Origin of the sequence: Enterococcus sp. AZ062, from assembly GCF_051715065.1 — a bacterium.
Taxonomy (GTDB): domain Bacteria; phylum Bacillota; class Bacilli; order Lactobacillales; family Enterococcaceae; genus Enterococcus_B; species Enterococcus_B mundtii.
Window position 1 is genome coordinate 1,834,509 of record NZ_JBIOTB010000001.1, and the last position, 57,671, is coordinate 1,892,179.

A 57,671-nucleotide genomic window follows, 5' to 3' on the forward strand; every position below is an offset into this window, starting at 1 on the left:
TTGAAAAACTTCTATTTCCCGAAGGGGCCTGTGTATGCTGTGAGACGTTGATTTCTGTCGTTATTTCCGCGTTTTCTAAGGTAGTTTCTAATTGATGCTCGGTTACTAAATTCTCCACATTAACTACTTCAATCACAGCAAGAGCAAACAATAGGTCGCCGTTTCCTAGTTGGTCAGCTAGACTTCTTTTTACGGGTGCTCGCTCAAAAAAGTTTCGTCCTAATCCAATATCACGAATACAAGTCATCAGCATCTCAGCATCGGTTATTTGAAGGTTTGCTTTTAACATCTTGTCAGTCAGTACAGCATTGAAGACAGCTTGTTTTGTGACAGTCGGCAAATTTAACATCTCACTTACATTCTCCACAAAAGAATCAAACCCTTCGCCATGAATTAGCTTCAGAAAATTTACTTCGTATCTCTTTCGAAGATCTTCTCCACTACTCCTGAAACCTATCGGACTACTTGGACAACTTATCAAATCGTCCGATGACGCGACAATATGGGTCACTTCGTGCATAAGAGTATCCTTGGAACTTGGCTGTGCTTGAATCCCTGGTCTAGTAGCTGGATTTACATGAAAACCATCAAGCATGAAAATAATTCGACATTCAGGGTCAAACCGCATAACAAACGCATGTGCACCCATGCGTCCTTTAATTTGTGAGTAGTAATTTTTTGTCACCTCATCACGCAATAAATCAGTAGAAACAAGCCAAATATTTTTAAAATTAAAATCCTCCGTTTGTTCAAGAAGCTGCGTACTTTTTTTTGCAACTGATAACAAGCGCTTCATAATTTCTTTTAAAATTTGTTCTTGATTTTCCGCATCACTTAGTCTAAACATTTCGATTAAGTAAGCTCCCGCAGTCGTAGGTGCAAGAGCCTTTTCTTTTGATAGTTCCTTCTCCTTATCTATAAATTTCTGGAAATTTTCGTGCGCATTTTTAAACTCTGCAGTAAATTGTTTTAGAAATGGTTTAAGTGATTCTGGTGCCTTAGTGATATCGATACCAGAAAATACACGATAATTCGGATTTGAACCTTCGGGGAAATACTCTTTAATTGCTGAAGTAATTTTCTCTCTTAATTTAGCTTCATCACTGATTACATAAGGCGGTAATTCTGGGACAAACTCCGATAAAACTGGTACTATCACTTTTGGATCCTCCACTATATCTGTCCCATCAGGAAGTTGTATTGCTTGGCGAAGTTTATTCCACTCCTTCGCATAAGGTAGTGTATCTGGAAGCTGGAAATATGGTGGATACCGATTATCAACGAATACTTGTGATGAAGATGACGCTAGATGATCAAAAAGTGAATCGGCGCCTTTTGAAGTGCTAGGAATTTGGTCATCTGAGACATCGTCTTCCCCACCTGCGGGTTGTGCATAAGATTGAAATTTGAGGGCACGTTTTTCTAGTTCTGTTTCAAATCGGAACTGATCATTTGCTAAATCTAAGCGTAAGACTGTCATCGGTTCAAGAATATCGTTTTTAACTAAATGATAGCGCTGTTTCTCTTTATGGAATAAAACTAATGGTACATAACGTTCATTAATCTTGATATAGGTTCTACCTGTCTCTGAACTCATCAAGCCCAAATCATCTGGTGGTGAAAGCGTATTTGGCTCTTTCAATGATTGAAATTTATCGATATTTTTACCTACTTTTTGTAATACTTCTTCGGAGAGCGTTCGCGAAGTGGCTGGTTCGAAATACCATTCAATGCCGTTGTAGTTCACCGGAAAAACCCGTTCTCCTTCACAGATATCATAACGCACGCCTTGCTCCTTGATGACCGTTACTCTTATAGGCGTAATTTTATTTTTCATTACAATGTAGCGGCTACTTTGCTCTCCTTCTTTTTTTCCTGTTAAAATCATTCCGTCACCATAAAACTTGACGTTTAGATTCTTTTCCTCGACAAACTGTTGATCGATATCCACTTTACTGGATAGACGATTGATCAAATCAAGTTGGTCAGAGGTAAAGGAGGCTTGTCCTTCAAACACTCTTAATTGTCCTCCTCGCAACGTATAGAATTCTCCAAAAACATCTCTAGTTTTCAAATTGGTTACTCGCATGTATAGTTGGGCTTTCACCCGTTTGACGAAAACCTTGGGACCATTTTTTTTCAGCTGAGCGGAAATAAGCTCTTTCGATAATGGTTCTGACGGTTTTTTTATTTTATTTAGCTTTACCAGTAGTGGTTTGATATCTTTTCGAATAAATGCGCGTGTTTTCATATTGATCAGCTTCTGGAGGACTAACTGACTACTCCCTTTTACCAGCTCAACTCCCGGATCAATATAACGGATCGCACCTATTACTAGAGACTCTATCTCGGCGATATTGGGAAGGGCCCGCACACTATTTTTAACAATTCCTTCTGCACCACCCACTATTGCTGCTTTTGCCACGGATAAACCGAATTTCAGATTAAGGGAAGTGACCTGTCCCAAAACAGGTAGTAAAAGCACCACGTCGATTGTGCAAGAAATAGCTGCTCCTTTCGTATCTCGATTATTGATCCCAACAATGCAATCATAAAATGGAATAAAATGCTTGACACCATCCCAGGCAGCACTAGCAACTGTTTTATCATTTCCTGAATCATATAATTGGCGATACAACTGGTCCCGATGTTTCTGAGCAATCCTGTCAATAACTGTTCTCAAATCCCCTTTAGAAGTGAGTGCATTCATTCGATCAACTTGACTAGAAAAAGTGTAGTCCTTTTTGCCGATTCGAATCTTTTCCCCGACTTTCGAATATCCTCCTCCCCAGACATTTTTTTTATCAAACAAGCCATATTTAAGATAGAGCATAGGATCCTTATCTACACGATAGATGGCATACCCTCCCTCTTTATCTAGGTTTTTCAAGGCATACACCCGTTCTTCTTTTTCGTTGACAGCTACCAAAATATTCGTCTTTTCTAAATTAAGAGTTGTATCCAGCCAAGTTTCTCGATTCCCAAAAAATACTGGAGGAATTGATCCTGGTGCGGAAGGCGCATAATAGCGCACTTCATTTTTCAATTGAGTAAATGCTTCATAAATATGTGTCTTTGGAGAAATAATAAAATTGAAATCTTCTATATTGAGTGAATGAAATGCATACTCCATCAACTTCTTATTTAATGCACGGTGCTTGTCTGCTACTTCTTTCGTTAATTCGGTGTACCATTTTTCTATATCTCTTGGGATCCATGGCCCGGGGCATGGGTTTCCACCATCAAGATACACTTGATCTCCAAATAAACTCACTCTTATCCCGAGTCGTTCACACTCTGCTAACACTTCATTTACTAAGCCTTTTTTACGACGCCAGTTTATAAAAGCCTCTTCATACTCTTGATACAGATGCTCAACATCTTCTTGATTTTCCATATAATTGAAATAGCCTTTTTGGTAATAACTCATAAAACTACTTAATGCAAATTCTTTATGAATCCCTAACTCCATCGCCTTATTTAACCGCTCTGGCTCTAGTTGTGCTGTAGCTAGTAAGGCTGGCACAAAAAAATAATTCAATTCATTTAAATTATCTATACCTTGATGAGTGGCAATATCAAACAAAAACATTCCTAAAGTATTCGTTTCATTTTTATTGAAATTCGAATGATAGCCTGTATCTTCTAAAAATTTTGAACCAATCAATTGCATCAAAGATTCATAGTCAGAAATCAAAAGCTCATCAGCTAACTGACTTGTTTCTAGGAAATAATTTGGGAGCATTTTTTTTGTCAATAGGATCCATAGTTTCGTTATCGTCTCTTGTTCTTCCTTCTTAGGTCGTTGCTCGATCAGACCAGCTTCAATTAGCTCGTGTACCTCAAATAACTTTCTTAGACGGCCGATAGTAAACGTTGCCGGATCAGGAGCGGAAATAATATTTTGGACAATGTAGGTTTCCACCGATTTTTCCAGAACTGTTTCAAATACCCACTTCATGACTGTTGCTTCAGCGTCCTTATTTGAAATCTTCTCGTCTGACTTCCCTCCATAAAGATCCAACTCATTAAGGATTACTTTCGCAACTGCCTGAACTTTCTCTGGCATTAGCACCGTCCCAACACCTTCTTGCGTAAACCATTTTCCGACTGCAAGTAAAATGTCTTCTTTCGTGGGTCGTTCAGATAGCAATCCTTTCTGTCGAAAAAAAAGTTCAATTTGATTCTTGATATTTTCAGATTGCCATTTTGAAACTATCGCTTTACTCATAGACTGAGATTGTTTTTGCTCTAAAGTATTATCTTTAGGTTTCACTTCCAAAGATGGAGTATCCATTTCTATTGTATCTTTCATCCACTGGACAAATATTTGTTGGGCTTCTTCGTTAGAGATCACCCTCTCTTTTTCATCCCCTAGAATTACCCGAACTAATTCTTTCAATTTCCCCCAATCGATCGTATCAATCTCTAACCCTTCTACTAATGCCCATTTAGCGGCACTTTCCACCAAGATATTTTTATTACTTAGATCGTTAGCAAAACCTCTTTCTGATAAAAAATTGGTCATATTTTTGCATATAAGCTCATATTGTTCAATAGTAGAATTGGGTAAAGAAAAAGCCAATGGTTCACTAATCGTTGGTTTTGAGGAATCAATCTCATTCTCACGTAAAAAAGTGATGATTTTCTTATCTAATTCTTCCCTTTTATTTCCTTTGTTCCACTCATAGGCATAGTTTCTTTTGTCTTTTTCAATTGTATACCCATAATACGCATTATTATTCCCCCATTGAAGATAGATGGCAACAGCTTTATCGATCGATAAATCTTTTTCCTCGAGTTTATACGTTTTTACAATGATTTTTGCTATTTTTTTTACTCGTTTAATTATTGTTTTATAGGTCTCTCCAGCAATAATCCAATGATCTACCGCTTTTGATACATCCGCCAGGGACGCTCCCTGAGTTGGGATTCCCTTTTCATCTAATATCTTTTTCAAATCATAAACTGCTTTTACTATGTTATCCCTTACTTCAAAAAGTGGTGGATAATAGACAAAGGGAATCAATGGATGTTCATGAGATATCAAGTCATAGCGCTCATTGATGAAATCATCATAGATTTGATTACTTTCACTTTTTTGTTCTTGATTACGGGCTAATAAAGAATCTTCCCATGGAGATAACTTATAATAAATCGTTTGCTGATCTATTTTCTTATACTCATTTTTCTCAAGTAAGGTATTGGCTTTCCACTGCATGAAAATTCCGAATAACTGATTGGCTGATAGGGAATCTCCTAATCTGCTTTGTCCCACTCCATAAGCTTTCAAAATAACATAAGCAAGATACTGTATTTTTCTTGATTTATATGACTTCTTTGAGCCCCAATCTTCTTGGCTATACTTTTCGATTGCCTTTACCAGTTCCAATCCACTGTCAGAAGAGGGAGTAATACCACTTTTTTCAAGGAGTTTCTTTAGTTGTTGATTCACCTTACTAGTTTTTTCCCTATGCTCAAAAAGATCATATTGGTAATAAAAAATCGGTAATAACTCTCCGTCGTTTACAAGAAGGTTACGATTATTCATGAGATCTGTCACAAGTTCATCAATTCGCTCTAAGTCTGTTTTCTTAGAGGAAATTGTGGCAGGTGTAGTCTCACTCACAGGCTTGTTTTTTTCTTCATTACTCAGAACATTTGAAGGTGTCCATATAATCTTTTTTATTATTTTAAATTGAACATTTTTAAATATATTATTATTTCGCCATTGAAGGAAAATAGCATTTGCTCGCTCATCAGTCAGTCCGTGTGTTGAGAGGCCACAAGTATCAAAAATGATATGTGCAATCTGTGTTCTTCTAGCAATCACTTTTTCAACTACTTCGCTATTTTCCAATTTTTGTAGATTTGTGAATACATAACGCATTGAGGTATCGTCTTCCAGCCACCAGCCAGAACCCTCCTCTCGTAGATATTTTTTGACCGCTGTATTGATTTTTTCCGTTTCATTCCGTTCTTGAAAAAGAGCGTAATTAAACCAAAATGGTAGTTGTTTTTCACCCAACTCGTACTCAGGCAAGTTAACTTGAATGTATCTTTTAGTAGCTAAAAAAACAATATTAGAGGTTTCCATTTGCAAAGTCTCATAGGATTTCAACGAAGATTCCAATCGATGATCAGACCGTGGATTCAATGGGCTAATATCAAACCATGGAGCTGCTTCAACTCCCTTTACTTTCAGAACATCCCATTTATCAATATAATCATCCAAAGTATCTGATAGTTTATTTGTTAAACTCCAAAGCTGTGAGAAGATCCCTTCCTCTCTAACCTGTGTGATCGAACTTTTTTTTGAAAAAAACAGTCCTTGAAAAGATTCCGGTAAGAAATCAACGAGTGATGCAGATACTGACTCTGCATTCTTGGCTTGATCATCTGATAGAATTTGTTGCTCATCGTTCCTGTAAAATACTCGATTCATCATCCCCAGAAAAAGATCGAGCACTGAAATACCGTTTAAATCTTTCATTTTTTCCGTGAAGGTTGCATTTTCAGGAATGCTAAAAAAAATAGTGAATTGATCGGTCATATCTTTCCAAAAAGCTGCTATCAACGAATCCTCATTGATCGAAACTATCTTGCTGGTACTGCCTGAAGGAATGATGTTAGTTGATCTAAACTGATAGTTAACATTGGCTTCAAATACATTTTTTAATTTCTCAGCCGAATTTTTTGCTATAAAATAGGAGGAATCGGTTTCTTCTGTACGTTGCTCAAAGTGATTTCGGGAGAGAGTTAGGGTTTGCTGTTCATTTGATTGCTGTGCTCTCAGAACAGCTGCTTGGCGGATTTTGCTAAACTGGTTTTGAGTATGATTGAAAGATTTCTGGGAGCCAGGTTGCTTTTGATTAGAAAGTTCTCTATTCATCGTATAATTGGCGCGTTTTGAGAATAGCTGGGCAAGCTGCTGCATGTTGAGATTCCATTGATGTGCTTTAGCCGTTAGATAAATCATTGGATTAGTTGAGGATAGTTGCTCAATGAGGGGATTGACTGTTTTATGAAAGTCTGGATAGCTGAAACGTTTGAGGTCTACACTTGAACTTGATGAGGGGCTATACATCGTGAATTTCTTTTCTTTTTGGCGAACCTTTAAATGAGTATCTTCTTTAAAAGCAGCTGACTGTTTCTTTCCCACTTGCTGACGTGTCAGTGGGACTTCCCCTACTATTTGAAAGTTACCTAAGATATTGCAAATATAAAGGTAACCTGTTAAACTTCTTAGACCTTTTGGCGTAAGCGTATTTCCCATTTGATTTGTACTATAATTCGGCCACATTTGATCATTTAACTGTTTAAAATCCTCGTGACGTGTATTGTACAATTTACCAATCTCTTCGGAATAACTGTCTTTAGTCACTATCTTCACTCCTTAAATTTATTTTTATTTTTTCTACATTACACAAAAAATAACACACACACTTTAGAGCCATTACTTAAACTGTTACAATTGTTTTAGTACCCGAGCGATTTCTCTTGATCAACTTAACTACTTTAGTAGCACATACATCCACCGATCCTATATTTAATCGGTCTCAAGGCTAATTATAAGTAAATACAAGAAGTCTACCTCACCTTTTTCCAATTAAAAATCGAAAAAAAGTTTATCTAATCAGAAGTTTCTTTATTTATAATTTTAAGTTATAACCTAAAAAATGCTCATCCAGCAATATAGACAAGCATTTTTGGTAAAAGAAAAAGCCGTAAAAAACTTAAAATAGCACAAGGTCTATTTTGTTTTTTTCGACTTATTGTCAAAACAAGATGATCAAATTTTGGTATATTTCAAGGTAAGTGCTATTCCGAATTTAGCCACTTGCATTTGGATGAGTTTCAATTATCTTCTAATAAATCTTTCATTTCAACAACTTCGCGATATTGATGGATTTTCGTAATACCAATTACTTTATCGATATCAATACTAAAACAAATACCATTACCCGGAACATCGATCTTGATGCCTTTTCCTATCGCATCCATCACTTCGTTTGTCAAACTATCTGGTACTAATGTCAGAACGATATCCTTTTCCGGTGAGATATCCAATCCTAAGAATTTTCCTGTGTCATGGACGCCAGAACCACGTCCATGTAAAATCGTCCCCCCTGATGCGCCAGCCTTCTTTGAGTAATCGATCACATCTTCCCCAATGCCACCATCCACGATCGTGACGATCATCTCGAGATTTAGTGCGACTAAATCATTCATTGTTGTTCCTCCATTTGTTGTAATTTTTCTTTGTTTTTCTGATCTTTTTTGTCTTTTTGTTTATAAATGAACCCTAAGACTAATGTTGATAGTATTGGTGTCAATGCGATCATTGCCACCACGCCAAATCCATCAATAATTGGATCTCGACCGTCGATCTGTGTGGCGATTGCCACACTCATAGATAAAATAAAGGTAGAACACATCGGTCCTGTGGCGACACCGCCGTTATCAAAAGCCATCGATAGAAAAATCTTGTCGACTTTTGCACCCAAGACAAAAGCTAAGCCATATCCAGGAACCAAGAAATAATAAAGAGAAAAACCAGCTAATAAGCGCCACATGGATAGACCGACTGCTAGACCGATCCCAATCGAGATCACTGCTAACATTACTTTTGCATGAATCCGACCTTCACTTAGTTCTTCGACTTGTTTGACCATCACATGGATAGCTGGCTCTGCAAAACCTACTAAAAATCCCATAACAAACCCTAAAGGAATCAGGATCTGATTATTCGCTAAAGAAGCAATTGCACTTCCCAGGTGTTGCCCCACTGGTACATAAGCAACATTTACACCATGTAAAAATAAAACTAATCCGATAGTTGTGATCAAAAAACCTTTCATGATATCAAAAAAACGTTTTCTCCTCAATTTGAATGAAAGAAAGTTCATTAGTACAAATAGGACCACGATCGGTGCCACCGCAAGGATGACTTCATATCCAACTTGTCCAATACCTGCAAAAAAAGTGACCAAAAAATTCATTGGAAGATCACCCCCAGGATCATGACAGCCAAGATAGGACCAAGTGAGGCAATACCAACCATTCCAAAGCTATCGTTTTCATTTTTCCCTTGGCGGATCATACTTGTCATTCCACCAGCCAAGGCTAGAATAAACGGAACAGTCACTGGGCCAGTTGTGACTCCACCTGCATCAAAAGCAATCGGCATAAATTCATTACTTGTAAAGAAGGAAGCGATAAGTACCGCAAGATAACCGATCACCATCAATCGATAATAAGATAGTTTAAATACGACTCGTAGTAGTGCAAAAGCTAAAAATACGCCGGTTCCCACACTGACTATACCGATCAATAAGACTCGGCCAATCTCTCCATCCGAAATATCAAATACTTGTTGACCCAATACTTGCACCGACGGTTCGGCAATCGTGATCACGATGCCAATCAGAAAACCCAAACTAATGATGATTGGTAGACTTTTCTTTTTGATCATATATTTACCGACCAAATCACCAACTTCCATCATCGAATAATCAGCACCAAATAAAAAGAGACTCATACCAACCATCATCATGATTGCTCCTAAGATGAATCTTCCCATGGTTTCAACATCTAATGGTGCAAATACAAAGGTCAGGATAACGATCAATACCGTCATAGGCATGATTGCAATGATTACTTCTTTAAAATTTTTCCTCATGTATCCTCCTCCTTTACTTCTAGTTTACCTGATTAAAAGTAAGTTTACGAGGAAAAACCGTAAGCGATACCATTTTTATGTAAAAACTTTTAAAAAAAACAGTAACAAACTAGCTAAAGCATCAAAAAAAATCAACGAACATTATTTTTTGTTTTTTTAAAAAAAGTCTCAACTACTTGCTATAAGCGATAAAAGCCAAAAATAGATAAACTATTTCTGACTTTTATCGCTTATTTTTAAGAAGTTTATTTTATAACGAAAGTTATCCATAAATCGAAAGTCTAAAGGGGTCCTTTTTGCTCATTTTTGATTATTCAGAAGATAGTTTCTGAACATGAGATTTCAGGCTTAATTCTGTCTATTTGACAGAACCAATCATCCCTTGAACAAATTGTTTTTGTAAAACGAAAAACACAAGTGCAGTTGGTAAGGTCGCAATCACCAGTCCACTCATGATCATGCCATAGTCTGGTGTATAGGATGCCCCCATGGCTGATAATACTAATGGAACTGTTCGTTTATCTGGAGATTGTAACGCCACTAAAGGCCAGAGGTAATTGTTCCAACTACTCATAAACGTGATGATCGCCGCAGCGGCATACGTATTTTTAGCTGTTGGTAAATAGACACGAAAGAAAATACTTAATTCTTTAAGACCGTCTAAACGTGCCGCCTCTACAAGGTCCTTAGGAAAGGACTTCGCGTTTTGACGGAAAAAGAAAATCAAAAAGGCGGTACTTACTGAAGGTAAGATGACAACTAGAAAACTATTGATTCCTAATATCGTACCATTCAATTGAGAAAACATCCGATACAGCGGGATCATCAATGCCGCAAAAGGTACCATCATCGATAATAACAAAATATTAAAGACGACTTCTTTTCTTTTACTCTTATAGATCTCAAAACCATAACCTGCCATGGAGGAGATCAATAAAGCAAAAATCGTTGTAACCACAGCGATCATTGCAGAATTAAGTAAAGAGCGTGAAAAATTCAAGTCATTCGAAAAGAGATTTTGGAAATTGATCACTAAATTCTCACCAATCATCAGTTTACCTGAACTAATATCCACTGCGGTATTCGTCATCCCTAAAATCATCCAAACAAACGGGAAAATTGAAATAAAGGAAACGATGACTAAAGAGGTATATTTAAAAATGCTCAAGAGTAACTGTCCAATACTCACTTGCTTTTTCGTAATTGATCGGGGTTCACTACTTGTCATTTCTCTCATTTGCTCTCACTCCCTATTTTAGTTTGAATCACTGATAGCAAGACGATAAATAGTACGATAACGAAAGAAACAGCTGCGGCATAACCAAAATTCGGAGTGAATTTATAACTCAAATTATAGATATATTGTGACAATGTCGTCGTTGCATTAGCTGGCCCACCACCAGTGATATTTTGTACCTCATCAAATAATTGCAAGGTACCGATCGTTGAAGTGATCGACGTAAACAAAATGATTGGTTTCAAGTTAGGTATCGTGATTTTAATGAACTGTTGCCACCTTGATGCGCCATCAATATCAGCAGCTTCATATATTTCTGGATCGATGTTTTGCATACCAGATAAAAAGAAAATCATATTATACCCTGTCCAACGCCATGTGATGGAAATAATGATCAAAACTTTTGCCCAAAATGGATGAGTCAACCAACCGATCGGGTTATCGATCAAGCCAATTCCAACCAAAAGGTTATTGACTAAACCTGATTGGGAAAATAAACTTTTCATGATCAAAGAATAGCTGACCATTGAGGTAATACATGGCAAGAAAATCGCTGTTCTGAACAATCCTTTGAACTTCAATTTTTTATCATTCAATAGATTTGAAATAAACAATGCCAAAAACAACATGACAGGAACCTGTACTAATAAGTATAAAAAGGTATTGAAAAATGCTTTACGAAAAGTCGAATCTCCTAACATTCGTTGATAATTTCCTAATCCGTTGAACGTCATATTTACAGGAGGTCCACTTTGAAAAGAGGTGATCAGTGCTAACACCATTGGTATAAAAACCAAAATCGAGATCATGATCACTGGCAAAACTAAAAACGCATGACCATTTCTGAATAGATCCTTTTGTTTCATATTATTCCCCACTTTCATTACACATATGTTGAAGAAATACATGCCTCACAGAAAGTCAGACAAAATAGATTGTTATTTTCTTCTAAGCTTTGAACCACTGCCCGTGATTGGTTCCATCAGACAGAGAATAGAAAACGAGCGGAACTTCTTATTTTTTCGAATACCATTGCTAAAGTTATACAGGATAGCTAACGGTGTGAATGTCCATGTCCCCCATACGCGTTTCAATTAATTGCTTATTCCATAAGCGATACCTTCAAACGAACGAACAATACACTCGTTGATCCGTTTGAAGAGATCGCCACTCATTTCTTTGTTGTTCCATTCATAATCGGTTTACTGTTGACGCTGGATATGACTTAATTGGCTAACTGCGCTTCGACTTGTTTTTGCGTATCTGCCAAAACTTTGTCCGCTGATTCACCATTGATGATTCGGCTCAAGGATTCCGCCACAACAGATTCAATGGCATAAGTTTCATGACCATAGTTCACTTCAGGGATTTCTGCTGTCCATTTTGAAAAGTCATCAAATACTTTTTGATTACTATAGAATTCAGATGGCTGTTGATAAGCTTCTTGATCATTCGCACTCAACATGGTCGATACTAAACCAATTTCTTCAGCTAATTTGCCCATCAATTCTTCATTTGTTGCGAATGTCTTTTCCAAGAAATCTTTCGCATTTTCTTCACCAGCTACGCCCTTGATCACATACCAGCCGGCACCACCCAAGTTGGAAGCTTGTGCTTTTTGCATGTTAGCAGGTAGAGCTGGAATCGGTGCGATCTTCCACTTGCCTGATTGATCTTCTGCCCCTTGGATGGTTGAAGAATACCAAGCGCCAGTTGGTGTAGAAGCAACAGCTCCTGATTGGACCGCCGTAACCCCAGCATTCCAGTCAGATGTTTGTTCGACTAGATCTTCTTTAAGTAAGGTAGCAAAGAGTTCTAATCCATATTTTAATGATTCATTATTTTCGATCGTCACTGTTTCTCCATCTTCCGAGGTATACCACTCTCCAGCTTGTTGCATGATCATGCGCACACGACCTAAATCGGAAGGATTGACTTCAGAGATTTTTTTCCCTGTTTTTTCTTTGACATCTCGTGCAACTTGTAAATAATCATCCCACGTCAAGTTCTTCATATCTTCTTCCGAATAACCAGCTTCTTCTAAGATATCCGTACGATAGAAATTAGCTGTCACACCTGAGTCAAAAGGTACGCCGTAAATTTTATCGTCAACTTTGTTTACTGCAAATTTGTAGGCGGCAAAGTTACTTTCATCCACAATATCCGTCAAATCAGCAAACGCATCTGGGTAAGAAGTAAGGTATCCTTGGATACGGTAATCTTCGATCAACACAACATTTGGTAACCCATCTGTATTTCCGCTGGCTAATGCCGTATTCAGTTTTTGTACGATATCATCTTGAGACATCGTCACTACTTCCACGTCAACATCCTCATTTTCGTAAAACTCTTTGGCTTCATTGACGGCTTTGATATTAAAGGCCTCATCCCATGCCCAGACCGTTACTTTATCTTCGTTTCCGGAAGCATCGCTGGAAGAATTGCCACAACCGGCAAAAAGTGTAACTGCTGCTGTTAGGACGAAAGCGCTAGCTAAGATTTTTTTTAGTTTCATTTTTTTCCCCACCCTTTTTAGTGTTTGTTTTTCTTACATGCTTATCATAGCAGACTTGCAAGCGTTTTCTTCGTTAATGATCGTTCTCAAGAAAAATATCCTAAAATAAGAAAAAAGTACAATTTTGTCATCTTTTGATTTAGTAAATGAAATTTTAGACTTGCATTTGTAAACGTTTCCCAGTATTTTTAACTTACGTAACAAAGGAATAGGGGGAAAAACATTGAAAAATATCGTATTGATCGATGATGAACAGACCATTCTCTCTGGTCTAAGTACCCTGATCGATTGGCCAGCGCACGACTTCCATCTCAAAGGGGCCTTTTCAAAACCATTAGAAGCGCTCGAATTCATTAAGCATCAGCCTCTTGATATCATCGTAACGGATTTGATGATGCCAGATCTAAATGGTATCGAACTTTCTCGATTGATCAAGAAGGAACAACCTGAAGCAAAAATCTTGGTTCTATCTAGCTATGATGACTTTCAATTGGTCAAAGATTCATTCAAAGAAGGCGTCTCAGATTATTTACTTAAACCAAAATTGAACCCTAGTGAACTTTTAGCTTCTCTAAAGAGTCTGGTGGAACAATCTACAGAAGTAAAGAAACCACGTTTGACAGAACTCGAAAAAACGAGTCAATTACTGAGCAATTATTTGTCCGGAACTTCTCTTGATTTAGGTATGTCACGCAAACAATTCCCACATGACCACTTTTATCTAGTATATTGTGAAGAAAAGCAATCGGAAAAACAGCGTCGGAGTGAACAAATGATTGCAGAAGCACCACGATACACAAATCAGCTCGCCTCTGTCTTTCCTTTTTCTACGACAGCAAATGATATTGGTTATTTTATCAATGTCGCTTCGAAGAAGGCATTCGATCAGTTGATTGAACGATTTCAGCAAGAGCACCAGGCAGATTCTTGTCTCTATGTTCTATCTGATGCACTTGATTTTGAAAACTTTTATTCTGAATTCCTTACATTAAAGCAAAAAAGTAGCGGACAGCACTTTTATCTGACAGATCACTGCGTTATTTGTGAAGAGCTATTATCTCCCCTACTCTCTTCTTATGAGCAACAAACAAAAAGTTATTTGACCAAGATCATGAACAAAGATTTTGTATCTGCCATCGAAGAATTGGACAATTACATGAGTAAGGTACTTGATCAACGATTGCAACCAAGCTATCTGAAACACGAGATCATCAATCGACTCTATGCCTTGATCAACGCGATCGCGGACGAACATGAAAAAAGAAAAGAGATCATGACACTAAAAATCACGATTCCAGCACAGATCACGCAAGCAGAACAGTGGGATGATCTGGTCTTGATCGTCAATAATACGACGAAGTTATTGCGTGAAGTCACCACAACCTTCAGAAAAGACAACTCAGATGTGTTGACGTTGATCTATGAGTATGTTCAAGAGAATTATCATCAAGACATCAGTCTACAAACGCTATCCGAAAAATATCATTTTTCTTATAGTTATTTATCGACGATTTTTACAGAAAAGTATGGGATCAATTTTACGAAGTACTTAAAAAAAGTCCGTATCAACCATGCAAAACTATTGTTGAAAGAATCGAATCTTTCGTTAAGTGATATTGGTCAGCAAACTGGATTTACTGAACTTGGTTATTTTTCTAGAGTATTCAAAGAAGAAACTGGGTTGACCCCTTCACAATATCGTAAAGGAATACTGACCGTATGATTAAAAAGCTAAGAGAACACGAGCTTTTGACCAAACTTTTGATCATTCTTTTTATTGCTTTGTTCACTCAAGCAGCGACGATTTCTTTGTTCATTTATCAACGCTCAAGAGACGCCTACATTCAACAATTCGATCGATCCAATCGAATGACCTTACAAAAGATCCAACATGATTTTGAAACATTGAATGACAATATAGAGAACACGTTGACATTATTGGCTGAAAGCTCTGCTGTAGAGGGGTATTTCAAAGAAGGGCAACAAACGACTTTGGAGAAAATCAATCAACTACGTACGGTGCAAAAAATGAATGATTCATTGGCACCGATCTTTCCAAACATCAAAGATGATATTTTTCTTTTTGGGGAAAATGGTCGGATGTTCATTAGTAATGATATGGTGAGTGATCTCACTGCTGATGACTTTTTTCAATTAGAGTTGATCCAGAAAGTCAATGAAAATCCAACAGCGACACAAATGGTCTTTACCCAGTTTGGACTGACGAAACGCGACAAACAATCACCAAGTGTCTTGTTTATCAAAAAGCTTAGATCCACTTTGAACCAAACTTATGGTTATGCTGTCGTTGCCATCACTTCTGATGAGTTGGCAAAAATATTCAGCCAATCAGTCGACCCGCTAATCACGCAAATCGATTTTGTGACAGATGAGAAAAAAATCTTTGCTTCGAATGTTGAAAATCGGATTGGAACGACGTTTGATTCATTTGATGAGTTGGTCGAACACGAGACGTTGACCAAAGCCAATCAGCGGATCACTCGGTTACCACTTTACCGACAAAACTCGGCTTTAGTCAGTGAGGTCAATGTCCACTCGATCGCCGATCAAATGAATGTCATCATTCCGATCATCCTTTATAATATTGGAACACTGATTTTAGGTGGTATCGTAGTAGCGATCTATTTGAATCGCAATACTCGCTCAATCTATCAATTAGTAGATTCATTGAACAAAATCAAAGAACCGGTAGCAGCTACTGTTCCGATCCAGGGAACCTATGAGATCCGGACACTCGCTACTACAATCAATCAGCTACTAACAACGATCAGTGACAATCATACGCAATCTTTACAAAATGAAAAGAAAAAAAGGACCTTAGAGATACAAGCGATGCAAGCACAGATCCAGCCTCATTTTATATATAATACGTTAACTAGCCTCAAATTTTTAGTGTGGCAACAAGAAAATGAAAAAGCAGTCGCAGGCATTGACAGTTTTATCGATCTCTTGCGCAGTACGATCGGCAATAAAAATGAAATTATCCCTGTGGAAGAAGAATTGAACAGTGTGAGAAGTTATATTGCGATCTTGACACTGCGCTACGGTGATGCAATCTCAACCAAAATCATGGTACCTGAGGAACTTTATTCTTTGTACATGCCCAATATGATCATCCAGCCAATCATCGAAAATGCTTATTTACATGCGTTCCAAACGAAGAAAAGTGGCTTCATCACTTTGTATGGGATGATCAGAGAGGATAAATTGTCGTTTGAAGTTATGGATACAGGTGATGGCTTTGATACGGAACAGCCAACGAAAAACAGAGACTATTTTTCAGGTATCGGTAGCAAAAATGTTCATGAACGAATCCAATTACTTTATGGTGAAGATTATGGCTTACACATTGATTCGGTAGTCGGTGTGGGTACATCGGTAACGATCACGTTACCGATCATAAAAAAGGAGAGTAAAACTGAATGAACGTGTAGACAGAAACAATTCCTTCAGCAATTCTGGCGAACCACTTCTTTCTTGACCTTCAAGTATCAGCCACAACTCATAGGACCCTCTAAAAATCCGCAGAATGGATTTTTAGAGGGTCCTATTTTTGATTTTACGAATTTACATCATTTAATGATAAAACTGAACGCGTGGTCTTCTTCACCACTAATATGATAGGCTTCTTCGACATCCGCTCCCCAAGAATCGATACCTCCGACTCCTCGGACTTTCGCCAACATCGTGACAACCGTTCGCCGTTCTGGTGGCAGTTCCTCCATGTGTGTCGCCTGTTCTAATTCTTCTGCTTTGAACGGTAATGCCGCAAAAGCAAATGGCGAATCCTTTTGTTCAAATCGTAAGGAAAACTCTTCCTGACTTTTATCTGCATTATTCAAGGTTGTCTTGCGCGTGATCTCTAACCACTTGGTATCCATATGGACGCCACAATCTTGTGGCACTAAATAAGGTGGGATCGGTAGGCCCTCTACATGATAGACCCCAGGTACGCCACCAGCTTTACGATCCGGATAAGTTTCACCTGACAGCCCTTCGTAATCGAAATGAGTGGCTTTCGTTGGCATGATCATGCGAAATCCTATTACTGGCAGTTCGGGTAATCCTTCTTTGCCATGATAGTGCATGTTCACGTGTAGATCCCCTTGTTCATTGACACGATACGTCATATCGACGGTCGTTTGTGGAGTTGTATTGACAGCCAATGTGAAAGTGATTTCGACTGTATTCGCATACTCTTGATTGCTATAACGATTATTGACTGGTGCGATCGGCAGTTCGATGGCTTGGTCGTTTATTGCAACATGGATTGCTTCCACTTTTAGATACAACCCTGCACCAAGCCACATACTTGAGCGATACCCAAAGCCATTTCCTCGATCATTATCTGTCAATGCTCGCCAAAAAGTTGGTTGCGTTTCACGATAAAGCCATTCTTTCCCATTTTTTTTGAGTGATTCCAAACCACCTCTGGTGTAAGAGAAAATATAATGTTTTTCTTCTGTTTTGATCCCTAAGGTGCAGTCGCCATAAATGATTCTCAGTTTAGGAGCTGTATTTGCCATAATAGTATCTTACCTCCTGTAATGCTGGTTTTTCTTGTCCATTTGCAAAAACGATGCCATTTCCCGAAAACTCATAATCACTTGGACGATCATCAAAATCGCCGCCGTAACGCATGACTTTTCGATTTGTCACTGGATCAAGTACCTCAAGTGCCTGATCTTTAAAATCCCAAATATATCCGCCTTGATACATCTCATATTTGTCTAACAGTGCCATATAAGAACCTAATCCACCTAAAGAATTCCCCATATCGTGCATGTATTCGCACAAGATATATGGTTTATCTGCTTGATTCTCTAGATATTCAGCGACTGCCGTAGGTGTTGCGTACATACTACTTTTCATGTCCGAAACAGAAGCTTCAAATTTGGGATCAACATAATTCCCTTCATAATGCACCAAGCGGTCTGGATCAACCGTCTTGAAGTATTCATTCATCAAGCGAATATTCTCCCCTACATAAGACTCGTTGCCTAAGGACCAGAACAAGATACTGGTATGGTTTTTGAAGGTTTCAAAATTGGTTTTTGCTCGATCTAGCACCACTTCTCGCCATTGCGGAATTCCTCTTGGTACATTATAGGATGGCTCAAAAGCACCCATTTTTTGCCATGACCCATGTGATTCTAAATTGGTTTCTGCCATCACGTGGATACCTGCTTGATCGCAGAGGAAATACCAAGGAATCTGGTTGGGATAATGTGAGGTCCGCACACCATTGATGTTAGCATTTTTAATCACTGCCAAATCCTTTTCCATGTCAGCTAATGTGATTGCACGTCCTGTTTTTTCACTCCACTCATGACGATTGACGCCATTGATGATCAAACGTTTTCCATTCAGATACATCACTTTATCTTTTAACTCGATCTTGCGAAAGCCGAATGGATACTCGACATATTCAGTCACTCCGTCACGGTCCCTGGTTTCAATTTCAAAGCTATACAGATTCGGGGCAAAATGATCCCATAATACTACTTCACCTAAATCAATACTGAGCTGCATCGTTTCAACTATCGTATGCTTTTCTTCATAGATCGTTTGCTTGTCTAAATCAAGGACCCTTACCTGTAAGACACTTTCAGCTGTGAGATTTTCAAAAGACAACGACACATCCAATTTACCTTTTTGATACGTGTCATCTAATTGGGGACGTAACCACAAGTCTTCTAAATGATTCTTGCCACGAGCAACTAAAACGACATCCCGAAAAATCCCGAAGAAACGGAAAAAATCCTGATCTTCTAAAAAGGCAGCTGTGCTACGTTTGTGGACTTCGACTGCCAAACGATTCTCTTCTTCTAGATAAGGAGTCAAATCAAATTCTGACGGTGTAAATGAATCTTCTGCATAACCAACGAAATGACCATTCAACCACACATACATGGCTTGTTCGACACCTTCAAAACGAATCGTGACATCTTTTCCCTTCAGTCCCTCTGCTAATTGGAAAGTCGTAACATAGGACCCTACTGGATTTTCTTCCGCTTGAGAGAACATCCCTGCCATTTCCTTTTCTGAAGCAGTTGTATAAGCGGGACGACGAAACTCATGACCTTCCCAAGGATACATCGTGTTGATGTAATGGATCTTATCAAAATCACTTAGTTCAATGTGGCCAGGCACATGGATCGTGTCGAATGAACGATCGTCAAAATCTTGTTCAAAAAACTCTTTTGGGCGATTTTCTGCATTTTCAGAAAAACAAAAGCGCCATTCACCATTTAGTGACTGTATTCGGGAACTTTGACTTCTCATTTCTTCTTTTGAACCATAGACTGTATGATCGCTATGTGCCTTTCGCTGATTCACACGAAAAACTTGGGGATCATCTAACCAATCAATTGATGCTTGCATTTTCTTCTTCCTTTCCTGTAGCTATTTTTTCAAAGTGAAAGACTTCTGTCTGAAAATCTCCGTGAAAATCAGGGAGATAAAGCCCCATCGTCATTAACTCCGAGCCTGAATAAATCAATGAACTTTTACGCTCACGATACATCCCTTCCTCTAAACCAACCAAGCGGATCTCATGAAAAGGTGGTTGCCCAGAAGTTAATCGTCGTGCCATAAAGACAACGATCTCCTTTTTATTTGGAGAAACAAATTGCCACGCCGCAACGTTTTGTTCAAAGGGATTTTCTAAACGGTCAAATTTTCCTTGTTGGATGGTTTGACGAATTTCTTTATACGTGCTGATCTGTTCTTTGATGATTCTCTTTTCTTGTTCGTCTAATGCGGTCAAATCTAGTTCATAACCAAATACCCCGCTCATCGCTACGTCCCCGCGTGTCTTTAAATCTGTCACACGTCCACTTTGATGGTTAGGTGATGCGGAGACATGAGCGCCCATCGAGGAGATCGGGTAGCCAAGACTCGTTCCGTATTGGATGTCGATTCGTTCCATCGCATCAGTATTGTCACTTGTCCAGGATTGTGGCATATAATAAAGGATTCCTGCGTCAAAACGGCCACCACCACCTGAACATCCTTCCCATAAGATATCTGGGTAAGCTGTGGTCAACTCTTCTAAAAGATTATATAAGCCTAAAACATACCGGTGATAGACCTCTCCTTGATTCTCCACGTAAGCAGAGTAAACATCTGATAAGGAGCGATTCATATCCCATTTGATATAATCGATCGGTACCTCATCCAAAATTTTTCGTAATTGCTGACTGATCGAATCTCGCACTTCTTTTCGTGTAAAATCCAAAACAAATTGTGACCGAGATGCCGCAGGCGTTCGTGCTGGTTCTTGCATCAAATAATCAGGCGTCTGACGATACAATTCAGAATCGATCGAAATCATTTCAGGCTCTACCCATAGCCCAAATTTGAGGCCCTTTTCATGGGCGTACTCTGCAATGCCTTTCAAACCATTCGCCAATTTCCCTTCATATTCAAACCAGTCTCCTAAAGAAGAAGTATCTGCATCTCTTTTCCCAAACCAGCCGTCGTCTAAGACGAACATTTCCATACCTAACGCTGCTGCTTCATCGATCAGTGCTTCGATTTTTTTGCTAGTAAAGTCAAAATAAGTCGCTTCCCAATTATTGACCAATATTGGACGTGGTTCGTACTGATGCTTCCCACGTGCCACGCGTTCTCGCAGCAGTTCATGATGTATGTGGCTCATGCCATTTAATCCTTCGTCTGAATAAGAAAGGATCATTTCTGGCGTTTGAAACGCTTCGTTGGTTGAAAGTTGCCATTGGAACTGATACGCATTGATGCCACCAACGATTCTTAGTTGATCGATTTGATCTTTTTCGATCTCAAACGCATGATTTCCAGAATAGATAAACTGTAGACCGATGGCTTCTCCAAGATTTTCTGTCGTATGTGTATGTGTCAAAGCGATAAAATTGTTCATTTGGTGACTACTGCTTCCTCGTCGACTTTCAAATGATTTCACCCCCTCAGTGATCCGTTGTCGCGAAATCAAACGCTCTCTAGCGTGGGCTCCAGGTAAAGCGATCACTTCAGTAAATCTGCCAGAATTTGTCAAATCTAATTGAAAAGAAGCTGCTTTATCTAACCAGATCGTTTGCTCTGTTTGATTACGATACTTAGCGGAGCGGATAATGACCCCTCGTTTTTCGTAAATCGTATAAAAAAGATCCACATAGATCGGTAAATCTCGGTCTTTCAATGTGATACACAACGTTTGTGCTTCCTGTTCCTCCAATATATAGGTTTGTGGTAATCCTGAAAGCTTTGGTTTACCTTGGATGATCTGATACGTTTCATATCTTAAATCAAGCAAGCTAGAGCCATTCTCACGTGTGATGATCGTGGCTGGTATGCGATAATCCATACTTCCGTGTCCTGAAAATTCTTGTGGCAACGTATCTTTTGAAAATGCTCGCTCCTCATGCAAAGGGACATTTCCTGAAAAACCGCGATCTCTTCTTGGGTATTTTTTGTTATCGGTATAGTTACTCACTTTTTTACCGAAATGAATATGGCTCAACACACCAGATTCTTCAATTTTCATCACATAAGAAATCAATGGATTCGACAAATGAAAAACATTTGTTTCCGAATCGAATGCAATCAATGATTGTCTTTTCATTTCTTCACCTCACAAATTTTTAGAAACCGTTTACTTTTTAACTAACTCCTGTATACTGTTTACTAAACATATTTGTCAATAACTTTTTTTATATTTCTTAAAGGGGTGATTTTATGGTAGGTATTCGTGATGTCGCTCGAAAAGCGAATGTCTCTCCTGCAACTGTTTCGCGCGTATTGAATCAAGATAAGACGATCCATGTCGCACCAGAAACAAAGAAACGGATTTTTGAAGTTGCAGAAAAATTGAACTATGATATCAATAAACGAAAATATATCAAAAAACGAATGCCCTCGATCGGTGTGATCTCGACGATCAGTAAGGCAAGTGAAGCACAAGATGTCTATTACAAAGAATTACGTATGGGATTAGAAGAAGAAGCAAACCGCCTGCATATTGGCATGAATCGAATTTACAATCTCTCTGACAATCCCAAGGAATGGAAAGACCTAGATCAACTAGGAGCGATCATCGTAGTTGGAACAGTGACGAAGCAGTCGATCACTGATCTATTATCACAAAATCAGCATTTGATCGTTGTTGATAATCCTGATATCCAACAAGAAGTCGATATGGTTTATGGAGATTTAGAGCGAATGACCAAAGCTGTTTTAGAGTTATTTCTAGAGAATGGGCATCATCGAATCGCCTATATCGGTGGCTACCAAGTCGATATGGATGAACGAGGAGGCAAGACGATCAATCCAGATGAAAAACGCGTCCGTGCCTATTTGCATTTCATGTCCGATCACCAGTTACAAGATTACAGTACGCACTACCTGGGAAATTGGACCGAAGAAGACGGTGAACGATTAGCTGAAGAGCTGATCCAAAGCTCTGATCCACTTCCAACTGCACTCCTTGTAGGAAGCGATCCAATGGCAATCGGCGTCTATCACACCATGAAAAAGCACCATTTGGCCATCGGTAAAGACATCATGATCGCCAGCTTCGACAACATTGAAGCAGCCAGTAGACTAACTCCTGGCTTGACCACTGTCCAAATCAATGCCAAATCCATCGGTAAAGCCGCCGTTCGCTTAGCCGTCGAAAGAATCGACCAAATCCGCGACGAACCCATTATTTTGACCTACCCCACCCGATTAGTGATAAGAGAAAGTTTTGTGCCAAAGAGGTTGTGAGAAAGCCGTTCAGCTCCAAGCAGTAAGGCGGAAATTGGGAAAATAGCTTCTCATATTTTTCGATTTTTTAGCTTAATGTTGAAGGTCAGCTCATTGAACACCATTTATCAGAGGTTGTGAAATGAGCGCTCTCACCTGAGCATTAAGCTGTCATGCCGTATAAACAAGAAAAACCGTTAAGAACAACTGAGTTGTTCTTAACGGTTTTCCTGAATACTTGGTTCGTCGGCTATTCCTTAATTCCAAACCTCTTCTGCGATACTCTTGATCAATGTGATTTTTTCCCATTGTGCTTCTTTCGTCAAAATATTCCCTTCTTCGGTGGAGGCGAACCCGCATTGTGGGCTTAAACACAATCGATCTAAAGGGACGTAGCGAGTAGCTTCATAAATTCGTTCGATGATTTTTTGACGATCCTCAAGTTCACCGGATTTTGAGGTTATCAATCCTAATACTACAAGTTTTTCTTCACTAACTTTCGCAAGTGGTTCAAAACCGCCTGAACGATCGTTGTCATATTCTAAATAATAGGCATGAACATTTTCTTCCGTAAATAGTGGTTCAGCTACAGCTTCATATCCGCCAGCTGCTGCCCAGGTAGAGTGGTAATTCCCTCGACAGACATGGGTATTCAAAATCAAATCTTGTGGTTGATTTCCAAGAACCGCATTATTGATTTGTAAATAGGTCTGTGCCAACTCTTTGCGAATCTCGCCTTCCTCTTTATCACTCTCTGCTAAAAATCCTTCTGGTAAAGGTGCTACTAATACGCCCCACGTACAGTCATCCAATTGGATCGTTCTGGCACCTGCTTCATATAAATCCGCAATCACTTGACGATAAGCAGTAACGATATCTTGAAAAAGTTCTTCATTTTCCGGATAGATGTCACGGACATATGGCAAGATATCTGGCCGTAATAACTCGACTAACAATTGTGCTGGGGCTGGAATGGTTTGCTTTACTTCGATTCCTTCACTTGTATGGGCCCGGGTAAATCGAAAATGGTCGACAAAAGGGTGTTTTTCTCCCTTGATTTTTCCCGTTACAGTCACTGTCCCTGGACGTGTCTCTTCTCCGTGAAATTGATACCCTTGCTCAGGGACAAAAAACTCAATACCTTGTAAACCAAAGAAAAAGTCCAAATGCCACCAACTCCGACGAAACTCACCATCTGTCACCGCATGTAAGCCAGCAGCTTCTTGTTTTTTGATCAGATCGATAATAGCTTCATCTTCGATCTCTTTCAAATCAGTAACAGAAATAAGCGATTCGTTATACGCTTTTCGTGCCTTTTTTAACTTCTCTGGGCGCAAAAAGCTCCCAACGATGTCATAACGAAATGGGGATGTGGTACGAGTAGTCATAAAAAATTTCCTCCTTAGATTACGTAGTAGCTGAAGACCTGATGAAAACAAAAAACACTCATCCCTTTTGCCAATTCTTGACAAAAGGGACGAATGCGTCGTGTTACCACCCTTATTTACATTATCCTCACAAATAATGCCTCAACGATACCATCAGATATCCGGCGAGTTAACGGTCGCAGTCCGGTTTTACTCACTTACTAGTAAAACAAGCTCCAAGTTCATCTTCACTAAGGTTTTAGGTCTCCTTTTTCACCCTCCGGAGTCTCTTTTTACCGTTGACCGTTAGTTACTCTTCTCTTCTACGCTTTGATATTGTCAATTACTATCCCATGTTTACTTCCGAATGTCAACTAATCCTACTTCCCCTCACTCACTTCGATCCATGCTCGGTAATATTCAAAGGAAATCTTGTCCTTTGTCGTATGAGTCAACAAGTATTGACCAATCGTTTGCCCTAATCGGTAGCCTTGCTTTTGCAACCTGTCTTTTACTTCAAATAGATTATTATTTTTTGTGTTATTCACTTGGACTTTTAATAGAAATCGCACGTACTTTTTCGCAGAATCATTCTGCCAGATCGTCTGTGAGCCTGGGAGTTTTTTCGTGTGCTCGTCCGTACAGAACCCATAAATACTGTTCTGATTATTTTCTGGAAAATAAATCACGAAACTTGAATAATTCTTTAGATATTCCTTTGAATATAAGATGTCATCAGATGCTGCCACGACGATTTTTTGAAAGGGAATTTCTTCTTCAGGAAATTTATCTGGTTCACTATCGATCATTTCTTTCAACTGGTTTTTTCTTGATAATACTTCTTTATGCTTTTGTTCTAAGATTTTTTTCTCATGATCCAAGCGCTGTTCCGTTTCAGCTAAAATGTCGTACATCTCATTTAATGATTTACTATATAGATTTTTCATTTGCTTCATGGGAATATCTAGTTTTCGATAAAAATTGATGTCATATACTTGAAAAATGGCATCGATATCAAATAATCGATACCCATTTTCCTCTTCTCTTGCTGCATGGATCAATCCTTCTGCATCCCAATACCGAATGGTTGATCTAGGGATATTCAATAACTCCGATACTTCCCCAATCGAATACAATCGTTTCATACCTTTCACCTCAATGATAGTTTATGCTTTTTCTTCTTGACCTTCAAGTAACTTTAAGGTGTAGAATGCGTATTTGTCGGGAAAAGGAGGAAACACAATGACATTATTAAAAAAATCTATAAAAAACAATAAAGGAATTGCATTACTTACTCTTTTATTTATCTGTTTACAACTTCTAGGAACCCTCGGTGTGCCAAAGTTAGTAGCTGATCTCATAGATACAGGGATTGCAAGTGGCGAAGTGAAACAAATCCAACAAATCGGAATTCAAATGTTGATCGTTGCCTTATTAGGATCTTTTGCCGCAGTTGCCTCAAGCTACTATTCTGCTTTGTTAGCCGCTCGATTTGGCTATCAGACACGAGCAAGCTTTTTTCAAAAATTCCAACAATTATCAATGAAAGATGTTGATCGATTTAACACCGGTTCTCTTTTGACTAGAATGACCAATGACGTAGATAACGTCCAACAAATGATCGTCATGTTCTGCCAGATGATCATCCCAGCACCGGTCATTTCGCTATTTACGATTCTGATGATGTTGGAGCATTCCGTCAAGTTAACAGTGATCACTTTAGGCTCGATCTTCGTCTATGCTCTAGTCACGTATTATTTGATGAAAAAAGGAACGCCTTTATCTTTGAGTATCCAACCGAAGATGGACCGTGTCACGACAACGCTACGTGAATTCTTTACAGGTGTCAATATGATCCGTGCCTTTAATAATCAAGACTACGAAGAAAAAAGAACAAATAAGACCTTTGAAAATTACGCGCAACAAATGATTCGTGTCAATCGGATCTTTGCTTGGGTCACACCCATTGCCTTTTTATTGATGGGCATCGTTTATGCCTCTATTTTGTGGTTTGGTGGCGGTTTGGTGGCTAATGGTAGCTTACAAATCGGCACAGTGACTGCCATTGTAGAATATTCGATGTTGACACTTGCCTATTTGATGATTGCCGCAATGGTTCTTGTTATCGTGCCAAAATCAATTTCTTGTCTTAAACGGATTGAGGAAGTATTACACGCTGAAATCGAAATTAAAGATCCCGACCAACCAGAAACTTTATCCTTCGATTCAGTCGATGATACTTTCTTATCCTTTGAGAATGTCACGTTTCGTTATAACGAAACCGCTGATCCTGTGTTGGAAAACATTGATTTTGCCGTCCCAAAAGGTAAAACCACAGCGATTGTTGGTGGAACAGGTTCAGGAAAAAGTACCATTGCAAAATTATTGCTACGTTTAAATGATGTTTCAAGTGGCCAAATCACTTTCGCAGGCACTCCAATCAAAGAAATGAACCAAGAAACACTGCGAAGCTATATTAGTTATGTTCCCCAAAAAGCTTTTTTATTTAGTGGAACGATTCGAAGTAATCTACTGATGGGTAAGGAACATGCGACAGATGAAGAATTAACCAAAGCAGTTCGCGTCGCACAATTGAATGAAGTCTTAGAAAATCTACCAGATCGATTGGACAGCTTTGTTGCTCAAGGGGGAGATAATTATTCTGGCGGACAAAAACAAAGGATATGTATCGCTAGGGCGTTAGTCAAACCTGCTGAAATCTATGTCTTTGACGATAGTTTCTCTGCATTGGACTATCGGACAGATGCCAAATTACGGCGTGCGTTGCATCGAGAAATGGCAGATAAAACATTGATTATCGTGGCACAACGTTTAAGTACCATCGTGAACGCTGATAATATTATTGTTTTGGATGAAGGACGGATCGTCGGACAAGGCACGCATGAAGCGTTATTGAAAACCAATCACTCGTATCAGGAATTTGCGAAATCACAAGGTTTGTTGAAGGAGGGAGTCGATGGAAATGACTAAAACAACGATAAAAAAACAAAGTTTGAAACGCTTCTGGAAAATGATCCAACCCGAACATAAAATCTTCTATGGTTCATTACTTTGTAGCTTGATCGGGAATACATTAGTCGTTGCAATGCCTCTGATCATGGGTATCGGAATCGACCAACTACTTGCACGTATCCAAGCTGTTGGCTTGCCCCAAATGACTGCGGCTGATGTGAAAGAAACATTGCTTTTACCCGTTATACTGCTGATACTCTTTTCTTTACTGAGTAGCGTCACTTCTTTTATCCAAGAACGAGCAATGGCTTCATTGAGTGAACGAGTAACATTGCGTGTCCGAAAAGAAGTCACGAAAAAATTCAAAGCTCTACCGATGGCTTTTTATGACCGCCATCAAGTCGGCGACATCATTAGTCGTACAACTACTGGTTTAAATCAACTATCACAAGTTTTACTAACAGGTATCAATCAATTTTTCACCTCTCTTGTAACGATTCTTTTAGCTGGTATCATGTTGTTTTACATCGATATAAAATTGACTTTACTTGTTCTTGTTTTGATTACGATTAGCACAGTTGTCACAACAAAATTTGCAAACAAAAATAAAAAAATTTCTGACAATAACCAAGAAGAACTGGGAGATTTGAACAATAAAGCGGAAGAATATTTAACTGGTAATTTGGTGATCAAAGCTTTCAACCAACAAGCATTAGCGATTGAAGAAGTCGATAAAGTAAATGAAAAACAATCGCAAGCTTTCAAAAAAGCGCAATTCATGAATTTTGCGATCTATCCAGCGATTCGTTTGATCAATCAATTAGCGTTTATCGCTAGTGGGATCATTGGCGCAATATCTGTTTTATCTGGTGGTATTACGATTGGTTTCTTGCAAGCCTATTTGCAGTACATCAACCAAATCTCGGAACCAATCTCTACCGCTTCTTATGTCATCAACTCGGTGCAATCAGCAATGGCTTCCATCGAACGAATCTTTGAAATCATGGATGAGCCAGAAGAAGCCATTGATCAGGTAGTAGAAAATCCAATCATCACACCACAAGGAGCTATTGAATTTAAACATGTGCGCTTTGGTTATACACCAGAAAAACCGTTGATGAAAGATGTTAACTTCTCGGTCAAGCCACAACAAACTGTTGCCATCGTTGGGCCAACTGGCGCCGGAAAAACCACACTTGTCAATCTTTTGATGCGTTTTTATGAGATCAATGACGGTCAGATTTTATTCGACGGTCATGACATCACCGATTTGCTGCGCCATGAATTGCGGAATCTATTTGGCATGGTACTACAAAATACTTGGTTATTCGAAGGTACTGTTGCAGAAAATATTGCTTACGGCAAAAAAGAGGCAACCAGAGATGAAGTCATTCAAGCAGCAAAAATTGCTCAATGTGATCATTTTATCCGCACATTGCCACAAGGTTATGACACCATTATCTCGAGCGAAAATGGGTCGATATCTCAAGGGCAACAACAGCTCTTAACGATTGCACGAGTCATTTTAGCTAATCCTGCAGTCGTCATTTTAGATGAAGCAACGTCGAGTGTCGACACACGTACGGAAGCGTTGATCCAAGAAGCAATGAATGCTTTGACTAAGAACCGGACAAGTTTCGTGATTGCCCACCGCCTTTCTACGATTGAACATGCGGATATGATCGTAGTGATGCAAAACGGAGATATCATTGAAACAGGAACACATACAGAACTATTACAACAACCAACTCTTTACGCGAGCTTATACAACAGCCAATTTCAAAATAGTTGAGCCACAAAAAAGCCAACTTAGTCTAGGTTCATTCCGAAACTAAGTTGGCTTTTTGATTTTATAGAATCAATCGTTACGATTTTTCTTTTTATTGTAGATATAAGTTCCTATCGCTCCACCTACGAGGGCTAAACCAAGAACTGCTGCACTAGATTGGATCTCACCCGTTTTTGGTAAGTTTTTTGCTGTATTTCCTTGGACTTGTCTTTTTTGGGTCGCAGGGGTGTTGGCTGTTTTCTTTTGCTGAGTATTCCCTCCGCCTGTGTTGGCATTTCCTCCCGTAGTCCCTCGTTTACTCACTGTCACTTGACTTGTTTCTGAAACGGAACCATTCGTATAAGTGATCGTGTAGGTTCCTTCTTTGTTGGTATCAACATCACCTGACACCATATTCTGGTCAAATGCAAGAGTGAACCCTTCGCGATTTGTTGCCGATACGAAGCCATCGCTTGGGTTCCACGTATCACCGATATATAATTGGAGATCCTTTGTCACAATCGTTTCTCCGTTTTCTTTTACGACTACCATGACTTCTTCTGTTGCTCGACCGTTGGTATAAGTCAACGGATAATCGCCAGCTTTAGTTGTATCTACCGTACCACTGACCATGCTTTCATCAAAAACGATCATTTCCCCATCTTTGTTTGTAGCAGATACAAATTGATCACTTGGCGCCCACTTATCACCGACATAAATGCTGCCATTTTTTGCTTGGATCGTTTCTCTATTTTCAACCACGGTCACTGTGATTTTTTGAGAGGCTTCTCCATTCGTATAAGTAATGATGAAGTTTCCTGTTCGTCCGGTGTCAACGGTGCCTGACACCATACTTTCATCAAATGGCAAAGTGTCACCTGCTCTATTGGTCGCTGAGATAAAATTATCGCTTGGATGCCAAACATCCCCTGTGTGGATTCTTGAATCGGTCGCCTTGATCGCTTCTTGACTAGCAATGACGGTCACTGTGATTTCACGACTGAGTCTCCCAAAAGTATAGGTGATCTTGTACTCACCTACTTGCGTCGTATCGACTTCGCCGCTGACCATATTTTCATCAAAGGCAACAGCTTCTCCCGTTTTATCAGTAGCGGAAACAAAATTATCACTTGGTGTCCAAGCATCCCCTACAATGATCGTCGAATCTGTGACTTTAAGGGTTTCTTGACTTTCTTCGACAGTCACATTGATCTGTTGACTTGCAGATCCATTGGTATAAGTCACTGGATAGACTCCTGCTGTCGTCGTATCCACTGTACCAGTGACCATACTTTCATCAAAAGGAATTGATTCTCCATTTTGATCGGTCGCTAAAACAAAATTGTCGATTGGTTCCCAACTATCACCAACATAAATCGTTGAATCAATTGCGCGGATCGACTCACTAGCGGTTGGTTGCCACACATAAGTATCCGCCATACTATTTTCATAAGTTGACATCAGTGAAGAGGAGCTTAATACATATTCACCGAGTGGGACATCGTCTGTGCCAGATCCCACGTTTTGCCAATACCCCGTATGCTCTTCTGTAGCGAGCAACTCTGGAATATTGGTATCATTTAAAGAATAAAACTGGACACCTAAAGAGATTTTCGATAAGGAGGTTGTACCAGCAAACATCTCTTGCTGCAATTGCACCTTGCCAGTTTTAAAATGTGATAGATCCAATTCAGTGATCTTTTGGCAGTTTCTAAACATTCCTCGCATAAATCGAAGATTCTCCGTATCAAAACCACTGACATCGATTGCTTCTAAATTGAGACATTCTGCAAACATAAAACTCATTGTTGTCACGTTAGTTGTTGAAAAGTTCGTAACATCTAACGCTGTCAGACCGGAACAACCGAAAAACATATAGTACATAGAAGTCACGTTTGTCGTATCAAAGCGGCTAACATCAAGTTCTGTCAAACCGGAACAGCCATGGAACATATAATGCATGTACATAACGTTGCTCGTATCAAAATGTGTCACATCTAACGCTTGTAATCCCGAACAGCCATGGAACATGAAGGACATTTCTGTTGCTTGACTCGTTACAAAACTAGAAAGATCCAGTTGAGCCAATCCGGAACAACCGCGGAACATATGACTGAAATTTGTCACGTTGGCTGTTTGAAAACCAGTTACATCCAGTGTCGTCAAGGCAGAGCAATCATAAAACATGTAGCTCATGTTCGACACGTTCGTCGTGTTAAAACTGGACAAATCTAATGAAGTCAATCCACTCATCCCATAAAATATATGACTCATTTCAGTGACGTTCGCAGTATTGAAGTTGGTTAGATCGAGCGTACTGACAGAAGACAACCCATTGAACATGTGGTTCATCGAACGAACATTTTGGGTATCAAAAGTTGTAAGATCCAATGAGGTCAGTTGCTGGCACCAAGCAAAGAAATAATCCATATTCGTTACTTGACTTGTATCTAGATTGGTTAAATTCTCGATCGTCGTTAGCTGATTCAGATCAAAAAACAATCCTAGTGATTCAGCATTCGCTACCACTGGTCCAGTAAGAACCACTTTTTTGATGAGTGAACGGTGAGGAAACCACGGCGCACGAGCCGCCAAAGTTGTTTCTCCTAATGTTCCTGCATCTATGTACAAAACACCTTCTTGGTCGATCCGCCAAGGACTGCTACCGAACACACCAGATGCCAATTGCTCTTCTGTCACCTCTATCTCAAAACATTCCGTCTTGGCATTTGGATCTGGAATAACTGGGGCACTAGAAACATCCGTCACTTCTTGTTCCACAGTGGTGGGAACTGTCGAATCGACAGTCGCTTGCTCTACCTCAGCATTTACATCTGGCGTTGTTTCTGTGGTAGGTTGTGTCGGCACTTCAGATGGAACAGTCGCTGAGGATTCTGGTGTTTCGCTTATTTGCTGCTCATCCATCGCTTCGTTTTCTGCTGTTTCCATCACGCTGTTCTCTGTTGGTTCTTCGATGGTCGAACTGACTAGCTCTTCTGTCATTTGTCCACTGTCTAAGTGATCAGCAAACGTCATGATACTCTGTTGGGATGCGTTCATGAGTAATAACATTGAAGCTGTCACTTTTACTATTTTTCTGTGGTCCATTGTTTATTCAACTCCTCAAATTATAGAAAGATAAAAAAACATCCAACTAAATTTTACCGTAATCCGTGAAAGAAAATTTTTTATTTTTTTTTTTCGAAAAAAATATTTAAAAATAGATTTGTATTTGCAAAATAAGCGAGATAAAATAAAACAATCGAATCAGCGTTCACCAAACGAAAGGAGCAATTAATGGAACCTTTTTTCAAACTACATGAAAATAAACAATTACATCGTCAAATCAAGATTCTTACTTATTTGAGAAAACGAAATGACATCACTTCGATCACTGAATTAGTTCAAGAAATAGGCTGCACACCACCCACTCTACGTTCAGATATTCAGGCATTACGTACCAAATTACCACCATCGATTCAATTGCAATCAATCAAAATGATTGGCTACCGTTTAAAAATACCCAATGGGGAAACACTGGATACATATCTTTTGTCTCTTGTTAGAGAAACGATTACTTATAAGATCATTGACCGTAGCCTTCGGGGAAATCAGCAATCCTTCGAAGCCATGCGCTTGGAATATCATTTATCTAGTTCAGCTTTACGCAAAATCATTCAACACATGAACCATGAACTAAAAAACTACCGAATCCAACTCTCTCCCAAAAATGGTGATCTTATTGGAAAAGAAAACGAGATTCGTTTTTTCTTTTTTTACTTTTATACGAGTTTTCGACGAACGATCATTACAGATCATACTTATTTATCCTCTCAAGAGACATACAAAGTCATGTTCGCTGAACTAGAGCAAGTATTTCAGTCTCATTTACATATTAGTAATTTTCGTGCTACGCTATGGTTGTCCATCTTAAAAGAAAGATGGTTGCGTCGTAAACAAGGTGAAATCCCCTCAGAAACATTGAGTATGATCCAGTCTAGAAAAAGCTTCAAAAGGTTCTCAAAAAAAATCACTCCTTTTCTGAGAGAGATTCTTGGTATCCAACAGCTGTCTATAAATGAACTAGTTTGGGCTTATTTGATTGCTTTACACTGTATTTCCTATAGCTCATCTAACTATCAAGAGACAATATCGCATAAAGCGACCCATTATCAAGAAGAAGCACCAGCCAAAAAATGGATCAAGCAATTTCTACTCGACGAAGTGCTTATTGACGGTACAACAAAGGAAGGTATTGAGCAAATGAGTGCTTACTTAGCTAATCTACGCTTGCTTAATAAAATCACTGATGGTTTTGAGAATCACCCGCTGTCGATTGATCATTTAGTCGATCCATACTTTGAAGCACTCTATCACTCCTGGCAAGACCGATTGCAGCAACTAAAATGGCAAGAGATCATACCAATGACCTGCATAAAAGAAGTTGCACTATCTTTGAGTATGATCCAATCCTCCTATCAGCAAATCCAAAGAAGGAAAAAGCAAATGATCGTCTTTACTTTTCATGGAGATGCTGGCTATGATAATTTTTTAATGGCTATGATCCAAAAATGGCTACCTGAAACGTATCACCCTCTTTTTCTTTTCGATCAACCGATTACACAAACAAAGATCGACGAGTTAGGAGCTTGTCTCATCATCAGTAACTATGATCTTGCGGAGAAAATGGCCTGTGAAGTGATTCAAATTGCCCAAATCCCGACACATGAGGAGTGGACAGACTTAAAACTACATTTGATTGAACGTGCTTCAAGTCATTGATAGTTTCAAGGGGCTATTCGATTTTTGCTGTAGACTTAGGGAGAAACGTCTAAAATTTCTCCCTAGGTCTAAGACTTGTGACTATTCACAAATGGAGCTGTTAGACCATAAATTCCAACCAAGGAAGGAAAAGAATCGAACAAAAACGTAGTGCGACATTCTTTCAAAATAGTTTAAGACAGCGAAACACTTGAAATAAATCATCCCTGTGGTTCCGTATAAGATAAACGCTTAAAATGGTAACCACAAGCACTAAAACAAAGACATCGATCTGTTTATCTGTTCTCGTCTGCATAGAAGGTTCTCTCCTTTCATCTCACTTTTTTGTTCATTGTTCTTTTTCTTTGTCTATGATAAAAAAGAACAAAAAATGCAACGCCAAAAAGAGTAACAATCCAAGAATCATTGGCGAAACATTTGGGTGCCGATTGAAGTATTTTGTGATACTTACGCTGATCCAAGCTTTTTTTGCTTGTTGACGAACCTGATGATCAAGTTTTTTTGAGGGCGAACTATCTAAAAGATTATGTAATCGATCATTTTTGCTGGCATAATTAAACGATTCTCCATCAAGTAATTCTTTTCTCAAATTAAATGGCATCAGGAATAGTGATTTCATAATATCCGCCCCTATTTTTCATCTGTCGATTTCATCCTTTGAACATACCATGAGTCAAGAATGAATGAGTTGTTTCAATGAACATTCTTGACTCATGTTTGTTATCTATCTATACTTAATAATTAGCAATGCGACAACTCTCGTATTTTTCCGCCAGATCAATTACTTAGTTGTTGCATTGTTTTTTTGATATTCTGTTCTTTTTCATCGTTTCACTAAATAAACAATACCACTACTGTATACTAAAAAACCACCAACTAATAGTAAGAAGATCCCAGCATAATTTGTTACGATATTGACTTGATTAATGATGATCACAGATTGAGCAATACCTAAACCAATGAGCGTGATAAAATGTGGTGTCGCTGATTTTTTTTGTTGTTTTATTTTGTGCCAAGCATAAATCACCATAAATAGTACAATGAAATTCATACCATTCAAGAGAATCGATATCGTACTATTCGTTTGTCCATCACTGATGACTTGAAATAATCTTCCCACGAGTAAAACTACACTAAATAGCATTGCAGAGATTCCTGCTAATTTTTGAATTGAATTTCCCATTTTTTTCACCGTTCCTTTTAATCTGAATTTTTTTTATGTCCGAATCGTATCGCTTGAATGGATTCGATTGGTAACTCTTTGATCCGGCCACTTCCTACAAATCTCTGTTCTTTCGTCAAATAGACATAAACTTTACGACTATTGCTGATCGTATCATGCAACCATCTATCTCCATCTACATTGATGATCACATCACTTTCTGTCATTTGTCTCATGAAAGTACAATCCTTGATTTTCTTGATATCTTGTAACTTCAATTTGAGTTCAAGATCTCTCATTCCCTTACCTTGAATGACTTCATCCCTCCAATACTTTAAAGAAGGCAGGTCTGCGGCATCAATGATCCCTGAAAAATCAGCGCTTTTATCAGTTAAAACAGGCAAATTTTGCTCATTTACCTCGTGGTAACCAACAAACAGAACCATCAATGCACTACTGATCAATAGACATATTTTTCTCAATTTTTCTTGCCCCTTTACTAAAGGTTTAATTGGATCTACCGATAAAGGTCTCCATCACTCCATACGCATCACCACCTTTCATTTTTTAATCATTCAGCAAGTTCCTTTTCACTTCTGGAGGTACATCTTTTGGATCTACGATCACCACGTTACTTGCCTCCGCTTTTACGTATACTCCAGGATGCAAACTATGTTTTTCTCAAACAACGGTAAATTCAATCTCCGTTCAGCGCCTTGCTCATCAAACATTCTGATATTAGGAAGGATTTCTAATATTGCTAAGCCCTCTTTTTCATAAGAATCGAAACAGTTGGACTTTTCAATTTTTTATCGTTGCTTTTTCCCTTCTCGCAAAACAGGCACATGATCTTGCTTTAAAACACTAAGTCTTTTTATCGTCCTTTTTACTTTGATTTCTTGGTAAATCCCCATAGATTTATTGACTAAAATCGAGACCTTAAAAAACTATTTCTAAAAGATCCGATCGATATAACTGTAATGAACAACATGACATTTAAAAAATTAAATAAAGTCATACAATTTTTTAAAATAATTTCTTTTGTCGTTTCCAGCAGATTGTGTATCTAGTTCATTCGATTTATTTTTTAAGAGCCTTTCTTCAACTTGGCTTTTTATACAGCCTGATTTCTCATTTAATTATTCAGGAGTTATTGAGAAATATTCTTCCATTTTTTCTCCTCCTAATTCATTATAATCAAATAATTTATTGAAAAAAGAGAGACCCAATCGTAAAACAAAAAAGGATTCCGTTATATTTACTCGTAGCTATCTTCCTAAATACCTTAACATTAAATAACCATTTTCTAAATACACTTTTTTCTCCAAAATGAATTTTTTATAAAAAATCATAAAAAATATGCATAAAAACATTATTAAAAAAGCTATTTAATGTATTTTTCATTTAATCGTTATTATATTCTAAAAACCAACACGATATAAAATAACAATAACTATCGTTTTCCAACGTTCTCTTTAATGTGATTTTATAAAAATAAAAATAGCTTATGTATTTTTATCAAACAGGTTTTTTTCTGATTTTTTTCCCAATAATTCTTTATATTTGTTTGGAGGTTTATTTTACTAAAGACCTATTTCTTCGTTTTTAGACAAAAAAACACCAGTGATTACTCACTAGTGTTAGTTTATAACAACAAATAATTCAGCTGATATATACCAGTCGTTCATTATTTATTATAGATTTTAGGTCCTTTTCTCATGTTACTACGATCATTCTTTGGCGTAGCCATCTTTTCAACTCGACCGCCACCTTGTTTCTTTTTGATTATTTCAAGCATTTTCTCTTTTGAATTCATCTGTTTCCCTCTTTTACTCTATTCACTTTTTCGCTACTGTGATAAACACTTCGCTATTGTACCACATTTTTACTTAAAAAATTCATACTTATTGATTTCTTTATGCTTTTCATCATAAAAACGTACGATGTTTGTATGTTCATCACAGGTTAAGATCACATAGCTTTTCTCATTATAAAAACCTAATCCAAAAAGCAGATGAAGATCACTAACTTGCTGCTGTGTTGACGTTGATTGGTGCAATCGTTACATGATGGTGAATCGCCGTAACAAATAGAGAAGCCAATGCTTTGGCCGATCGTTGCAATGTGCGATACGCTTAAACTGCTTTGACAAACACAAGTAAAGCACCAATGGCAGAATTCCCAGGGATCAACGGTAAAATCACTCGGCGCAAACGATAAAAATACAACCACCAAAAATCACTGCACTTTCATCTAGAGTAGCGCCGATGTTCAGTAAGACTATGATCAAACATGAAATAAAGAGAATTGGAAATTTTAAAACAGGCTTAGTTTAGAACGAATGAGAGTACAGCAAATCTGTCGTGCCTACCCAATCAAAGTTCCTTTATTTTTAGTCCTTACGAACGGTGCATATATCATGATGTTCAATGCAATCAAAGCCATTTGCAGAAAGGCTCCAGAAACTCCAGAGGCTAAGAATCCAGAAATAATAGGTGGTGTCGTCCATGGAATTTGGATGCCATTTGTTTTCGCTACAATTCCTACACTCATAGAAAAATAAGCTATGACTGTGTTGACTACTGGACAAAGAATAAATGGGAAAAATACTCTAAAGTTTAGTAAAATCGGAAGGCCATAAATTATTGGCTCGTTTATGTTAAATAAACCTGGGATAAATGATACTTTTGCTATACTTTTTTTGTCACTATTCTTTGAGAAGAATAGTATTGCTAGAATTAATGCAAAGGTACTTCCGCTTCCTCCAAAATTAATAAATAAAGATTGGAACGTTCCAGTAATAATATTTTTAGGAACTTCTCCTTTGGTTATACTCAAAAGATTTTCCATATTTAATGAAAAATAAATCGGATTCATTATTGAATTGAATAGATAACTCCCATTAAACCCAAAAAACCATAACAATGTAATTCCTAGATTAATTATGATAACTGCTGGAAGAGTACTACCTAAATTCGTGATCGGTACTTGGATTAATCCATTGATCATACTAGATGGATTGTCTATTTTTAAAGTTACTAAGACTAATTTTATAAAAAATAATACTACCGTGGTCGTAAGGAAAGGTAACAAATATTCAAAGCTTTCTGCTACTTCTCTTGGAACAGAAGAATGTAGATTTATCTTTTTTTTCTTTTTAAAACTTACAGTTAATATACCGCATGTCATAAGAGCACAAAGCATCGAAAAGAATATACCTTGTGATCCAAGTGAATCGATCAATTGATCTGGGGATTCAAGCGGCAAAAAAATAAAATAAGCGAATATTGTTGATGTGATGTACAGTATATAATCTTTCTTTTTTATTTTACAATAATTATAGGCAATCGATATTAAAATAAACAAACCTATCAGATTATTAAAAGCATTGGGAATTGAAGGAAGGGCAGTCATCCATAATACATTGAAATTTTTTTCCATAAATTTAGTAAAAGTTGGGATAGGAAAATTCACTATCAGAATAAAAAATGAACTGATAATCGTAATTGGCATCAATGAAATAAAACTATTTCGCAATATTTTTAAAAGTAAATTATTTTCAATCGTACTATATACTTTATTCATTTTGTTCTTCCTTTTTTAAGGAGATTTCTGTGAGTGAACTAATAATATTATTTGCTACAGTAAATAACTCACTATTTCCATTAACCATGCAATATGATTTTTCAGTAAGCATAAGCATCTCTTTATCATTTAATTCATCTCCAACAATGATTGAGTTGCTGACATCAGCTTCGACTAAATTTCCTAAACAAATAACGGAACTAGCCTTTCCACTCCCAAGTGGTGAAATATCAATGTATTTTTTATTTTTATTCACCTGAAAGCCTGTCCGCTCTATAGCTTTTGTGAAAATATCTATTTCACTGCTTAATTCTTTATAACCATTGACTTCTAAAGTAACAGAGTTTGTTATTAAAGGGGTATTGGATGTTCTTTTCAAAAAATTATTACTATGGATTCCTTCTAAAAAAATATTCTGTTGAAGATGACTAAATGTAATATTGATAATGGTCTCTTTTTTTACTAACATTTTTTGAATTATCGGTAATATCATACTAGTTTTCATAATTAAACTTAAAAGTATGGAACCGTGTTTATCCATTACTAAAGCACCATTATTAAGTATACAATATTCATATTCAAAGTTATATTCTTGTATAAAACGATGGAACATTGCGTAATTTCTTCCTGTAGCCAAAACAATTGGATGCCTTTTAGATACAGAACTTAAAAAGAACAATTCCTCTTCTGTTACTTTTTTCTCTCTATAGATTGTTCCATCGATGTCACTTATAAAAAAAATAGAATCCATCATTCCCTAACTCCTTTTCACAAATTGTAATATACGTTCTCACTCCCCAATAATTGGGAATTGTTTCATAATAATGGGACTTGTAAAAGTCCATTTCTAATATCCCTTGAGTCGTAGCGATACCAAAATATGGATTGATCTCAAGCACACGCTTAAAAAATGAGAGTGCTTGAAAATAGTTCTCGGAAAAAAAGTAGGTTAGCCCTATATTTATATATATGTGTATACACAGAGGTGAAATTTCAAATGCTTTCCCGAAAAATTCCCTAGCAGTTTCATAATTCCCACAACAGAGTTCTGTTATTCCTAATGAATTTAGAGCCCTAGTATTCTTAGGATTAATGATTAGTACTTTTTGAAATTGTTTTTTTGATCGTTGAATGTCATTTTCACTTCTAAAAATATATCCTAAAAAGAGTTGAGCAATTTCACTATCTGGATTAGCTTCTGCTGCTTCTTGTGCATTCTTCTTTGCTAATTTTAGTTTTCCTGCATTTCTTTGTATGATTGCCAAATAAGATTTCGCTAGTGTCTCTTTTGGGTTATTCAAAATTTGCTCGTTCATTATTTGAATATACTTTTCATTTTTCATTTGTCGTTCTTTGAAGGGTCTTAGGTGGCCTAAATGATTGAGTGTAATAGGAATATCGGCAACACTAAACCCTTTACATTTAATTGATGGTTCTATTTTTTCGGTGGCTTTTTTATAATATTTAAATCCACAATGATTCCGAAACAATTTTACCATTGAGTCAGAGTACCACCCACCTGTTCCAAAAAAGTTATACCTTAAAAATCTATAGCCACCAGTATTGCTATCATCACTATTACTTTTTATAAAATGTCTAATTTTGTACCAATCCGATTCCAATAGTAACTCATCTGCATCCAAGAATAATATCCAATCTTCTTCTACCTTCTCTAGCAAATAATTTCTCATAGCTGAAAAATCATTATTAAAAGGCTTACTATAAATATTAGTTGTATATTTTTGCGCAATTTGAATTGATTGATCAGTTGATCCCGTATCAAGTACATAAATAGCATCAGCAAAGCAGTTTCGAAAAAAATCATCTAAATATTCTTCTTCGTTTTTCATCATTAAACATAATGCTAAGCCCATCCAAAGGCCTCCTCAAATTTCAATATTTATTATTTCGTTATTTTGAAATTCAGTCATTTCTAATTTAAATTCTTCCAATGGATAAAACAAAGGATCTTTAACAAGATACACTTCAGTTCCAATTCTATATGCTTCCATAAAAATTCTTTTTTTCAAAGTTGGAAATATAGAAATTCCTGCGTCAAAAAGAAATACGCAATCAAAATAGTTATCCTTGTAATTTGTAGAAACACCAAAATATTTAGTCGTCTTGATTGTCGAAAGGTGTTTATTCACAACTTGCTCAAACCTATCGGACCATACTAGTATTTCTTGGGGCAATAACTGTTTTAATATGCCAAGTGAGTCAGTCCCTATGAATAAATTATTGCTTTTCATTTTTGACTTGATAGCACTCAAGTCATGGTGAGCATAAACTGGTGACATCGAACAAATAACAGTTACTTCTAATTTATTGAGAACGTTATTCAAATTTATCCCAGTAATGTATTTATATAATTCACTTTCTATTGCTGGATTCTTCATAAAAAGTTTGCACCTATTATTAAAATACTCCTTAGAAATGTCTTTTGACTTACTTGGATGCGGAAAATGAATAACCGGAGATTTTTCAGAAATTATAAAAGTGTTATTATTTAGAAATAATCGATAAGACAAATCCGTATCTTCTGCTCCCCAACCATTAAACGATTCATCAAATCCTTTCACTTTCATAAATTCGGAGTTATTACATGTGAAAGCACCACTCCATCCATATACCCATGGAGCTCTCAACATTGAGAGATCATCTTTATACAGTTGAAAAACATCTTTTCTATAATCACTCCAGACATCCTCATATGTTTTTAAAAACTGCCCAACATTCATCGGAGATATTTTTTCAAAAATAGATCGATTAGGTAGAGTATCTTCTACATTAAACCCATATATATAATGTAAAAGCACAGTTTTATTTGTAACTTTTTTCAATTTAAGAATAATTTCTTCAAAAAAATCTTGCTTAAATATCATATCCACGTCTAGAAAAGTTATAAATTCTCCTTTTGCAAAATCAGCCCCATAATTTCTTAATTGAGAAATATTTCCTTGTGCATGTTCATAAATTGATACATTTGGAATAGAACTAGTTGAAATTGAGTCATTTGTTACAATAATCCATTCAAATTGGTAAAGATCAGGGCGAATAAGCTTCTCGATATATTCCAATAATCTATTCAATTCTTTCGGTTTGTTCATTGCTACAGTTACAAAGGAATGGATATTACTGTTTCCAATATATTCCTTCATTAAACCCACCTCGTTCTTCGTACTTTTTAGTTTTAGCGTGCAATACATGTTCTTTCTTTAATAAGTCAAAACTATAAAATGCATCGATTACTTCTAGAATATCTGCCATCTCTTCATTTTTTTCATACACACTTTTAGCCTCAATAAATTCTTGTACTTCCTCTAATAGCTTTTTTTTAAGTTCACTTTCTACTTCAATAGACGTTAAATCAATAAATTTAGCATTTGGATTAGTTTCAAGTATTTTTTCTCTTAATTTGGTTCTAATTAGTTTATTCATTATTTTCACCTATAATTAACTTTTTCTTCGCTGAGTAAAATTTATTCCACTCAGGAAATTCTTGCCAGTTTGCTAATTCTGGTCTTCCAATTTTTATTGCAGTTATAAACCTTAAATACTGTCTTTGTAAAGGTTGCGTAATTGGTACAAGAAACTTCCTTGAAGTTACATCTTCATAATATAAATAATGTCCATATTCCATATACGCCTTGAAAAATTCACGATCATCTTCTAACTCGATAGGAAATAATCCATCCGCTTTAAAACTTTCTAGTAAGTCAATCGCAACAGGTACCGCATGCAAGTGTCCATGGTAGCATAATTGCTCTCCAGGTTGTACATTACAATAACCTACACGTCCATGTTCATAAAAAATACACGCCCCATAATACTTAGTTAATAAATTTCGTACTTTTTGTTTTAATTGAAGATATTCTTTTTTTAAAATATCTGGTAGAGCACCAATACAATGATAATGATCATTAGGCATAATTAGTGAATAACCTTCAACGATTTGACCAATAGCTAACCAGACTGTAAAATTTTCAGTTTTGATATAAATTTTATCTTTTTCCTGAGAACAAAATGTACAAAAATCAATCGTTTTATTTTTCATTGAAATACTTCCTTTCTGGAATGGGCAATTCATAAACCCTTGGAAGCTTAATATTTTGATATTCTCCCACCTTGTTACAAATCCCTCCCAAGATATCTATTAGTTTGTCTGCCTCTTCCTTTGTATTTGATTCAGATAAACTAATCCTCACACAACCATATACATTGTCATGGATATGATGGTGTAAAAAGGGTGCGCATAGTAAACCTGAGCGTGTCTTAATATTTTCTTTTTGAAGTAAGCTAGAAACTCGTGCAGCAATCATTCCTTTAATATTAAAAGAAACGATACCTAATACATTGGCATTGCTATAAATATCAATATTATGCATATCAGTTAATTTATTTATTAAATAATCCGTCAGAGTATATATGTATTCTTTTTTATTTTTTAAAGTCTCTATAGACATTTCTGATAAACTACAATACAAAGAAAAAATTCTTGGATAGTTCAATGTTCCTGATTCAAAATAATATGGGAGAGTCCTTGGCTGACTAAGAAGTTCTGATAAAACACCGGTGCCACCAACTTTCAAAGGAGAAATACTAGTATGCTTGGGGTTAATATAAAACCCACCAATACCAGATAACGCTTTCAAAGCTTTATGACCAGTAAAAACGATAAAATCTGCTTCAAGGTTATTATTATCAATTTCTATATGCCCTATGGTCTGAGACATGTCAATCAAAATAGGAATATCTCCTTTTTGTTTGACACGTTTACAAATCTCGGCGATTGGTTGTACTTGACCAGTTACATTTGAACCATGGTTCACTATAACAAGATCTGTTTTTTCATCGATAAAATCAATTAGTTCATCTACATTGATTAAACCATAGCGATCACATTCAACCCAATCAACTGTTATATTTCTAATCTTTTGTAAATAGGTTAACGGACGTATTACTGAATTATGTTCTGTGACAGTAGAAACTATATTTGCGTTTTTATTTACGAATCCAAAAATAATGGTATTCAGAGCTTCTGTTGCATTACTTGTAAATATAATATGGGTTGGATACTTTACTCCTATAAGCTCTGCTAGTTTTCTCCTAGTTTCAAAGATATAATCACTTTCTTCAGTTGATTCTGAACGATTGTAACTACCGTCAGTATTTTTTATAAAATCTGAAATACTTTCCAATACTTTTTTACTTTTAGGAAATGATGTAGATGCGTTGTCAAAGTAAATAGAATCCATAGAATCGCCTCCAATATTTTAATTCGTCATCATTTTTTTTTGAAACTTAAAAATATAAATTTTGTTTTTCTCTCTTTGTTTTAACTATTGTTCTTTTTTATTTATATCAACCCCCGCTCTTCTATGTATTATTCGATACTATATCTATCGCTAGAAATATTATATCTAGAATATGATATAATGTTTCCAGAATGTACAGATTTCCGTCAAGAGAGGTGGTTACCAATGAAACATCATGAAATAATAAAAAGATTACGCAAAGAAAGAAATATAAGTCAGAGAACTCTAAGCGAAGGGATTTGTAGCCGAACAACTCTTTCTTCTTTCGAAAATACTGGAACTAATATTTCTTTGAATTTGTTCCAATCGTACTTGGACAGATTAAATATTTCTGTTGAAGATTACTTTTTACTACATTTTAATGAAGAATGGCCAAATCAAACAGTAGCTTCAAATAAGGAAAAAGCGAATAAAGTATTAGAAAAAGCCTATTATACGTATAACTGGACTGACTTAGAAGAAAAAATAAACCATACATATCAGCTATACATGAAAAGTAATGATTTCTATTATTATTACTTATTCATCCAATACAAATTATTATTATATCGAAAAATCAGGGCTGAAAAATTTATTATCACAGAGAATGAAGTTATGGTTATAAAGAACTATTTAAATGATGTAGAAGTATGGGGGGCATTCGAATTAAATTTATTCTCCAACTGTCTCTCCCTTTTTAATGATGCTTATATTTTTTCAAAAGTAAAAATTCTTCGAAAAAAATATCGGAATGTGCGAGGGAGTTTTAAATTTTACAAATTATATAGCTTCTTTATAATCAACGTTATCATGTTGAAATTTGAAAGAGACGAGCTTGAAAATATGAACTTCTATTTAGCCGAACTCAAAAGTTTCAACACGATCAATTATGTAAGAGAACGTATTTTATATAATATTTTTACTGAGATCTTAAAATGTAAGTATGATCCTACTGTCAAAAATTTCAACACGATTGATTCATTTATCGATATGTTTAGACTATTGGATTTTAATGATTATGCTCAAGAAATGGAGACTTTCGCAAAAAAAATGCTTGGATTAAGGTAATTTTATAGGGATTTACTTGTAATCTATCCATCTTCCAAAAATGTTGCTAGTGATTATGGCTCCAACCATTAACAAGAGTGATGTCAGAAAAAAACATCAACAAAATGCTGATACTTTTAATCTATAAAACCACTAAAGATTGTAAATTTTATACACAAAGTTTTTTAAGAAGTCTAATTTGGATAGTATCAATCGTCTATTTTACAAAATTTTTGACCTATCGAGTACATTCAGGATTAGACCCCAAAACATTTAAAAATCTTTTGATAGTTTTAAAATCAACAATCTATTGGTATAAAGACTTTCTAGTTGCTCTCCTCCATCCTTAATGTGATGGTCTAGTTTATAGTCCTTTGTGAATTTGAAAATTTTATGTACGTTGCTAATTTCAGGTGACAACTAAGTTTTCTTTTTCTATTTTGAGTGCGATACCATTTTTAGAAGAGCTCTCCTTGATAACTAATATTATCACTCACCTAAAAAAGACGTTTCTTTTGACAGAAACGTCTTCTAAAATGAGTTTATAGGATATAATGCCTTGCGCTCATCTATTTAAATCAATTAACCTTTACGTAATAATCCGACACATTCCACATGATGTGTTTGTGGGAATAAATCAACTGGTTGGACTTTTTCCAATTTATAACCATCTTCTGCAAACAACTTCACATCTCTGGCAAACGTTGCAGGATTGCATGAGATATAAACGATTCGTTCAGGAGCCATCTCGATCGCTGAATCAATAAAGCGTGCATCCAAGCCTTTTCTTGGAGGATCGACAACTAAAACAGTTGGTTTGATCCCTTTTTCTTGCCATTTTTTCATGACTGTTTCGGCTTTTCCAACTTCATAATGCGCATTTTCGATTTTATTTGTCAATGCGTTAAACTGTGCATCTTCAATTGCTGCTGGTACGATTTCCATTCCATAAACGCTTGCTACTTGGTCTGCTATAGATAAACCAATCGTTCCAATTCCTGAATAGGCATCAATCACGACATCGTCATTTTTCAATTCAGCAAATTCAATCGCTTTTTGATACAGTACTTCGGTTTGTAATGTATTGACCTGATAAAAGGATTTAGAAGAAATACGATAGGTCTTACCAAGTAACTGATCTTCGATATATGATTGACCAAAAAGAACTTTTTCTTTTTCTCCTAAAATGACATTCGTTTTTTCTTCGTTGATATTTTGGATCACTGACACCACTTTCGGTAAAGCTTCATGGATGGCTTCAGCGATTTCTTTCGCTTTGAAGAATTTTTCTTTTCGAGTGACTAGAACGACCATCATTTGATGGGTGTAATGACCTCTACGAACAATGATATGACGAATTTGTCCTTCATTTTTTTCTTCATTGTAGCCACGTACTTGGAAACGTTGCAAGATGTCTCTTACCTTAATGATGGCTTGATCGATTTGTGGGTCTTGGATGAAGAAATCTTCTATTTCCACTAAGTCATGACTGTTTTTCTTGTAAAAACCAGTCACTAATTCGCCTTCGACGCGACGAACAGGAATCTGTGCTTTATTGCGATATCCTGTAGGTTCTTCCATCCCGATCGTTGGTTGTACTGTGACTTCAGGCATTTTAGCGATTTTAGCTAAAACGTGTTCGACTTGTTTTTGTTTGAATACTAATTGTTGATCATAACTTAAATGGGCTAAAGGAGCGATTCCTGTACGCAACAGAACATTACTAGTGATTTCTTGACGGTCTGGTGACGTCGTCAACCAGTTTTCGACCTTACCGTAGCCAAATTTATTGCCTGCTTTTACGACAAGGATCTCCACTTGTTCACCTGGCAAAGCATTTTCAATAAATAATGGATAGCCATCAATTTTCGCAACACCTAACCCCTCGTAACTTAAATCGATGATATCAACAGTATACCGTTCATTTTTCTTAATTGTTTGTGTCATTTCATTACTCCTATTCTTTTGAATGGTTTCTAATTTTGTCCGTTCAACAAAGGAAAGAGCTGGGATATCCATTCATTCCCAGCCCTTTTTTTCTTCAGTCTATTGGAAAAAGCAAGTAATCCTATGATCATTGCTTTTTCCTTCTAATAGTCGTCCAATCCTGCTCAGTTCTGATCCTTATCAGCAATTTTGCCATCGCCATCGATGTCTTCATCCGTCAAACGTTCTACTTCTTTGACGAATTCTTTGCTAACTTCTTCTAGTTCTTCTTCCTCAAAACCAGTGATTGCCTCATCTGGAATTTGATCTGTGTTTGCATAAAACTCGATATGTTGATGAAGATTTTGGAAATGCATCGGAGCATTACCTCCATATTCGCCATCTAAATTGATCATGACAGGACGATTCGCATTATCTTCGGTTTCAACATAAAGGGAACTTGTTTTTGTATAAATGACCCTTGGATCATCTACATGCTTTCCTCCATTGAGCATGAGTGCCGCAATGTGTAGGATCTCAAAAATATTCGCCGTTTTGACAATGATCAAAGAAAATTTTCCATCATCTAGCTTTGCATCAGGCGCAATTTGTTCAAATCCACCAACGGAATTCGTCAACCCTAAAAAGAACATCGAAGCATTGCCATTATATTCTCCTTCGTCATACTTCAAGTGCATCTTGATCGGTTTGACACGTGGTAACATTTCTGCTCCTTTTGCCAAATATGCAAGATAGCCAAAAATACTTTTCAATTCGGAAGGAACTTCGTAGGTCAATTCTGTCAAGTAGCCACCAGCTGCAATATTGATGAAATAGCTATTATCGGATTGACCGATATCCATTTTGACTGTTTGATTCTTTTTGATGACTTCTGCTGCTGCCTTGATATTATCTCGAGGAATCTTCAAGGCGCGAGCATAGTCATTGGTCGTTCCCGCTGGAATGATCGCCATTTTAGGTCTAACTTCCAGTGAGGCGATACCATTGACGACTTCATTGATCGTCCCATCGCCACCAGCTGCAACGACAAGATCAAAACCTAACTCAGCGACTCGTCGTGCTTCATTTTTTGCCGAGTCCTCTTCCGGAGTCGTGGCATAAGCACTTGCTTCATAGCCCGACTCCTCCAGAGCTTGGAGGATGTCGGCAAGATTACGTTTTAACAATTCTTTACCTGAGACCGGATTATAGATCACACGCGCTTTTTTCATAGCATCCCTCTATCGTTTCGCTAATTCTTCATTTAGCAATTTGTTGACCACACCTGGGTTTGCTTGTCCTTTTGTAGCTTTCATGATTTGTCCAACTAAGAAACCGACTGCACGGTCTTTTCCGTTTTTGAAATCATCAACAGATTGTTGATTGTTATCTAAGATTTCATTGATGATCGGTAATAACTTCGCTGGGTCAGATAATTGGACCCAACCGTTTGCTTCGACAACACTTTGTGCATCTCCGCCATTCATGATCAACTCACGAAAGACTTTTTTCGCAATTTTAGAACTGATCGTACCATCTGCGATCAAAAGAATCATACCTGCTAAGTTTTCAGGTGTTAATTTTGTTTCAGCTAATTCTAACTTTTCACTGTTTAAGTAAGCTGATACTTCACCCATCAACCAGTTGGATGCTTGTTTGGCATCTGCCCCATTTTCCAATGTTGCTTCAAAGAAATCAGACATTTCTTTTGATAGTGTCAATACTTTTGCATCATACTCTGGTAGACCCAGTTCACGAATATAACGTTCACGACGAGAGGCAGGCATTTCTGGTAAGCTTGCTTTCACTCGTTGGATCCATTCGTCATCGATCACGAATCTTGGGATATCAGGTTCTGGGAAGTAACGATAGTCACTTGACCCTTCTTTGACACGCATCAAGATCGTCTTATTCGTCGTTTCATCAAAGCGACGAGTTTCTTGTTGGATCTCTCCACCAGATAACAATACTTTTGCTTGGCGTTTTTCTTCAAATGCTAAACCTTTTTTGACAAAAGAAAGGGAGTTCAAGTTTTTCAATTCTGCTTTTGTCCCAAATTCTTCTTGTCCATAGGGGCGTAAAGAAATGTTCGCATCACAACGCATTGAACCTTCTTCTAATTTCACGTCACTGACTTCAGTAAATTGGATTACAGAACGCAAAGCTTCTAAATAAGCATAGGCTTCTTCTGGAGAACGCATGTCTGCTTCTGAAACGATCTCGATCAATGGTGTTCCTTGTCTGTTTAGATCGACATAAGAGTACCCACCGATGCCGTGCATGTTTTTCCCTGCATCTTCTTCTAAATGCACACGTTCAATGCGGATTTTTTTCTTTTTACCTTCTACTTCGATCTCAATCCAGCCATCATGACCGATTGGTTGATCGAATTGTGAGATTTGGTAAGCTTTGGGATTGTCAGGATAGAAATAGTTTTTGCGGTCAAAATGAGTATCTTTCGAAATTTCGCAATTCAATGCTAACGCTGCACGCATCCCAAATTCCAGCGCGGCTTTATTCATTACTGGTAAAACTCCAGGGTATCCCCAGTCGATCACATTGGTGTTGCTGTTTGGTTCAGCACCAAAATGCGCAGGAGCTGGAGAGAAGATTTTTGAGTTGGTTTTTAATTCCACATGGACTTCAAGTCCAATGACTGTTTCAAAATTCATTCGGCTTTCCCTCCTAAAATAGCTGGTTGTTGACGATGGAACTCAGTCGCTTGCTCAAACGCATAAGCTGCTTGATACATGGTTTTCTCTTCGAAATAATTACCGATGATCTGTAAACCAACTGGTAATCCTTCCGATAAGCCTGCAGGTACTGACATGCCTGGTAGTCCTGCCAAGTTCACTGGGATCGTCAAGATATCACTCATATACATCGTGATCGGGTCGTTGATATTTTCACCAAGACCGAACGCAACTGTTGGTGAAGAAGGGCCGATGATCAAATCATAATCCGCGAAAACTTTTTCAAAGTCACGCTTGATCAATGTACGGACTTGTCCTGCTTTTTTGAAATGCGCGTCATAGTAACCTGCACTCAATGAGAACGTTCCTAACATGATCCGGCGTTTTACTTCTTCTCCGAAACCTTCAGAACGTGAATTGACATAAACGTCATCCAAGTTCTTGACATCTTCTGAACGATATCCATAACGAATACCGTCAAAACGTTGCAAGTTCGAACTTGCTTCAGATGAAGCAATGATATAGTAGACAGCCACGCCATATTTTGAATGAGGTAAGCTAACTTCTTCAACTGTTGCACCTAATGAACGGAATGTTTCAGCTGCTTTAAGAATTGCTTCTTTCACGCCTTCATCGACACCTTCACCTAAATATTCTTTAGGTAAAGCAATCTTCATTCCTTTAATATCACCAGACAAGCCATCTGCAAAGTTAGGCACAGATACACCAGATGAAGTACCGTCTTTTTCGTCGTAGCCACTGATTGCGGTCAATGCTAATGCGTTATCTTTGACTGTCCGGGTCATTGGACCGATTTGGTCTAAAGATGAAGCAAATGCAATCAAACCGAAACGGGAAACACGACCATAAGTTGGTTTCATTCCTACGATCCCATTGAAAGCGGCTGGTTGGCGGATACTTCCACCAGTGTCACTACCTAGAGAAACTGGCACTTGTCCTGCGGCAACTGCGGCGGCTGAACCACCAGATGATCCGCCAGGTACTTTTGTTTGATCCCAAGCGTTCTTTGTTTTTTTGAAGTAAGAAGTTTCGGTACTTCCGCCCATTGCAAATTCATCCATGTTCAATTTACCAACAGGGATCATGTCTGCTTCGTATACTTTTTCCATGACTGTCGCATCGTAGATCGGTTCAAAATTATAAAGGATCTTTGAAGCTGCTGTCGTCAAAAGATCTTTTGTCACGATGTTGTCTTTGATACCGATCGGGATACCAGAAAGGACATTATGCTCATCGATGCCTTTTTCATCTAAGGCTTTGGCTTGGGCTAAAGCTTTCTCTTCATTCAATGTAATGAATGCATCAATCGCAGGTTCTGTATCCTTGATACGATCAAATGTAGCTCTCACTAAGTCTTGTGCAGTGATTTCTTTTGACACTAATAAGTCGTGTAGTTCTTCTAATGAACGATTGTATAATTCTGTCATTATGCGCCAGCCTCCCCATTATCGATGATTGCTGGTACTTTGATGAACCCATCTTCTTTTTCTGGTACATTTTTTAATAATTCATCTCTGCTCCAACCTAGTTGTGCACGGTCTTGTCGCATGACGTTGACAGTCTCAACGACGTTTGATGTAAATGGTACGCCTTCTGTGTCTACTTCTTCCAGCATTTCTACCATATCAATGATTTTTCCTAATTGGTCAGTAAAACCTGCGCGCTCTTCATCGGCAAATTTCAATTTGGCTAACTTCGCTACATGTTTTACTTGTTCTTCACTAATCGCCATAGTACCCCTTCTTTCCTAAATGAAAACTTTGCTTCTTATTTTAACATAAGAAATTCGCATTCTGAAATTCTTTCTTGAAATTTATCTGAAAAATTATTCTGCTCCCTCGACAGGATGACTCTCTGCTAACGCGTCAGCCATTTGATCTTCCGTCCAAACCTCGACCCCTAACTCTTGGGCTTTCGTTAATTTACTACCCGCATCTTCGCCAGCGACAACGATATCTGTTTTTTTCGATACGCTACCAGTGACTTTCCCGCCAAGATTCTCAATCGTTTCTTTGGCTTCTTCCCTTGTGAATCGAGTTAGTTTGCCCGTCAATACGATCGTCTTGTTTTTGAACGGCGATTCTACTTCTTTCAGCTGTGTCGAACGAATCCCTTTGTATTCAAGGTTGACACCTGCTTGTTTTAACTCTTCCATCAACTCGTGGACTTCTTCGTTGTCAAAATAAGTCACTACACTATCTGCAATAATATCCCCGATCGTATCTAATTGGATGATTGATTCAAAATCGCTGCGACTCAACGTTTCTAAATCGCCAAAATGCTCTGCTAAGATTTTCGCTGCTTTTGCGCCAACGTGACGGATACCTAAACCAAAGATCAAGCGTTCTACCGAGTTATCTTTGCTCTTGTCGATCGCTGTTAAAATATTATTCGCTGATTTTTCTTTGATTTTGTCTAACGTCAATAATTCTTCTTCTGTTAGTTTATAGAGATCGGCAACATCAGCGACTAGTTTCTTATCGTACATCTGTTCCAAGACTCTTGGGCCTAAGCCATCGATGTTCATCGCATTTCGGGAAACGAAATGGTTCAGTCCTTCTTTCATTTGTGCGGGACACTTCGGATTGATGCAACGCAAGGCAACTTCTTCATCTAAATGAACCAACTCACTGTGACAGACAGGGCAATGTTCGGGCATTTTATAAGGCTCGCTGTCTTTTGGACGTTTATCTAAAATGACTTGTGCGACTTCTGGAATGATATCCCCTGCCTTATAGATTTGGACAGTATCGTTCAAGCGGATATCTTTCATTTGGATATAATCCCCGTTATGCAGACTGGCGCGACTGACCGTCGTTCCAGCAACACGAACTGGTGTCATGATCGCTGTCGGTGTCACTACACCCGTTCTGCCGACCGTCCATTCGATTTCTTCGATGACCGTTTCTACTTCTTCAGGTGGAAATTTATAGGCTGTTGCCCAACGTGGGGCTTTGACCGTAAAACCTAATTGGTCTTGGATTGAAAAGTCATTGACTTTAATAACGATCCCATCGATCTCATAAGGTAAGTCTTTTCGTTTTTCATGGTATTCCTCAATGAACGCCCAAACTTCTTCGATTGAGTGACAAAGCCGTTTTTCATGGTTCGTATGGAAACCGATCTTGTCTAATTCTTCTAACGCTTCGTATTGCGTAGTGGCTTGCATTGGTCCAAAATCGGCTACGGTATATAAGAACGTATCAAGATTTCTTTTTGCTGTGATCTTGGAATCTAACTGGCGCAAGGAACCTGCTGCAGCATTGCGGGGATTGGCAAAGACTGGTTTACCTTCTTCTTCATTTTTTTGGTTCAATTTTACAAATGAACGTTTTGGCATAAAGCATTCGCCACGCACTTCAATACTCATTGGTTCTTTTAATTTGATTGGAACAGAGCGTACAGTTTTCAGATTTTCCGTGATATTTTCGCCGACAGAACCATCCCCACGAGTTGCTCCCCGAACAAACTCGCCATTCTCATAACGCAAGGATACCGATAAACCATCGATTTTCAATTCACAGCAATAATCGACTGGATGGCCGATTGCTTTTTTAACGCGTTGATCAAATGCTAATAGTTCTTCTTTATTGAAGACATCGTTCAAACTATATAATGGAATGTCATGTGTGACTTTTTCAAATGCTGAAAGAATCTTTCCACCTACTCGTTGTGTCGGTGAATCTGCGGTGATCAGGTCTGGATATTGTTCTTCGATCGCCACTAATTCGGCATAGGTTTTGTCGTAGATATAATCTTCTACTGTTGGCTGGTCCAACACATAATACTCACGAGACCAACGATCTAACTGCACTCTGAGTTCTTCTGCTTTTTTTGTTGCTTCATCGATCGTCATTTCGTGTTCCATCTTTTTCTCCCCCTATTGAACTAAACTTTTTCGATTGGTGCAAAAGCGGCTAATACACGCTTGACTCCTTGACTTGGAAAAGCAATATCAAGTTCAAGATCTTTTGCGTCACCACTTACTCTAACCACTGTCCCTGGTCCCCATTTTTTATGTTTGACTTTATCTCCTGGTTTCCAACCACCTGTTTCGCCACCTGTAGCGACTTTTGCTGAAACACCTGCTTTTGTTGGTTGTTGGTACTTAGGTGTCGCGTTATTCGTACGAAAAGGTGACGGTTGAGACGCATTCGGTGTTGGACGCATGCCATGGATGTCTAATAATTCTTGATCAATTTCTTCTAAGAAACGTGATGGGCGATTGTACTGCGTGCGTCCATACAACGTTCGCGAAAAGGCATTTGTTAAAAACAATGCTTCTTCGGCTCTGGTGATCCCCACATAAGCCAATCGACGTTCTTCTTCCAATTCACTTTCTTCCATCAAGGCACGTGAAAGCGGAAAAACCCCTTCCTCTAAACCAATCAAGAATACCACTGGAAATTCTAATCCTTTAGCCGCATGTAATGTCATCAATGTTACTTGTTTCGTTTCTTCTTCTAAATTATCCAGATCTGAAACAAGCGCTAAATCATTCAAGAATACGGTCAATTTGTCTTCTGGTGATTCTGCATTATCTAATCCTTCTTTTTCAAATTGTTTATCAAATTCTTGTGTCACGGTCAAAAACTCTTCCAAGTTTTCGATACGTGCTTGTGATTCTAAGGTATTTTGGATTTTTAGATCATCTAAATAGCCGCTACGCTCTAACACTTCTTTGGTTAACTCTGTGACGGTCAAATAAGGGATCATTTCAGTCAATTGGTGCATCATCTCGCCAAAAGAGCCTAATTGTGTTCCGGCTTTTCCACCGATGTTCGCTAATTCAACATTTCTTGCAGCCTCTAGCAATGGCCATTCGTGCATCGTGGCAAAGCTACGGAGTTTTTCCACCGATCCTGGTCCAATGCCACGTTTTGGTGAGTTGACGATCCGCTCAAAACTCAATGAATCTTGAGGATTAGCCATCACATTAAGATACGCCAAAACATCTTTGATTTCTTTTCGATCATAGAATTTATGACCTCCAACCATTTTGTACGGAATATTGGCTTTCAGTAAGGTTTCTTCCATGACACGCGATTGGGCATTTGTTCGGTAAAGAATGGCAAAATCTCCATAATTCCGACGATTCATCTGGATCTCTTCTTGCATTCTTTCTACAATAAAACGTGTTTCGTCACGTTCATTGTCTGCTCGATAGTAGGTGATTTTATTCCCATCTTGATTTTCAGTCCATAGATTTTTGGGTTTGCGATTGCTGTTGTTTTCAATGACTTGATTCGCTGCATTCAAGATTGTTTTTGTTGAGCGATAATTTTGTTCTAACAAGATCACCGCAGCATCTGGATAATCTTTTTCAAAGTCCAAAATGTTTTGCATATCTGCTCCACGCCAACCGTAAATACTTTGATCTGCATCTCCTACTACGCAAAGATTTCTGAAACGTCCGGCTAATAGATTGACCAACGTATATTGTGCATGGTTCGTATCTTGATATTCATCTACATGGATGTAATGGAATTTGTTTTGGTAATACGTCAATGAATCTGGATGCTCATCAAATAAACGGATCGTATTCATGATCAGATCATCAAAATCCATACATTGGTTGTATTGGAGTTCCTTCTGGTATGCTGCATAGCATTTCGCAGCAATTTCTTCATAGTAACTGCCTTGCATTTTGGCAAAAGCCTCTGGTGACAATAAGCTATTTTTTGCTTGCGAGATCGAACCTAAAAGGCTTCTTGGGTCGTACTTTTTAGGGTCGATATTCAGTTCCTTCAAAATTCGTTTCATCAACGATAATTGTTCGGAAGAATCAATAATCGTAAAGTTTCGGTTATACCCGATATAATCCACATCACGTCTTAAAATACGGACACACATGGAGTGAAAGGTAGATACCCAAACATCTTCGCCGCCTGTTTCTAAAATAGCATTGACCCGTTCTTTCATTTCTTTCGCCGCTTTATTGGTAAAGGTGATCGCCAAGATATTCCACGGATTCACTTCTTTTTCTTCAATCAAATAAGCGATTCGATGCGTCAAAACGCGGGTTTTCCCACTACCGGCGCCAGCCATCAATAAAAGCGGGCCATCCGTATGTAGAACCGCTTCTTTTTGACGAGGGTTCATTCCCTTTAATAAGTTTTCTTTGGATGACATTCACAACATCCTTTCTATTATCAATCCTTCTAATTATAGCATTATCATGCGGTTCAATAAAGGGAATCTTCTTGTGAAAGCTTGTTTATATCTTGTGAAGAACCTAGAATAAAAAAGAAATATTCTACTTTAATATACGTCTAACCATCGGTTTTACAAAATTTTGAAGAATTTCAAAAGGCGTCCATTTTGACCATTCATAAATGAATAAAGAACCCTTGTATCATGTCAGAAAAAGGTCAAAAAAGCAGTCTGGTCTATTGTTCTACTTTGTCATCCTAAAAAAGCCAGAAAATCTAAAATATGCCCATTTTTAGATTTTCTGGCTTTCGTTTGAAGATCCCTCTCCTAAAACATCCCTTATTTAGTTTTCAAATTAATAACAAGATGCGTTCACCGCTTCTTCCGTACATGGCAACATCTATTTACTAAGTTCAACTTTGAGCGCTTAGTTTGTAGATGAACCGGTATCTCACATCATGTTTATCCGTCATGGGACCAGAATATTCTCCTTTAAGGTATAGTTTTAAGGGATTCTCAAGAAAAGGCAATACTTCAATTGAATCTGATTGATTTTCACCAAGAATCAATGGCCCAGAATGTTGCCCATTTGTCGCTGCTAAATGAAGACGTAAATGTTTATGGGCGTCTTGCACTACATTATTCACTAAAGTCACTGGCGTTTCTTCAATTGAATGGTCAATTACTTCAGTCACTGAAAAACCGATTGGAAAATTACTATGGCTGATGATTGGTTGGGCGGCGGCCAGTTCATCAAATTCTCCTGCTTCACGGACAGTAAAGAATTTCTCCAAAGGTACTTCCACACTCAGCACACTCTTAGGCACATCAACTACGAATTCCTTCCACAAACTTTGACTTAAGTATTTCTGAAGTTCTGGATCTTCTTGCATGATTCCTGTTACTTTCACATAGACATAGTAGGTGCCAGCGCGTAATTTTTCTTGTTTCCAAGTTCTTTCAGTCTCTGAAGTTTCAATTGCTACTACACCACTAGTTGCAGGGGTAGTACTAGTAATCTGCGATTGAGCCGCCTCTGTGTTGATGGACATCCCTGACCAAAGCGGTTCTTTACTCAGTATAAATTGATGATTCGTCAACGGGCGGTTGCTTGGTGTCACCGTCTCAATTGTCGTGGTCAGTTCACTCACATCTAAATCAACCTCTGGACTAGTCTCAACTGTTGGAATATCGAATTTTTTTTGGTAAATCACTTCATTCGTTATACCAAGCGTATACAAATCAACAAGTTGTTCTGTCGCAATATCTTTCGAAATCGGTTGATTATACCGATCCTGCGCATTGAATTGATAGCCACCGATTTCTCCAGATTGCCCATCTAAACGGTTGATTTGAATTTTTTCTATTCCACTACTAATTGAACTAGTTACTGACGTACTTCTTTTTTTGAACCTGATCAATTCAGGCTCATTCACATTAAACAAGACTTTAGAACTAGGCGTTAGAAGGGGATTAAACGTGGAGTAAGTGCTGAAAGTCAACTGTGCATCTTTAGCAACATTTATCTCCGACACTGTGGTTGAAGACTGCTTGGCAAGCCCAAATTCCATTAACCCATCACTTTCATAACTTAGCTTACTGCCTTCTCCTATAAATAGATCATATCCCACAGGTGTAATGCCTAACTGAGGAATATTGGCATTAATGATTACTTCCGAACGATCTTCTAGTTGAATTTGTAATCTTTGATCAGCCGAA

General features: G+C 37.7%; 38 protein-coding genes and 1 pseudogene (2 of these 39 cut by a window edge). 7 read left to right on the top strand and 32 right to left on the bottom strand.

What is annotated here, in order from left to right:
• The 7 genes and pseudogenes from IGJ00_RS08860 to IGJ00_RS08890 all read right to left on the bottom strand — a co-directional run.
• Window positions 1–7,384, bottom strand: the 5' portion of a protein-coding gene (locus IGJ00_RS08860) for a QWxxN domain (protein WP_438844335.1). It extends 95 nt beyond the left edge of the window; the window shows 7,384 of its 7,479 coding nt (coding positions 1–7,384); its start codon is at window positions 7,382–7,384; the stop codon falls past the left edge of the window.
• A gap of 473 nt (window positions 7,385–7,857) precedes the next feature.
• The gene (locus IGJ00_RS08865; RefSeq protein WP_019723997.1) at window positions 7,858–8,232 is read right to left on the bottom strand and encodes a P-II family nitrogen regulator; all 375 of its coding nucleotides are present in this window, start codon (window positions 8,230–8,232) and stop codon (window positions 7,858–7,860) included.
• Complete coding sequence (locus IGJ00_RS08870) at window positions 8,229–9,002, bottom strand: DUF1538 domain-containing protein (protein ID WP_260697561.1); 774 nt, start codon at window positions 9,000–9,002, stop codon at window positions 8,229–8,231. The genes IGJ00_RS08865 and IGJ00_RS08870 overlap by 4 nt, the downstream gene beginning before the upstream one ends.
• A complete protein-coding gene (locus tag IGJ00_RS08875) occupies window positions 8,999–9,682 on the bottom strand; it encodes a DUF1538 domain-containing protein (RefSeq protein WP_071866303.1) in 684 nt (227 codons plus the stop codon). The genes IGJ00_RS08870 and IGJ00_RS08875 overlap by 4 nt, the downstream gene beginning before the upstream one ends.
• Before the next feature lie 358 nt (window positions 9,683–10,040).
• Window positions 10,041–10,847: pseudogene (locus tag IGJ00_RS08880) on the bottom strand (carbohydrate ABC transporter permease); the annotation flags it as partial.
• A gap of 68 nt (window positions 10,848–10,915) precedes the next feature.
• Window positions 10,916–11,785, bottom strand: coding sequence for a carbohydrate ABC transporter permease (locus IGJ00_RS08885; RefSeq protein WP_071866301.1), 870 nt, complete (start codon window positions 11,783–11,785; stop codon window positions 10,916–10,918).
• A 359-nt stretch (window positions 11,786–12,144) separates the two neighbouring features.
• Entirely contained in the window at window positions 12,145–13,434 is a 1,290-nt protein-coding gene (locus tag IGJ00_RS08890; protein WP_074799275.1) for an ABC transporter substrate-binding protein, read from the bottom strand.
• Between the two features lie 223 nt (window positions 13,435–13,657).
• On the opposite strand from IGJ00_RS08890, the gene IGJ00_RS08895 reads away from it, so the two are divergent.
• Both IGJ00_RS08895 and IGJ00_RS08900 read left to right on the top strand, forming a co-directional pair.
• Window positions 13,658–15,157, top strand: a complete 1,500-nt coding sequence (locus IGJ00_RS08895) for a response regulator transcription factor (protein WP_115357724.1) — start codon at window positions 13,658–13,660, stop codon at window positions 15,155–15,157.
• Window positions 15,154–16,881: a cache domain-containing sensor histidine kinase gene (locus IGJ00_RS08900; RefSeq protein WP_074799279.1), complete on the top strand. Its 1,728-nt coding sequence runs from the start codon at window positions 15,154–15,156 to the stop codon at window positions 16,879–16,881. The genes IGJ00_RS08895 and IGJ00_RS08900 overlap by 4 nt, the downstream gene beginning before the upstream one ends.
• A 146-nt stretch (window positions 16,882–17,027) precedes the next feature.
• Here the strand turns inward: IGJ00_RS08900 and IGJ00_RS08905 are convergent, their stop codons facing one another.
• From IGJ00_RS08905 to IGJ00_RS08915, 3 genes are read right to left on the bottom strand one after another with little or no spacing between them, the layout of a single operon-like run.
• The gene (locus IGJ00_RS08905) at window positions 17,028–17,981 is read right to left on the bottom strand and encodes a beta-galactosidase small subunit (RefSeq protein WP_074799281.1); all 954 of its coding nucleotides are present in this window, start codon (window positions 17,979–17,981) and stop codon (window positions 17,028–17,030) included.
• The gene (locus tag IGJ00_RS08910; protein WP_438844336.1) at window positions 17,962–19,839 is read right to left on the bottom strand and encodes a glycoside hydrolase family 2 TIM barrel-domain containing protein; all 1,878 of its coding nucleotides are present in this window, start codon (window positions 19,837–19,839) and stop codon (window positions 17,962–17,964) included. The genes IGJ00_RS08905 and IGJ00_RS08910 overlap by 20 nt, the downstream gene beginning before the upstream one ends.
• Entirely contained in the window at window positions 19,823–22,057 is a 2,235-nt protein-coding gene (locus IGJ00_RS08915; protein ID WP_142433389.1) for an alpha-galactosidase, read from the bottom strand. Before IGJ00_RS08915 ends, IGJ00_RS08910 begins: the two co-directional genes overlap by 17 nt.
• Window positions 22,058–22,170: 113 nt before the next feature.
• Between IGJ00_RS08915 and IGJ00_RS08920 the strand changes: the two genes are divergently transcribed.
• Window positions 22,171–23,199, top strand: coding sequence for a LacI family DNA-binding transcriptional regulator (locus tag IGJ00_RS08920; protein WP_115357729.1), 1,029 nt, complete (start codon window positions 22,171–22,173; stop codon window positions 23,197–23,199).
• A 236-nt stretch (window positions 23,200–23,435) separates the two neighbouring features.
• Here the strand turns inward: IGJ00_RS08920 and IGJ00_RS08925 are convergent, their stop codons facing one another.
• Complete coding sequence (locus IGJ00_RS08925) at window positions 23,436–24,566, bottom strand: 5-methyltetrahydropteroyltriglutamate--homocysteine S-methyltransferase (RefSeq protein ID WP_438844337.1); 1,131 nt, start codon at window positions 24,564–24,566, stop codon at window positions 23,436–23,438.
• Window positions 24,567–24,925: 359 nt separating this feature from the next.
• Window positions 24,926–25,690, bottom strand: coding sequence for a MerR family transcriptional regulator (locus IGJ00_RS08930; protein ID WP_260697567.1), 765 nt, complete (start codon window positions 25,688–25,690; stop codon window positions 24,926–24,928).
• Window positions 25,691–25,787: 97 nt separating this feature from the next.
• Here IGJ00_RS08930 and IGJ00_RS08935 point away from each other — a divergent pair, with 97 nt between their 5' ends.
• On the top strand, window positions 25,788–27,536 hold the full coding sequence (locus IGJ00_RS08935; protein ID WP_438844338.1) for an ABC transporter ATP-binding protein: 1,749 nt from the start codon (window positions 25,788–25,790) through the stop codon (window positions 27,534–27,536).
• Window positions 27,523–29,310 carry an ABC transporter ATP-binding protein gene (locus IGJ00_RS08940; RefSeq protein ID WP_438844339.1) on the top strand — a complete coding sequence of 596 codons (1,788 nt, stop codon included), beginning with the start codon at window positions 27,523–27,525 and terminating at the stop codon, window positions 29,308–29,310. Before IGJ00_RS08935 ends, IGJ00_RS08940 begins: the two co-directional genes overlap by 14 nt.
• 66 nt (window positions 29,311–29,376) lie before the next feature.
• Here IGJ00_RS08940 and IGJ00_RS08945 read toward each other — a convergent pair whose 3' ends face one another.
• Window positions 29,377–32,394 (bottom strand): bacterial Ig-like domain-containing protein, encoded by a 3,018-nt coding sequence (locus IGJ00_RS08945; RefSeq protein WP_438844340.1) that lies wholly within the window; start codon window positions 32,392–32,394, stop codon window positions 29,377–29,379.
• A 189-nt stretch (window positions 32,395–32,583) separates the two neighbouring features.
• Between IGJ00_RS08945 and IGJ00_RS08950 the strand changes: the two genes are divergently transcribed.
• Complete coding sequence (locus IGJ00_RS08950; RefSeq protein ID WP_142433386.1) at window positions 32,584–34,068, top strand: helix-turn-helix domain-containing protein; 1,485 nt, start codon at window positions 32,584–32,586, stop codon at window positions 34,066–34,068.
• 328 nt (window positions 34,069–34,396) lie between these two features.
• Here the strand turns inward: IGJ00_RS08950 and IGJ00_RS08955 are convergent, their stop codons facing one another.
• From IGJ00_RS08955 to IGJ00_RS09005, 11 genes are all read right to left on the bottom strand, one after another.
• The gene (locus IGJ00_RS08955) at window positions 34,397–34,687 is read right to left on the bottom strand and encodes a DUF3114 domain-containing protein (RefSeq protein ID WP_086334763.1); all 291 of its coding nucleotides are present in this window, start codon (window positions 34,685–34,687) and stop codon (window positions 34,397–34,399) included.
• Window positions 34,688–34,891: 204 nt separating this feature from the next.
• A complete protein-coding gene (locus IGJ00_RS08960) occupies window positions 34,892–35,251 on the bottom strand; it encodes a hypothetical protein (protein WP_071866286.1) in 360 nt (119 codons plus the stop codon).
• A 17-nt stretch (window positions 35,252–35,268) separates the two neighbouring features.
• A complete protein-coding gene (locus IGJ00_RS08965; protein WP_161643083.1) occupies window positions 35,269–35,712 on the bottom strand; it encodes a hypothetical protein in 444 nt (147 codons plus the stop codon).
• A 1,205-nt stretch (window positions 35,713–36,917) separates the two neighbouring features.
• Complete coding sequence (locus tag IGJ00_RS08970) at window positions 36,918–37,046, bottom strand: hypothetical protein (RefSeq protein ID WP_010735268.1); 129 nt, start codon at window positions 37,044–37,046, stop codon at window positions 36,918–36,920.
• Between the two features lie 551 nt (window positions 37,047–37,597).
• Window positions 37,598–38,815, bottom strand: coding sequence for a PTS sugar transporter subunit IIC (locus tag IGJ00_RS08975; protein WP_161643081.1), 1,218 nt, complete (start codon window positions 38,813–38,815; stop codon window positions 37,598–37,600).
• Window positions 38,808–39,569, bottom strand: coding sequence for an HAD-IIB family hydrolase (locus IGJ00_RS08980; RefSeq protein ID WP_115357738.1), 762 nt, complete (start codon window positions 39,567–39,569; stop codon window positions 38,808–38,810). Before IGJ00_RS08980 ends, IGJ00_RS08975 begins: the two co-directional genes overlap by 8 nt.
• Window positions 39,541–40,689, bottom strand: coding sequence for a glycosyltransferase (locus tag IGJ00_RS08985; RefSeq protein WP_071866282.1), 1,149 nt, complete (start codon window positions 40,687–40,689; stop codon window positions 39,541–39,543). Before IGJ00_RS08985 ends, IGJ00_RS08980 begins: the two co-directional genes overlap by 29 nt.
• A 12-nt stretch (window positions 40,690–40,701) precedes the next feature.
• Entirely contained in the window at window positions 40,702–41,976 is a 1,275-nt protein-coding gene (locus IGJ00_RS08990; protein ID WP_071866281.1) for a glycosyltransferase family 2 protein, read from the bottom strand.
• Window positions 41,951–42,256, bottom strand: coding sequence for a nucleoside triphosphate pyrophosphohydrolase (locus IGJ00_RS08995; protein WP_081355902.1), 306 nt, complete (start codon window positions 42,254–42,256; stop codon window positions 41,951–41,953). The genes IGJ00_RS08990 and IGJ00_RS08995 overlap by 26 nt, the downstream gene beginning before the upstream one ends.
• Entirely contained in the window at window positions 42,249–42,872 is a 624-nt protein-coding gene (locus tag IGJ00_RS09000) for a hypothetical protein (RefSeq protein ID WP_071866279.1), read from the bottom strand. Before IGJ00_RS09000 ends, IGJ00_RS08995 begins: the two co-directional genes overlap by 8 nt.
• A complete protein-coding gene (locus IGJ00_RS09005; protein ID WP_071866278.1) occupies window positions 42,862–44,073 on the bottom strand; it encodes an aminotransferase class V-fold PLP-dependent enzyme in 1,212 nt (403 codons plus the stop codon). Before IGJ00_RS09005 ends, IGJ00_RS09000 begins: the two co-directional genes overlap by 11 nt.
• A gap of 225 nt (window positions 44,074–44,298) precedes the next feature.
• On the opposite strand from IGJ00_RS09005, the gene IGJ00_RS09010 reads away from it, so the two are divergent.
• Entirely contained in the window at window positions 44,299–45,180 is an 882-nt protein-coding gene (locus tag IGJ00_RS09010) for an Rgg/GadR/MutR family transcriptional regulator (protein WP_071866277.1), read from the top strand.
• A 561-nt stretch (window positions 45,181–45,741) separates the two neighbouring features.
• Here IGJ00_RS09010 and rlmD read toward each other — a convergent pair.
• The 8 genes from rlmD to IGJ00_RS09050 all read right to left on the bottom strand — a co-directional run.
• Window positions 45,742–47,106 carry a 23S rRNA (uracil(1939)-C(5))-methyltransferase RlmD gene (gene rlmD / locus IGJ00_RS09015; RefSeq protein ID WP_438844341.1) on the bottom strand — a complete coding sequence of 455 codons (1,365 nt, stop codon included), beginning with the start codon at window positions 47,104–47,106 and terminating at the stop codon, window positions 45,742–45,744.
• 164 nt (window positions 47,107–47,270) lie between these two features.
• Window positions 47,271–48,317 carry a diacylglycerol kinase gene (locus tag IGJ00_RS09020; protein ID WP_023519798.1) on the bottom strand — a complete coding sequence of 349 codons (1,047 nt, stop codon included), beginning with the start codon at window positions 48,315–48,317 and terminating at the stop codon, window positions 47,271–47,273.
• Between the two features lie 9 nt (window positions 48,318–48,326).
• Window positions 48,327–49,757, bottom strand: a complete 1,431-nt coding sequence (gatB, locus tag IGJ00_RS09025) for an Asp-tRNA(Asn)/Glu-tRNA(Gln) amidotransferase subunit GatB (protein ID WP_071866275.1) — start codon at window positions 49,755–49,757, stop codon at window positions 48,327–48,329.
• Complete coding sequence (gatA, locus tag IGJ00_RS09030) at window positions 49,754–51,226, bottom strand: Asp-tRNA(Asn)/Glu-tRNA(Gln) amidotransferase subunit GatA (RefSeq protein WP_071866274.1); 1,473 nt, start codon at window positions 51,224–51,226, stop codon at window positions 49,754–49,756. The genes gatB and gatA overlap by 4 nt, the downstream gene beginning before the upstream one ends.
• The gene (gatC, locus tag IGJ00_RS09035) at window positions 51,226–51,531 is read right to left on the bottom strand and encodes an Asp-tRNA(Asn)/Glu-tRNA(Gln) amidotransferase subunit GatC (RefSeq protein ID WP_010735262.1); all 306 of its coding nucleotides are present in this window, start codon (window positions 51,529–51,531) and stop codon (window positions 51,226–51,228) included. The genes gatA and gatC overlap by 1 nt, the downstream gene beginning before the upstream one ends.
• 93 nt (window positions 51,532–51,624) lie before the next feature.
• The gene (gene ligA / locus IGJ00_RS09040; RefSeq protein ID WP_375148186.1) at window positions 51,625–53,667 is read right to left on the bottom strand and encodes an NAD-dependent DNA ligase LigA; all 2,043 of its coding nucleotides are present in this window, start codon (window positions 53,665–53,667) and stop codon (window positions 51,625–51,627) included.
• 20 nt (window positions 53,668–53,687) lie between these two features.
• A complete protein-coding gene (pcrA, locus tag IGJ00_RS09045; protein ID WP_071866272.1) occupies window positions 53,688–55,931 on the bottom strand; it encodes a DNA helicase PcrA in 2,244 nt (747 codons plus the stop codon).
• A 434-nt stretch (window positions 55,932–56,365) separates the two neighbouring features.
• A protein-coding gene (locus IGJ00_RS09050; protein WP_438844342.1) for a hypothetical protein crosses the window boundary here: on the bottom strand, window positions 56,366–57,671 show its 3' portion. It continues 857 nt past the right edge of the window; the window shows 1,306 of its 2,163 coding nt (coding positions 858–2,163); its start codon lies beyond the right edge, outside the window; it ends in the stop codon at window positions 56,366–56,368.

Excerpts from the sequence above, each read along its gene's own strand:
- IGJ00_RS08900 (WP_074799279.1), top strand. The coding sequence starts at position 15,154 with ATGATTAAAAAGCTAAGAGAACACGAGCTTTTGACCAAACTTTTGATC.
- IGJ00_RS08925 (WP_438844337.1), bottom strand. The coding sequence starts at position 24,566 with ATGACTACTCGTACCACATCCCCATTTCGTTATGACATCGTTGGGAGC.
- IGJ00_RS08940 (WP_438844339.1), top strand. The coding sequence starts at position 27,523 with ATGGAAATGACTAAAACAACGATAAAAAAACAAAGTTTGAAACGCTTC.
- IGJ00_RS08955 (WP_086334763.1), bottom strand. The coding sequence starts at position 34,687 with ATGAAATCACTATTCCTGATGCCATTTAATTTGAGAAAAGAATTACTT.
- gatA (WP_071866274.1), bottom strand. The coding sequence starts at position 51,226 with ATGACAGAATTATACAATCGTTCATTAGAAGAACTACACGACTTATTA.
- IGJ00_RS08980 (WP_115357738.1), bottom strand. The coding sequence starts at position 39,569 with ATGATGGATTCTATTTTTTTTATAAGTGACATCGATGGAACAATCTAT.
- gatC (WP_010735262.1), bottom strand. The coding sequence starts at position 51,531 with ATGGCGATTAGTGAAGAACAAGTAAAACATGTAGCGAAGTTAGCCAAA.
- IGJ00_RS08970 (WP_010735268.1), bottom strand. The coding sequence starts at position 37,046 with ATGAATTCAAAAGAGAAAATGCTTGAAATAATCAAAAAGAAACAAGGT.
- IGJ00_RS08990 (WP_071866281.1), bottom strand. The coding sequence starts at position 41,976 with ATGAAGGAATATATTGGAAACAGTAATATCCATTCCTTTGTAACTGTA.
- IGJ00_RS08910 (WP_438844336.1), bottom strand. The coding sequence starts at position 19,839 with ATGCAAGCATCAATTGATTGGTTAGATGATCCCCAAGTTTTTCGTGTG.
- IGJ00_RS09005 (WP_071866278.1), bottom strand. The coding sequence starts at position 44,073 with ATGGATTCTATTTACTTTGACAACGCATCTACATCATTTCCTAAAAGT.
- IGJ00_RS08995 (WP_081355902.1), bottom strand. The coding sequence starts at position 42,256 with ATGAATAAACTAATTAGAACCAAATTAAGAGAAAAAATACTTGAAACT.
- IGJ00_RS08930 (WP_260697567.1), bottom strand. The coding sequence starts at position 25,690 with ATGAAACGATTGTATTCGATTGGGGAAGTATCGGAGTTATTGAATATC.
- IGJ00_RS08870 (WP_260697561.1), bottom strand. The coding sequence starts at position 9,002 with ATGAATTTTTTGGTCACTTTTTTTGCAGGTATTGGACAAGTTGGATAT.
- IGJ00_RS08885 (WP_071866301.1), bottom strand. The coding sequence starts at position 11,785 with ATGAAACAAAAGGATCTATTCAGAAATGGTCATGCGTTTTTAGTTTTG.
- IGJ00_RS08950 (WP_142433386.1), top strand. The coding sequence starts at position 32,584 with ATGGAACCTTTTTTCAAACTACATGAAAATAAACAATTACATCGTCAA.
- IGJ00_RS09000 (WP_071866279.1), bottom strand. The coding sequence starts at position 42,872 with ATGAAAAATAAAACGATTGATTTTTGTACATTTTGTTCTCAGGAAAAA.
- pcrA (WP_071866272.1), bottom strand. The coding sequence starts at position 55,931 with ATGTCATCCAAAGAAAACTTATTAAAGGGAATGAACCCTCGTCAAAAA.
- IGJ00_RS08865 (WP_019723997.1), bottom strand. The coding sequence starts at position 8,232 with ATGAATGATTTAGTCGCACTAAATCTCGAGATGATCGTCACGATCGTG.
- IGJ00_RS08920 (WP_115357729.1), top strand. The coding sequence starts at position 22,171 with ATGGTAGGTATTCGTGATGTCGCTCGAAAAGCGAATGTCTCTCCTGCA.
- IGJ00_RS08945 (WP_438844340.1), bottom strand. The coding sequence starts at position 32,394 with ATGGACCACAGAAAAATAGTAAAAGTGACAGCTTCAATGTTATTACTC.
- IGJ00_RS08915 (WP_142433389.1), bottom strand. The coding sequence starts at position 22,057 with ATGAAAAGACAATCATTGATTGCATTCGATTCGGAAACAAATGTTTTT.
- IGJ00_RS08935 (WP_438844338.1), top strand. The coding sequence starts at position 25,788 with ATGACATTATTAAAAAAATCTATAAAAAACAATAAAGGAATTGCATTA.
- IGJ00_RS08875 (WP_071866303.1), bottom strand. The coding sequence starts at position 9,682 with ATGAGGAAAAATTTTAAAGAAGTAATCATTGCAATCATGCCTATGACG.
- IGJ00_RS08960 (WP_071866286.1), bottom strand. The coding sequence starts at position 35,251 with ATGGGAAATTCAATTCAAAAATTAGCAGGAATCTCTGCAATGCTATTT.
- IGJ00_RS08905 (WP_074799281.1), bottom strand. The coding sequence starts at position 17,981 with ATGGCAAATACAGCTCCTAAACTGAGAATCATTTATGGCGACTGCACC.
- ligA (WP_375148186.1), bottom strand. The coding sequence starts at position 53,667 with ATGGAACACGAAATGACGATCGATGAAGCAACAAAAAAAGCAGAAGAA.
- IGJ00_RS09020 (WP_023519798.1), bottom strand. The coding sequence starts at position 48,317 with ATGAAAAAAGCGCGTGTGATCTATAATCCGGTCTCAGGTAAAGAATTG.
- IGJ00_RS08975 (WP_161643081.1), bottom strand. The coding sequence starts at position 38,815 with ATGAATAAAGTATATAGTACGATTGAAAATAATTTACTTTTAAAAATA.
- gatB (WP_071866275.1), bottom strand. The coding sequence starts at position 49,757 with ATGAATTTTGAAACAGTCATTGGACTTGAAGTCCATGTGGAATTAAAA.
- IGJ00_RS08985 (WP_071866282.1), bottom strand. The coding sequence starts at position 40,689 with ATGGGCTTAGCATTATGTTTAATGATGAAAAACGAAGAAGAATATTTA.
- IGJ00_RS08890 (WP_074799275.1), bottom strand. The coding sequence starts at position 13,434 with ATGAAACTAAAAAAAATCTTAGCTAGCGCTTTCGTCCTAACAGCAGCA.
- rlmD (WP_438844341.1), bottom strand. The coding sequence starts at position 47,106 with ATGACACAAACAATTAAGAAAAATGAACGGTATACTGTTGATATCATC.
- IGJ00_RS09010 (WP_071866277.1), top strand. The coding sequence starts at position 44,299 with ATGAAACATCATGAAATAATAAAAAGATTACGCAAAGAAAGAAATATA.